The organism is Vibrio splendidus (genome assembly GCF_003345295.1).
Taxonomy (GTDB): Bacteria; Pseudomonadota; Gammaproteobacteria; order Enterobacterales; family Vibrionaceae; genus Vibrio; species Vibrio splendidus_K.
In genome coordinates this window covers 1,670,582-1,728,252 of record NZ_CP031056.1, presented here as the reverse complement: position 1 = coordinate 1,728,252, position 57,671 = coordinate 1,670,582, and the positions used below count along the sequence as shown (strand labels likewise).

49 protein-coding genes (2 of these 49 running past the window's edge) are annotated in these 57,671 nt (G+C 43.2%); 24 read left to right on the top strand and 25 right to left on the bottom strand.

The genetic code is table 11. From position 1 onward, the window contains the following. From DUN60_RS23215 to DUN60_RS23190, 6 genes are all read right to left on the bottom strand, one after another. Nucleotides 1-583, bottom strand: the 5' portion of a protein-coding gene (locus DUN60_RS23215) for a hypothetical protein (RefSeq protein ID WP_114635601.1). It extends 275 nt beyond the left edge of the window; only the first 583 of its 858 coding nucleotides appear in the window; its start codon is at nucleotides 581-583; the stop codon falls past the left edge of the window. Further along, entirely contained in the window at nucleotides 583-1,437 is an 855-nt protein-coding gene (locus tag DUN60_RS23210) for an ABC transporter ATP-binding protein (protein WP_114635600.1), read from the bottom strand. Before DUN60_RS23210 ends, DUN60_RS23215 begins: the two co-directional genes overlap by 1 nt. Further along, nucleotides 1,434-1,805 carry a GntR family transcriptional regulator gene (locus tag DUN60_RS23205; protein WP_004729948.1) on the bottom strand — a complete coding sequence of 124 codons (372 nt, stop codon included), beginning with the start codon at nucleotides 1,803-1,805 and terminating at the stop codon, nucleotides 1,434-1,436. Before DUN60_RS23205 ends, DUN60_RS23210 begins: the two co-directional genes overlap by 4 nt. 224 nt (nucleotides 1,806-2,029) lie before the next feature. Next, nucleotides 2,030-3,775 carry an EAL domain-containing protein gene (locus tag DUN60_RS23200; RefSeq protein ID WP_114635599.1) on the bottom strand — a complete coding sequence of 582 codons (1,746 nt, stop codon included), beginning with the start codon at nucleotides 3,773-3,775 and terminating at the stop codon, nucleotides 2,030-2,032. 849 nt (nucleotides 3,776-4,624) lie between these two features. Further along, nucleotides 4,625-5,104, bottom strand: a complete 480-nt coding sequence (locus tag DUN60_RS23195) for a type II secretion system protein (protein ID WP_017079599.1) — start codon at nucleotides 5,102-5,104, stop codon at nucleotides 4,625-4,627. A gap of 250 nt (nucleotides 5,105-5,354) precedes the next feature. Then, a complete protein-coding gene (locus tag DUN60_RS23190) occupies nucleotides 5,355-7,361 on the bottom strand; it encodes a putative bifunctional diguanylate cyclase/phosphodiesterase (protein ID WP_065205832.1) in 2,007 nt (668 codons plus the stop codon). Nucleotides 7,362-8,173: 812 nt separating this feature from the next. On the opposite strand from DUN60_RS23190, the gene DUN60_RS23185 reads away from it, so the two are divergent. After that, nucleotides 8,174-8,863, top strand: a complete 690-nt coding sequence (locus DUN60_RS23185; RefSeq protein WP_054547152.1) for a response regulator transcription factor — start codon at nucleotides 8,174-8,176, stop codon at nucleotides 8,861-8,863. Beyond that, nucleotides 8,856-10,205, top strand: coding sequence for a sensor histidine kinase (locus DUN60_RS23180; RefSeq protein ID WP_054547151.1), 1,350 nt, complete (start codon nucleotides 8,856-8,858; stop codon nucleotides 10,203-10,205). The genes DUN60_RS23185 and DUN60_RS23180 overlap by 8 nt, the downstream gene beginning before the upstream one ends. 110 nt (nucleotides 10,206-10,315) lie before the next feature. On the opposite strand, the gene DUN60_RS23175 is transcribed toward DUN60_RS23180, so the two are convergent. Next, nucleotides 10,316-10,852, bottom strand: coding sequence for a GNAT family N-acetyltransferase (locus DUN60_RS23175; protein ID WP_114635598.1), 537 nt, complete (start codon nucleotides 10,850-10,852; stop codon nucleotides 10,316-10,318). 225 nt (nucleotides 10,853-11,077) lie between these two features. Here DUN60_RS23175 and DUN60_RS23170 point away from each other — a divergent pair, with 225 nt between their 5' ends. Continuing rightward, nucleotides 11,078-12,343, top strand: a complete 1,266-nt coding sequence (locus tag DUN60_RS23170; RefSeq protein WP_114635597.1) for an HD-GYP domain-containing protein — start codon at nucleotides 11,078-11,080, stop codon at nucleotides 12,341-12,343. 227 nt (nucleotides 12,344-12,570) lie between these two features. Here the strand turns inward: DUN60_RS23170 and DUN60_RS23165 are convergent, their stop codons facing one another. The 4 genes from DUN60_RS23165 to DUN60_RS23150 all read right to left on the bottom strand — a co-directional run bounded on the left by DUN60_RS23165 (nucleotide 12,571) and on the right by DUN60_RS23150 (nucleotide 15,314). Continuing rightward, entirely contained in the window at nucleotides 12,571-13,020 is a 450-nt protein-coding gene (locus tag DUN60_RS23165) for a PTS sugar transporter subunit IIA (RefSeq protein WP_162808246.1), read from the bottom strand. Further along, nucleotides 13,017-14,273 (bottom strand): PTS ascorbate transporter subunit IIC, encoded by a 1,257-nt coding sequence (locus tag DUN60_RS23160; RefSeq protein WP_004729966.1) that lies wholly within the window; start codon nucleotides 14,271-14,273, stop codon nucleotides 13,017-13,019. Before DUN60_RS23160 ends, DUN60_RS23165 begins: the two co-directional genes overlap by 4 nt. A 10-nt stretch (nucleotides 14,274-14,283) precedes the next feature. After that, a complete protein-coding gene (locus DUN60_RS23155) occupies nucleotides 14,284-14,553 on the bottom strand; it encodes a PTS sugar transporter subunit IIB (RefSeq protein WP_114635595.1) in 270 nt (89 codons plus the stop codon). Nucleotides 14,554-14,837: 284 nt separating this feature from the next. After that, nucleotides 14,838-15,314: a hypothetical protein gene (locus tag DUN60_RS23150; RefSeq protein WP_086051494.1), complete on the bottom strand. Its 477-nt coding sequence runs from the start codon at nucleotides 15,312-15,314 to the stop codon at nucleotides 14,838-14,840. Between the two features lie 612 nt (nucleotides 15,315-15,926). Between DUN60_RS23150 and DUN60_RS23145 the strand changes: the two genes are divergently transcribed. From DUN60_RS23145 to DUN60_RS23110, 8 genes are all read left to right on the top strand, one after another. Beyond that, a complete protein-coding gene (locus DUN60_RS23145) occupies nucleotides 15,927-17,135 on the top strand; it encodes a NupC/NupG family nucleoside CNT transporter (protein ID WP_004729974.1) in 1,209 nt (402 codons plus the stop codon). Between the two features lie 358 nt (nucleotides 17,136-17,493). Next, a complete protein-coding gene (locus DUN60_RS23140; protein ID WP_114635594.1) occupies nucleotides 17,494-17,763 on the top strand; it encodes a hypothetical protein in 270 nt (89 codons plus the stop codon). A 114-nt stretch (nucleotides 17,764-17,877) separates the two neighbouring features. Further along, a complete protein-coding gene (locus DUN60_RS23135) occupies nucleotides 17,878-19,326 on the top strand; it encodes a TolC family protein (RefSeq protein ID WP_114635593.1) in 1,449 nt (482 codons plus the stop codon). After that, nucleotides 19,323-20,543 carry an efflux RND transporter periplasmic adaptor subunit gene (locus DUN60_RS23130; protein WP_114635592.1) on the top strand — a complete coding sequence of 407 codons (1,221 nt, stop codon included), beginning with the start codon at nucleotides 19,323-19,325 and terminating at the stop codon, nucleotides 20,541-20,543. Before DUN60_RS23135 ends, DUN60_RS23130 begins: the two co-directional genes overlap by 4 nt. Nucleotides 20,544-20,545: 2 nt before the next feature. Next, nucleotides 20,546-23,689 carry an efflux RND transporter permease subunit gene (locus tag DUN60_RS23125; protein ID WP_114635591.1) on the top strand — a complete coding sequence of 1,048 codons (3,144 nt, stop codon included), beginning with the start codon at nucleotides 20,546-20,548 and terminating at the stop codon, nucleotides 23,687-23,689. A 155-nt stretch (nucleotides 23,690-23,844) separates the two neighbouring features. Beyond that, entirely contained in the window at nucleotides 23,845-24,555 is a 711-nt protein-coding gene (locus DUN60_RS23120) for a response regulator transcription factor (protein WP_114635777.1), read from the top strand. Next, complete coding sequence (locus DUN60_RS23115) at nucleotides 24,552-25,805, top strand: sensor histidine kinase (protein ID WP_114635590.1); 1,254 nt, start codon at nucleotides 24,552-24,554, stop codon at nucleotides 25,803-25,805. Before DUN60_RS23120 ends, DUN60_RS23115 begins: the two co-directional genes overlap by 4 nt. After that, on the top strand, nucleotides 25,805-26,416 hold the full coding sequence (locus DUN60_RS23110) for a class I SAM-dependent methyltransferase (RefSeq protein WP_114635589.1): 612 nt from the start codon (nucleotides 25,805-25,807) through the stop codon (nucleotides 26,414-26,416). The genes DUN60_RS23115 and DUN60_RS23110 overlap by 1 nt, the downstream gene beginning before the upstream one ends. A 125-nt stretch (nucleotides 26,417-26,541) precedes the next feature. Here the strand turns inward: DUN60_RS23110 and DUN60_RS23105 are convergent, their stop codons facing one another. After that, nucleotides 26,542-27,690: a DUF3541 domain-containing protein gene (locus DUN60_RS23105; RefSeq protein ID WP_114635588.1), complete on the bottom strand. Its 1,149-nt coding sequence runs from the start codon at nucleotides 27,688-27,690 to the stop codon at nucleotides 26,542-26,544. Between the two features lie 283 nt (nucleotides 27,691-27,973). On the opposite strand from DUN60_RS23105, the gene DUN60_RS23100 reads away from it, so the two are divergent. Together DUN60_RS23100 and DUN60_RS23095 are read left to right on the top strand one after the other, a co-directional pair. Next, entirely contained in the window at nucleotides 27,974-29,329 is a 1,356-nt protein-coding gene (locus DUN60_RS23100) for a diguanylate cyclase (protein ID WP_114635587.1), read from the top strand. A gap of 164 nt (nucleotides 29,330-29,493) precedes the next feature. Continuing rightward, nucleotides 29,494-31,089, top strand: coding sequence for a DEAD/DEAH box helicase (locus DUN60_RS23095; RefSeq protein ID WP_017079614.1), 1,596 nt, complete (start codon nucleotides 29,494-29,496; stop codon nucleotides 31,087-31,089). A 561-nt stretch (nucleotides 31,090-31,650) separates the two neighbouring features. Here DUN60_RS23095 and DUN60_RS23090 read toward each other — a convergent pair. After that, nucleotides 31,651-33,180: a DUF3612 domain-containing protein gene (locus DUN60_RS23090; RefSeq protein ID WP_114635586.1), complete on the bottom strand. Its 1,530-nt coding sequence runs from the start codon at nucleotides 33,178-33,180 to the stop codon at nucleotides 31,651-31,653. Nucleotides 33,181-33,349: 169 nt separating this feature from the next. Between DUN60_RS23090 and DUN60_RS23085 the strand changes: the two genes are divergently transcribed. Continuing rightward, complete coding sequence (locus tag DUN60_RS23085; protein ID WP_114635585.1) at nucleotides 33,350-33,946, top strand: aldolase/citrate lyase/malate synthase family protein; 597 nt, start codon at nucleotides 33,350-33,352, stop codon at nucleotides 33,944-33,946. Between the two features lie 186 nt (nucleotides 33,947-34,132). Here the strand turns inward: DUN60_RS23085 and DUN60_RS23080 are convergent, their stop codons facing one another. Continuing rightward, nucleotides 34,133-35,149, bottom strand: coding sequence for a GGDEF domain-containing protein (locus DUN60_RS23080; RefSeq protein ID WP_114635584.1), 1,017 nt, complete (start codon nucleotides 35,147-35,149; stop codon nucleotides 34,133-34,135). Between the two features lie 248 nt (nucleotides 35,150-35,397). On the opposite strand from DUN60_RS23080, the gene DUN60_RS24925 reads away from it, so the two are divergent. Further along, nucleotides 35,398-35,526 (top strand): hypothetical protein, encoded by a 129-nt coding sequence (locus tag DUN60_RS24925; protein ID WP_267136161.1) that lies wholly within the window; start codon nucleotides 35,398-35,400, stop codon nucleotides 35,524-35,526. A gap of 7 nt (nucleotides 35,527-35,533) precedes the next feature. Here the strand turns inward: DUN60_RS24925 and cspE are convergent, their stop codons facing one another. From cspE to DUN60_RS23055, 5 genes are all read right to left on the bottom strand, one after another. Beyond that, complete coding sequence (gene cspE, locus DUN60_RS23075) at nucleotides 35,534-35,746, bottom strand: transcription antiterminator/RNA stability regulator CspE (RefSeq protein WP_004730009.1); 213 nt, start codon at nucleotides 35,744-35,746, stop codon at nucleotides 35,534-35,536. Between the two features lie 360 nt (nucleotides 35,747-36,106). After that, the gene (locus tag DUN60_RS23070) at nucleotides 36,107-37,384 is read right to left on the bottom strand and encodes a cytosine deaminase (protein WP_017079618.1); all 1,278 of its coding nucleotides are present in this window, start codon (nucleotides 37,382-37,384) and stop codon (nucleotides 36,107-36,109) included. A 9-nt stretch (nucleotides 37,385-37,393) separates the two neighbouring features. After that, a complete protein-coding gene (gene codB / locus DUN60_RS23065) occupies nucleotides 37,394-38,632 on the bottom strand; it encodes a cytosine permease (protein ID WP_114635583.1) in 1,239 nt (412 codons plus the stop codon). A 703-nt stretch (nucleotides 38,633-39,335) separates the two neighbouring features. Beyond that, nucleotides 39,336-40,559 (bottom strand): HlyD family secretion protein, encoded by a 1,224-nt coding sequence (locus DUN60_RS23060; RefSeq protein ID WP_114635582.1) that lies wholly within the window; start codon nucleotides 40,557-40,559, stop codon nucleotides 39,336-39,338. Further along, the gene (locus DUN60_RS23055) at nucleotides 40,553-40,903 is read right to left on the bottom strand and encodes an MFS transporter (protein WP_114635581.1); all 351 of its coding nucleotides are present in this window, start codon (nucleotides 40,901-40,903) and stop codon (nucleotides 40,553-40,555) included. Before DUN60_RS23055 ends, DUN60_RS23060 begins: the two co-directional genes overlap by 7 nt. A 133-nt stretch (nucleotides 40,904-41,036) precedes the next feature. On the opposite strand from DUN60_RS23055, the gene DUN60_RS23050 reads away from it, so the two are divergent. After that, nucleotides 41,037-42,044, top strand: a complete 1,008-nt coding sequence (locus DUN60_RS23050; RefSeq protein WP_114635580.1) for an AraC family transcriptional regulator — start codon at nucleotides 41,037-41,039, stop codon at nucleotides 42,042-42,044. Nucleotides 42,045-42,365: 321 nt separating this feature from the next. Here the strand turns inward: DUN60_RS23050 and DUN60_RS23045 are convergent, their stop codons facing one another. Continuing rightward, nucleotides 42,366-43,322 (bottom strand): LysR family transcriptional regulator, encoded by a 957-nt coding sequence (locus DUN60_RS23045; RefSeq protein ID WP_114635579.1) that lies wholly within the window; start codon nucleotides 43,320-43,322, stop codon nucleotides 42,366-42,368. Nucleotides 43,323-43,454: 132 nt separating this feature from the next. Here DUN60_RS23045 and DUN60_RS23040 point away from each other — a divergent pair, with 132 nt between their 5' ends. Then, complete coding sequence (locus DUN60_RS23040; RefSeq protein WP_065205848.1) at nucleotides 43,455-44,216, top strand: hypothetical protein; 762 nt, start codon at nucleotides 43,455-43,457, stop codon at nucleotides 44,214-44,216. Between the two features lie 58 nt (nucleotides 44,217-44,274). On the opposite strand, the gene DUN60_RS23035 is transcribed toward DUN60_RS23040, so the two are convergent. The 5 genes from DUN60_RS23035 to DUN60_RS23015 form a co-directional block, all read right to left on the bottom strand. Further along, the gene (locus DUN60_RS23035; protein WP_114635578.1) at nucleotides 44,275-45,447 is read right to left on the bottom strand and encodes an OmpP1/FadL family transporter; all 1,173 of its coding nucleotides are present in this window, start codon (nucleotides 45,445-45,447) and stop codon (nucleotides 44,275-44,277) included. Nucleotides 45,448-45,826: 379 nt separating this feature from the next. After that, on the bottom strand, nucleotides 45,827-47,050 hold the full coding sequence (locus DUN60_RS23030; protein WP_114635577.1) for an HlyD family secretion protein: 1,224 nt from the start codon (nucleotides 47,048-47,050) through the stop codon (nucleotides 45,827-45,829). 2 nt (nucleotides 47,051-47,052) lie between these two features. Beyond that, nucleotides 47,053-47,376, bottom strand: a complete 324-nt coding sequence (locus DUN60_RS23025; protein ID WP_065205853.1) for an MFS transporter — start codon at nucleotides 47,374-47,376, stop codon at nucleotides 47,053-47,055. A gap of 252 nt (nucleotides 47,377-47,628) precedes the next feature. Beyond that, complete coding sequence (locus tag DUN60_RS23020; RefSeq protein WP_114635576.1) at nucleotides 47,629-49,056, bottom strand: sodium-dependent transporter; 1,428 nt, start codon at nucleotides 49,054-49,056, stop codon at nucleotides 47,629-47,631. Between the two features lie 475 nt (nucleotides 49,057-49,531). Continuing rightward, nucleotides 49,532-50,311: a response regulator transcription factor gene (locus tag DUN60_RS23015; RefSeq protein WP_065205855.1), complete on the bottom strand. Its 780-nt coding sequence runs from the start codon at nucleotides 50,309-50,311 to the stop codon at nucleotides 49,532-49,534. 218 nt (nucleotides 50,312-50,529) lie between these two features. Between DUN60_RS23015 and DUN60_RS23010 the strand changes: the two genes are divergently transcribed. The 7 genes from DUN60_RS23010 to DUN60_RS22980 form a co-directional block, all read left to right on the top strand. Continuing rightward, complete coding sequence (locus DUN60_RS23010; RefSeq protein ID WP_065205856.1) at nucleotides 50,530-52,110, top strand: arylsulfatase; 1,581 nt, start codon at nucleotides 50,530-50,532, stop codon at nucleotides 52,108-52,110. Nucleotides 52,111-52,416: 306 nt separating this feature from the next. After that, nucleotides 52,417-53,727, top strand: a complete 1,311-nt coding sequence (locus tag DUN60_RS23005; protein ID WP_422641395.1) for an anaerobic sulfatase maturase — start codon at nucleotides 52,417-52,419, stop codon at nucleotides 53,725-53,727. Between the two features lie 12 nt (nucleotides 53,728-53,739). Further along, nucleotides 53,740-54,273, top strand: coding sequence for a hypothetical protein (locus DUN60_RS23000; protein WP_114635574.1), 534 nt, complete (start codon nucleotides 53,740-53,742; stop codon nucleotides 54,271-54,273). Further along, nucleotides 54,270-55,301 carry a tetratricopeptide repeat protein gene (locus DUN60_RS22995; protein WP_114635573.1) on the top strand — a complete coding sequence of 344 codons (1,032 nt, stop codon included), beginning with the start codon at nucleotides 54,270-54,272 and terminating at the stop codon, nucleotides 55,299-55,301. Before DUN60_RS23000 ends, DUN60_RS22995 begins: the two co-directional genes overlap by 4 nt. A gap of 63 nt (nucleotides 55,302-55,364) precedes the next feature. Further along, the gene (locus DUN60_RS22990; protein ID WP_114635572.1) at nucleotides 55,365-56,393 is read left to right on the top strand and encodes an AAA family ATPase; all 1,029 of its coding nucleotides are present in this window, start codon (nucleotides 55,365-55,367) and stop codon (nucleotides 56,391-56,393) included. A gap of 11 nt (nucleotides 56,394-56,404) precedes the next feature. After that, nucleotides 56,405-57,349, top strand: a complete 945-nt coding sequence (locus DUN60_RS22985) for a DUF58 domain-containing protein (protein ID WP_114635571.1) — start codon at nucleotides 56,405-56,407, stop codon at nucleotides 57,347-57,349. Next, nucleotides 57,339-57,671: the 5' portion of a DUF4381 domain-containing protein gene (locus tag DUN60_RS22980; RefSeq protein ID WP_114635570.1), read on the top strand. 180 nt of this gene lie beyond the right edge of the window; only the first 333 of its 513 coding nucleotides appear in the window; it begins with the start codon at nucleotides 57,339-57,341; the stop codon falls past the right edge of the window. Before DUN60_RS22985 ends, DUN60_RS22980 begins: the two co-directional genes overlap by 11 nt.

The window sequence follows — 57,671 nt, the reverse complement described above, 5'->3', positions numbered from 1 at the left end:
CCAGTTGCGAAATAGCTAGAGTGACAGTTGCCAGTGGCAATAAAACGAGTGCAACTAACATCATTCGCCCAAAAAACACCAACCAGTTGCTCAGCACATACAATAGAGATTGCTGCTCAACCAATAGCGCCAGTTGTTGTTCACTTGATACGTTCAATATCCAGAATAGAAAATCTGCGAACAGCACTAGCAATGCACAGATAGCCGGAATAACCACTAAACCGAAGCCTAGCTTCACGCCGTGAGTCATTGCATTGGATACCGGCATACTTCTCCAAAACATTGAACTGCCTTCTTGGCGTTCTTTACGCAGCGTTTTAGGGATGTAAAGCGTCGACAGGATCAGTGAAATAAGGCCCGCGCCAAAGTAGATCACTGAGTTGAGATCTTGTGCGAACTCTCTGTGGATGTCGCTCACGTCACCGTTCACTTGCATTTCGAAGAAAAACTCATGTTGCGCTGCGCCATTAAAGAACAAACCAACGAACAGTAAGAAACCACATAATGCGACAAATAGAGGCAATCGAGTGTTAACTTTGTGCTCGATGAGTTCTTTTTCTAGCATGTAAAAACTTGGATGCATTATGCCTTCTCCGTCTGTGTTGCAAGGAATAGGTCTGCTAGACCAACGTTATAGATGTTACCCAGTGATTCAACCTGCGCTTTGTATTGACCTTCTAATAGCCACTTAGTCGTCCCTAGCCCTGATTGTGAGGTCAGTGGGTTGAGTTTTTGAATCTCGCTTGAATGGTTGTTTGCGACTTCGATAATGAAATAGTCGTGCTCGATGTCTTCCATGCTCTTTTGCAGGACACAATGACCTTGCTTCAAAATCAGTACATCCGTTAATAGGTGTTCAATTTCTGAAACCTCATGGCTCGCAATGATCATGGCGCGTTCGCCATCGTGGAACCATTCTAATAGGTGGCGATAAAAAGTATCGCGGTACAGCAAATCTAAGCCCAGCGTTGGCTCATCTAATATCAACACTTGAGTGTCAGTCGCGATGATGATCGCGAGATGAAGTTGAACTTTCATCCCTTTAGAAAGCTGTTTGATCTTAGAAGAGAGCTTAATGTTGGTGCTGCTTAACGTGTGTTCTGCTTTTTGTTTGTTGAAGCTAGGGTGAACACCTTGTGTGTATCGAAGCAGTTGTTTAACGGTCATCCACTCTGGTAACACGTTAACATCTGAAATATACGATAAATGCTGCATGAGCTCTGCGTGCTGGTGGATAGGGTGGTAACCATTCACCTCAATCTCACCTTGATAGTTATGTCCGCCAAGCAGTGATTTGATCAGTGTCGATTTACCCGCGCCATTGTGGCCCAGAAGCCCAAGTACTTGTCCTGGCTTTAACTCGAAGCTGATGTTTTCGACACCCACTTGATTTGAATAGGTTTTGGTTACGTTTTTCACGGAAAGTAAAGTACTCATGACTTGTCCTTTATATGTTGTGCTAGCTGTTTCACGAGTTCTTCGACACTCATATCAATGATGCCTAGCGTCTCAGCGATGGCTGGGATCTGTGTGTTGATGAATGATTGGTGTGCAGACTCTTTCAATTTTTGAAGTGCCCCTTCGGCCACATACATGCCTTGGCCGCGTTTTTTCTCTACCAAGTCTTCATCCACCAGTAACTGATAGCTTTTCATGACAGTAAGGTGGTTGATCTTGAGATCGGCAGCAACCGCACGAACAGAGGGTAATGCTTGTTGCTCTAACCAAACACCTTGAAGAATTTGGTCACTGATCTTTGCGGCAAGCTGCCTAAAAATCGGTTGGTCGTCTTTCCATTCGGTCATAATTAAAACTGCATGGTGATATATATGTGTATAACACTATCCTTTTTATTCGAATTGGCAAGGATTTTATGAAAATGGATTGGATATATTTATATTTGGATAAAGCATGTTTGGTGGGGAGGGGACTTGAGGCCTACGTCCTTGTGGGCTCTCAAGCAGCTGTATGAGCGATGATTATTTGAATAGGAAATGGTGTTGCTCGTCAAGATTTCTGTTAGGGGGGCCTATTGCTCCTCTGAGTCATTGGGCCGGCTATACAGATAGCCTTGATGTAAGTTGTAGCCTAGCTGACACAAGATATATTGCTGCCTGCGCGTCTCGACACCTTCATAAATCATCGTGATATTCGATAAGCGTCCAATCTCAGAGATATTAAGCAATACACCCTGATGGTGCTCTCCTGACTCGATATCCTTAACAAAGCAACGATCCAGTTTTAGATAGGTCGGAGAGATAACATTGATGATTTCGATGTTGTTATTGCCTGTACCAAAGTCATCCAGAGCGATGGTGATACCAAGCTTTTTGATATCCTTAATGTTATCGATAACCTCACATCCATAGCCAATGTTCGAATATTCAGTAATCTCGACGACAAATTCATTCGCTTCCATCGCGGCCAAATGCTCTCTGAGCCTTGCGAAGTTCGACCCCACCAAAGCGCTCGGACACACATTGACACCATAGATCTCATGGCTGTTGTGTAATTTGGCTTTTCTGACCGTCTCGATGAGCAAGATAGTGTGAAAGGTGAGTAAATTGGTGCGTCTCATGGTGTTGATGAAGCTTAAAACGCCGACGTTACGAACTCGAGATAGCAACTCGTAATACAGAACGCTATTGTCTTCGGTGTTGATGATGGGCTCTTCTTCAAAGGAGATGTGTTTCCAACGAAACAGGTAGCTCATAAAGCCCAGAATATAGGAGCGATAAAGCAGTGTGGCGAGAATCAGAGAAAGCGCAGTCCACAGTACGACAATATCGTCACTGTAAAAGGCAATGGTTGCACCGGTTGGCAGTGGTGTTTGATAGATAGCTTTACTTTCTTCACCTAGGTTCAGAATGTAATAACCATTCTTCTGGATCGAGACCGAGTCGACTAACAGCGGCAATAGTGAGTTCTTGTATCGAGCTTCAATAGAGCGTGTAGAAATACGCACCGTAAGGTCAATGTCACGCTTGGTATCTACGAAGCGTGAATAAGCGAAATCGGTACTATCGTAAAAGTCATCAACTTGATAAAGGTCTACCATTTTCGAGCGTGTTTTGGAGATATAACATGAACCATAAGACGTAGTCATGATGACAGAATCTAAGTTGAGTGAATGCCTTAATGAGTGCACAGCCCCTTGGTTATCGCAACCATAGAGCATGATTTCTTCAGCAATATGTTTGGTGTTTTCGCTGTATTCATCTGCAATCTTCGTCGTATAAAGGATTTGGAAAAAGTAGACAACGAAGAGGAAAAATGAAGAGACGGTGAACACGGTTATCAGAGCCTTAATCAGTTCTCTATGATAGGTATTGAACATCATTTTCAACATTTCTATCTGACTGGGCTTGAATTGATTGATGTCGTACTTTGGTGCGATGCAGTTTGTAGAGCTCTTATCGAGATCGATGAAGTAACCCACCTTATAAAGGTTAGAGATAAGTTCGCTATTATTATCTATCTTTGCTTTTTTACATAAGTTTCGATACTTCTTTCTTATTGAGGCGATGATGTTTTTTAGTGCATACAAACTAAACTCTTCATCAAAATGTAATTTAAAAGACTCTTCAACATCTCGTGCAGATTGAGGGTTAGATATTGATGAGTGTTCAATAAGATATTTGAATACAAAACTCTCTTTACTATTAAGACTTTCCTCTGATATCTTATTACTGTTGTTCTTGATATATATTTTTTCTTCATTGTAGATCAGTTGCAAGCTCTCATTATTGTTGTTTATATTGAAAGAACAGTGCATGGCTCAACTCCTAAGCGACAGTTATTATATTTATGTGATTGATGTGTATTGGCTGGGATTTTCATTCAACCTAAGAGTCCTTTCCAAATAATATAACCAAAATGTCACCATTTTCTCTTAAGATGTTGATACTAATCGCAGAATTTGGGCTTGAATGAAAGGTTATCGAGATGTTCACCCAAAAGTTGAATTTATAAATGAAAGCCAATGATTTACAAGGGGTAAAGGGGATTTATCCATTTGTTTTGGTATTTATCCATTTTGCAGCTTCTGTGCGGAAGGATTAGCCACTGAATTTAGAGGTTTCTAATGTAGCTTTTGATGGTATTCATTTGATTTATTGATGTGTGAGATTTATCAGAATTTTTCCGGATAAACTTAGATTATGTCAATTTATGTAATGTTAATATAATTTAGTTGAGACATGATTTTAGTAATTGAATTATATGGATAGATGATGGCATTGATAATATTGTATTTTGAGTTTTCCTTATTTGTATTCTTACGTCTTATTAAATAATGAAGTTTTTAGTGGGGAAGTTTTAGATAGCACGAGCATGTTAATTTATTTATATATTTATACCTATCCATTTATGAAAGATGTTTAATCAAAACACTGTTGATATCTATATCAGACATACACCTATGTAGATCTTTATAGACTAATTATAAAAAATAAGATATGAATTAGGTTCGTGTTATAACGTAAACAGCACTTGAAGATGTAAGCAGCAACAACTTAGTCCTATTCGTATTATTTTTGAACAGATTTATCGTAATCACATGATATTCAAAGATCTGTCTCGATGGCTTAGCTCTAACTTCTGTATGAGTAAAATCGTTGAGTATTTAACATGCGCCATCAAGTACGACGATTTGAGGTTCTTTTTCTGGTTGATAGAGTACCTGACAAAAGTCACCTTCAGGTGAATAGGTGTAGTTATCTGCGTCAAAAGAGATAGCTGCTACTCTTTCGGCATTGCTACCAGGATCGACTTCTTTGTTGATCACGTGAAGCTCTGTTCTGTCGATATTGAGCAGTCTTCTTAGTGAATCCACATAAGCTATTGGGTAGCCATGACAGACGTAGTAGGTTTCAATTTCCGTTTTTTCTACATAGTTGCACTCTCCCTCAACGCCAGCAATCGCAGACTTGGCGTAGATCATATCGATACCGGTACGTAGGTTACCCGCTACGTCGTGTATTTTACTCGCACGGGCGCTTCCTTGAACGTTTAAGAACTTGACCATAGCCGTGGCAGACAGGATAGCTAAAATTAAGACTGCGATGATAAGTTCTAAGAGAGTGAAGCCGTTTTGTCTTCTCATATTTACCGATTATTTGATCTGATTGAGGGGCTGCTTGAGGGTAATCTAAATACCAAAGCCATTACAGAAGGTAGGTATATCTGTTATATGGCTTACAGGTTGATTGTTCTCAATAATTTCATAATAAACAATACTTTAACTTCGGCTTGTCGTTATTGGCCGCAATGTAAGCATACGTAAGCGTTGATGTGGGTATCACTCTCTGGACTACGAAGTGCTAAAAAACTCTAACTTATTGATAAATAGGTTTTTAAATGTCTATTAATCGACCTGTTAAAAATTGTCTTTCGACTTCATTTGACGGGATGGGCTTACTAAACAAGAACCCTTGAAGATACTGGTATCCACAATCGATCAAGAACGCTTTTTGCGTTTCTGTCTCGACGCCTTCAGCAACTACTTTTAGCCCCAGTTTATCGCAGATAGCATGAGTGGCTTGGACTATTGCTTTGCTCCCTTTGTGCGAACCATGGACAAAACTTTTATCGAGTTTAACGGTGCTAATTGGCAAGTCATGCAACATTGAGAGTGAGGAGTACCCTGTGCCAAAGTCATCAAGGTGAAGTTCTACGCCTAATTTTGATATATCACTTAATGCTTGTCTGACTTCACCATGCTTGAAGATCATGGAAGACTCCGTGATTTCAAGGGCAACGCTTTGAGGCTGGATGTTGTAGAAGTTCAGCATTGCCAATAACTGTTCGGCAAAGGTAGCGTGCATCTGAATACTCGAGATATTGATGCTCATCATCAACTCATTATCAAACTCTCGTTGCCACATCGATAACTGTTTGAGTGCGGAATTGAGAACCCATTTTCCGAGAGGAACTATTTGCCCACTCTCCTCCGCTAAGGTAATAAATTCGTCAGGAGCTATGTCACCTAGTTCTTCGTCCGACCATCGAAGTAAGGCTTCAAATCCTTTCACCTTGTCGCTGTTAGTGTTCATTATCGGTTGGTAATGAAGGTTGAGGTCGTCATTCTCTAAGGCATGCGTGAGTCGATGACGGATCTCTACCTTGCGGTGAAGGGTTTGTGCTAGACAAGGTGTAAAAGTTTGAAATCGATTTCGTCCATTTGTTTTGGCCATATGCATCGCCATACCCGCTTGCTTGAGCAGTGACTCTTGATCGACGGCATTATCAGGGAAATGAGCGGTACCGATGCTGCAACCAACAGACAAGGTGCCAATCCCTCTGATGTGGAAACTCTTGTTCAAGGCTTCAATAATACGAGAGCAGAGCAGCGGGATATTGTGATTTCGGCAGGCGTGAGCAATAACAATGAATTCGTCGCCACCAAATCGACCGATCATGCACGTTTCGTCGACGAGGTGTTTAAGACGTTCGCCAACCTGCTTAAGTAGTTGGTCACCGACACTGTGTCCATAAGTATCATTGACCAATTTGAAGCCATCAAGGTCGACAAACATCAACTCAAAGGGCGAGCGATAGGCAATACTGGTTTCTAAAAGGTTGGTGATACCGCGGCGATTGTAAAGCTCAGTTAAACAGTCGTGCTCAGCGTTGTATCTGGCTTTGATCAACTTCTCTTTCTGTTTAGTTGTACAGGTGAGGTTTAACAGAAGCTCGCTTTTATCAAATAGCCATTTTCCTTGAACGTCAAAGTGATGAATTTTGTTATCTATTTCGCAGCTGACTTCTTCTAAAATCTCGCGGCCTTTACGCGCAGCAAACAACCATTGTGCTGCTGCCTCTTCACTTGAAACGAAGTCGGATAGGGTACTAAACGGTGAACCATAGCTTTGAAAGAATGCGGAGTTAGCGCTTACTACGTCTCCCGAGTTATCAAATAGAAGGGATAGATTTGCGCCATCAGAGCAAGCTAAGTCGTGCTTTAGGCTGCCCTCTTCGGCAATGACTTGTACCAACATCCCAGTTCGACCATCGGGCAATGGGATCCCAGAAAATAGGCATAATGCACGTTTGGAAATGTGGTTTGGCGTGAAGTTCCACCATGTTTTGATGCTTTCGTTACGTAGAAATTGTCTTTGGTATTCTTCCAGTGTTGCTTCTATCGCTTTTGACATCTCGACACTAAAGTCACGTGATGTCAGCTCAAACATCGACTCAGACTCCCAGAGGGGGAGCGCGTTACTATTTGCCCAAGTTATTCTTTTATTATCAATATCATATATCCAAATAGGACACTTGAGATGCTCGAAAGGTTGATAATTGGTCATCATATTGAACTCGGTGAACTGATGTGTTGGTCGAACAGTGCCTACCGAACTCATGCATTCAGTAGGCGCTTATCAAATTGAATTCTGGTCTTCAACAGCCGTTAAAAGCCGTGTTGAAGAAGAAAAAAGTGCTACAGAAAGGAGCGCGCTATAGAACTCACAGTTGAAGCCCATCTTTTGACGAATGTTATTTTAGGCGCGACCTGAATGTTTATCCAAGAATTTGCCTGCGCTTGAATCGGATTCACTATTTCTTGTTTATTGCTATCAGCTAATAACTGCGTTGAAAATAAAGGGGGGCTGGTCAGTAACAGTGAAAGCGGTTTATTCATCTTAAAGTGGACCCTGTGTGGTAGTGGTGATTAGCAAATGCTGGATCGAATTATCAATTTCATGAATATTACTTGAAGAAGATATTGCTTAATAGCGCCTGCCGAGGCCCTGAAAATGCAAAACACTGGCTGGTGGGTAACGTAATCGTTTTCTTTCGACTGTTGAACGATATGTTCGGATTTTAAACCTATAAATATGTCATTTGTCAGTGATATTAACCGACAAGTCATTACTATTTGGAGGGTTTATTTGATTGGGTTTTGTAAATGCCTTAAATGTAAGTGTGAGTAAGAAAATAAAGCAAACGTAAGCGTTGTATAGGCTATTAAAACACCGTGAATAGCGAGTTATTGATGGCCAACCTTCTTAAACTAAGGCGTACTGGTGGTTAAGCACTGCGTTTTGTAAACGTGTATGTACAAAAGTGATTACAATGTTTTGCGTACGGTAAAAGTGAGGCTCGAATCACAACATTGATGATATATGAGCAGTATATATACTGCCCTCGTTTTTAATAAATACTGGTGATAGGAATGTCGAAAACCAAAGTGCTCATTGTCGAAGATGACCAAGAGATAGCTCGTTTAACTACGCTTTACCTAGAAGCTGAAGGCTACGATGTTAGCGTTGTTCATGAAGGGAATTTAGCACTTGAAGCGATCCGCAGTATTGAACCTGATTTAGTGCTGTTGGACTTGATGCTTCCAGGCATGAGTGGCGCTCAAATTTGCCGTCAGGCTCGAGAGTTTTACAATGGAATAATTTTAGTGTTGACCGCCTCTGCCGATGAAATGAGTGAGGTAAGCTTATTTAAGTTTGGCGCGGATGATTACGTTGCAAAGCCTATTCGTGGCCATGCTTTGTTGGCGCGAATTGAAGCGTTATTACGTCGAGCTGCTCCTATTGCTATCGCGCCAGAAAAAATGGCTGAAAAGCAATGCGATATTGTGATCAACAATATTGCTCAAAGTGCCACTCTGTATGGGCAAAATCTTAAGCTTACTTCTGCCGAGTTTGAAATCTTAAACCTTCTTGTGAATAACATCTGTCAGGTCGTGACTCGAGACCAGTGCTGCCAGTTATTTAGAGGGATTGATTATGCTTTTAATGATCGTTCTATTGATATGCGAGTTTCCGGTTTAAGACGAAAACTACGCATTCACGCAAAAGACAAACAGTTGATCCGTACGGTTCGCAATAAGGGGTACATGCTGGTTGCGTAAGTTCATGACTGCGAAACTTCGTTCTGTTTCGATGTTTGCTCGATTGTATCTTGGGATTGTGGTTGGTATGTCGGCAACGATCTTTTTGTTTGTGAACCTAGGTGAAGGGCACATGCGAAGAACCGAGATCGAAACTTTCCTAAATGATGGTATTTACTTCGTTGAGCAGTATACCCGTCAGCACAATCAATATAATTCACTTTATAAAGAACTCGATAGAACAGGCTACCAACAATTTTATATCTTCAATTTACGCCTGTTAGATAATTGGTCGGGAGAGGCTCCATGCCAACGATGCGAGTTATTTACCACTTTAAATGGTGTACCTATATACCTCAGTGATAACGATCTGTACTCGGCGGTGTTTCAACTTCCAAATTCTAAATTTAGTTTCGCGTTCAGTGAGGTAGGGGATTTTTTCTCTCCTGAAATTGAATGGTATGAAGATTCAGAAAGAAACTTTTTACTCGGGCTTTTGTTCGCCATTATTGTCGCGATCGGCGCAAGTGTTTACTTACCTGTGAGGCGTTTTCAAGAAAGAATCGAGTTGCTAGTTGAGAAGCAAAAACAGTTTGGTCGAGGGAAACTCAGTACTCGTTCTGATCTAGACGACATTCATCCAGTGTCTGATTTGGCCAGCAGCTTTAACTTCATGGCGGAAGAGATCGAGAGCAAAGTGAAACAAAGCCACATCTTTGCTCAAGCTATCCCACATGAGGTGCGCACCCCGCTCAGTCGTATTCAGCTGGCGACCGATATTCTAAGAAGGGGAGCCCCCGACCATCATCAGGCGCTTTTCGATGATATTGATACCTACATTGAGGATATCAACGATCTCACTTCAGAAATTATCATGCTGTCGAAGTTGAATGTCATGGATAACTCATTCTTTGAGCTCGTTAAAGTGACCTCTGATCTTCATGAGTACTGTCTCGATCGTATTCGTTACTCTCAGTTAGACAATGTGCTCTTTGAATCCAAAGTAGGGCAAGATTGCAAGATTAAGTGTGACTGCTCAATGGCACGTTTGGTCTTCGATAATATTCTCAAAAACGCGGGTAATTACACGCGCGATGAGGTGTGGATGACACTGGATGAGAATTCAGAAAATTGGCTAGTGGTTATTGAAGATAATGGTTCTGGAATCCCAGAAGACAGTCGTGATGAAGTATTTCTTCCGTTTTCCCGTCTAGATTCAAGCAGAACCTCAACAACGGGTGGTTTGGGGTTAGGCCTCGCGATTGCGATTTCAGCGGCTAAAAAGCTTTCTTGGGATATCAAAATCGATGACAGCAACCATGGTGGAGCTAAGTTCAGTATCGTGATTCCTAAGACCGTATAACTGGGCGATCTGAGGGCTACTTAGGTTCTAGGTTCGTAAAATAACAAAGCCACGGTCGAATACCGTGGCTTTTTAGTATGCTCATTTACATAATAGTGACTGCTTAGAGCTTAGAGCTTAGAGCGATGAAGACCATAAATGGCGTGGTCTACGATGCGGCCATTCAAGTTCTCATTACGAGTTATAATACCTTCTAACGTGAAATGTAAGCGCTCACAAACTTTACGGCTGCTCATGTTCTCAGTGGCAGCTGATATTTCAATCTTTTCCATATCTAACTTATTGAAAGCAATATCAATCAGTTTTTCGACCACACGGGTGACTATCCCTTTACCTTGGTACGATTCAGACAGCCAGTAACCTATTGTGACTTTCTGTTTGTTGTGGTCAATGGTGTTGAAGCTACAGTTACCGACGATATTGTCTTTATACACAATCGCACATGTCATGCTTTTCCCTTCCGCATAATCGTGTAGCGAGCGCTGGATGAAGATCCTAAAGTCTTGCTCGGTTTTACAATGTGGTGGCCACACAAGCCATTGGCTTAGATACTCATTCTGACTTCGTGAAATTTCCGCATAGTGAGAAGCGAAACTCTCTTCAACCAATGCGATGGATAGTTCGTTATCGATAATCGTTTTAAACATGTCTTTCCTTTTCTTTTGGCTGATGATTTAGTGATTTTTGGTCGGCAGACTATAATGTCGCATGATTTTCAATATGCAACCACTTGTAGCACGGATTTTTCGTGATACGTTAGTTCTATCACGAAACTCATTAAACCTTACAATAGTTGTGTATATAATCATTAGCTATGCATTAGTATTAGCAGCCTAAATATATAAAAACTATAAAAATGCTAGGCTTAAATAATGATTCAACATTGCCAAGAGGTAACCGTAGACCTAAGAAAGGCTCTATTTGGTATTGCTAAGGCGCTTGATAACGTCGGTTTTGAAAGCAAAAACCATGGGCAGAGGGTAGGTTATATCGCGTATCGATGTGCTCTGAGCGTCGGGTGGGAAGAAGAGCAGGCCCAACTTGCGTTCTCATTAGGGTTAATTCACGACTGTGGCGTATCGCAAATTGATGAGCAGCTCAGCTTAACTTCTGGGTTTGTGCCCGACTCGAGCTATCACCATTGTCAGAAGGGCTATCAAATCTTAAAAGAGTGCCCAGTTCTTTCTATATTCGCTAAGCCGGTTCTTTATCATCATACCCCGTGGGCTGAGTTAAAGGCGATTCATATCAGCGAGTTAGAAAAAGAATTGGCCGCGATCGTGATGCTTGCCGACAGAGTCGATTATCTATACGGCATAACCTCTTCTGATCGTTATGGAAATTTAACACCAGATGGAAAAGCGAGCATTATTGAACGTTTGACTGAACAAGCGGATGAGATGTTCGAAACCAACCTTGTACAACACATGTGTGAGCTGGTCGATCTGGATGATTTTTGGTTCTCGATGGAAATCCCTTACATCGAGAACATGAGGGATAACTTTGAGCCTGTGCCATTCTTCTCTCAGCAAATGTCGCTGGACGAGACGGTGGCCTTTGCCGAGTTTATCGCCAATGTTGTAGATACCAAAAGTTCGTTTACTTTTAAGCATTCGTTGAAAGTCGGGCAGCTTTCTGAATATCTCGCCAAGCAGTTGGGTTATTCATACACAACTCAGCGTAAACTCTATTTAGCCGGGCTAGTTCATGACATCGGCAAACTGCAAACACCTAATGACATTCTTCATAAGCCGGATTTGCTGACCGAAGAGGAGTATTGCTGTATTAAACGCCACGCAACGGACACTCGATTCGCACTGCAAGAGCTGTTTAGTTCTCCTCAGGTATGTCAATGGGCATCCAATCATCATGAAAGGTTAGATGGATCAGGTTACCCAATTGGTAAAACGGCGGAAGAGCTGGATCAACCGAGTCGGATCGTCGCTGTGGTAGATGTATTCCAAGCATTATCTCAATCACGTCCTTATCGTGCTGGTATGACGTTAGAACAGACGATGGCTATTTTGAGAGACTATGTTGAAAACTATAAGTTAGATCGAGAAGTGTTTGAATGTCTTGAAAAACACGCACAGTACTGTTTCGAGTTATCAACTGATAAAAGAATGTACGCGTTTTAACGCTAGTGAATGCTGATTGGTTGTGAGGCGTTGGCGTGATGCACTTGTTAGTCATGCATTTGTAAGCCATACATTTTTGTAAACCATGCCTTCTGTAAATCATGAATGGGCAAGCCATGCGTTTCAATTCATGCTAAAAGATAATTGACTAAGCACCAGAAACAGAAAAGCGATAGCCGAGGCTATCGCTTTTTTAATGGGGGCATATCAGGATCTTTAGATCGAGATTAGTAGCGTTTTAAGATCTCGATGATCTCTAGCTCTGTTTCCGCTGCGATAATGGCATCAATGTCATCATCATTTTGGAACAACTCTGATAGCGCCATAATAGTATGGATATGGCTATCTGAGTCCATCGCTGCCAGAGTAATTGAAAGGTAAACGTCACCGTTGTCTTCCGACTCTAAATCAACACCCTTTTTGAATACCGTCACTTGCAGAGATGCTTCGTTCACACCATCTTCAGGACGAGCATGAGGCATCGCAATCTTTGGTGCTAGAACATAGTACGCGCCAATGTCCTTGTGCTTTTGTTTGATAGCTTCAACATAGCTAGCTTCAATTTTGTTGCTTGCTAACAGTGTTGAACAGGTTAAATTAATCGCTGCATCAACCGTTAGGTTCTCTTCAGAGTTGATGATAACGCCTTGGTTACCGATTAAATCGAATAGGCTCATGAAACAATCCATCCTAGAATCAGACCAACAACACCGAAGTCGAAGTCAGCAAAGGTTGTCGCTTCAAGACCAAGGCCACCCAGTACTGGAAGCAGTAGCATTGGTAGGAAAGAGATACACAGGCCTTGCGTGAATGAACCTAGAATTGCACCACGTAGACCGCCAGTAGCGTTACCGTAAACACCTGCCGCACCACCTACGAAGAAGTGTGGAACCACGCCAGCTACAATGATTGTCCAACCAAGCGCGCCTTGAACAGCCATTGCTAGTAGACCAGCCGCGAAAGAACAAAGGAAACCGATAAGTACCGCGTTTGGCGCTACAGGGAATACCATAGGGCAGTCTAGAGCAGGTTTTGCACCTGGTACGAGTTTGTCAGAAATACCTTTAAATGCAGGAACGATTTCAGCAATTAGCATCTTCACACCTTGCAATACGATGTAAACACCCCCTGCAAAGATTAGAGATTGCATGAAGGTAAACACAACCCAGTTTTGACCGCTTGATACTGTTTCTACAAACTCGCCGCCCGCAATAATAGACGCAAGCATGAAGAAGATAGCCATTGTTGTTGCTACGGCTACTGGCGTATCACGTAGGAACATTAAGCTTTTAGGAACTTGGATGTCTTCTGTTGATTTTGATGTGTCACCGAATTTGCTACCAATGAAGCCAGACACGATGTAAGACAGTGTCGAGAAGTGACCGATAGCCAGTTGATCAGTACCCATCACTTTTTCAGTGTACTTTTGGCCTAGCGCTGGCATCACAACCATTAATGTACCCACAATGATAGAGCCGATTGCGACAAGAGCTGTGCCTTCAATGTTTGCTGTAGACAGAATTACCGCTACTAGCATAGACATGAACATTGTGTGGTGGCCCGTTAAGAAAATATATTTTAAAGGAGTAATTCGAGCCAATAAAATATTCACAACGAATGCGAAGAACATAATTAGAGCCATTTCATAACCGAATGCTTCTTGTGCTAATGCAACAATTGCTTCGTTATTTGGAATAACACCACTTACGCCGAATGCTTCAGTAAATACAACTGAGAAGTTATTTAATGCGCCAACAAGAGCGCCAGCACCAAAACCTAAAATTAGGAAACCCATTACGGTTTTAATTGTGCCTTTTAGAATAGTAGAAATATCTGCTTTTTGTGCAACAAGGCCAATGAAAGCAATTAAACCTACCATGATTGCTGGCTCTTTTAATAAGCCGAGCATGAATTCGAAAAAGTTTTGCATAATTTTGACCTTACATGAAAGTTTTTAGTTGTTCTTCGATTGATGCTTTGTCAAAAATATTTTTAAGGCTGATGATGTTCACTTTTCCGCCTTCCTTCAGTTGGTTTGCAACGTCTGTTGCTGCTACCCAAATATCTGCATTGCTTGATGCAGCAGAAGATAGATCTTCGTGATCAACTTCCGCTTCGAAACCGATTTTTTTAGCCACTTCTTTCACTGCCATTTCCATCATTAGTGAAGTACCAAGGCCGTTACCGCAAACTACAAGAATCTTTTTCATAATATTTGTCTCAATTGGATTTTAGGGGTTGAGAAACTGCGTTCTCTTATTGTGTGGGAGAATAGTAATGGAAATATTGAGATTTCAATAAGATCTCCATCACAAAGGTAAAATGAGATTGTGATGAGGATCTCGTTATTTTGTAGTTAAGATCCAGAGTGAGACTTTGATCAAATTTAACTTTTCACACGAATATGCAACGTATCTATTGAGAAAGGTGGGGGTAAATGTATTTGTCTATTGAAATGTAAATATATAGAGGGTCTGTTGAAGAAAATAGAGAATTAATCGTATCGACCGTAGTCGGTAAGCATTTTCTTAAGCATGCTATTAACGTCTTTGGTCTTTTTATTTCTTTTAGTTAGTTGGCTAAGAGAAGTCGGTTTTGGCGAGGGAGCATTTTCACCATCTATTTCTTCGGTTTTATCTTTCATTTTCTGTACAGCAGGCAATAACATTCTAATTTCTTCGTTATTGGCATTAGTCAGAACCACAATATTTTCAGATTCAACTTGGGTAATGGTTAATATTCCATGCTTAACGGATTCAACCTTTTCACCAATCATAATTGATTCAGGTGCGACAGAGCGATCGGTTAACTGACCTGTACGTAATTTCGCCGCACTGATAGCGCGGATATTTCCGGTGTTTTCAAACGCGACAATAACAGTATAGGTATTATAATACTCAACTACTGTCACATAGCCGTGTCTGTTTGTTTTGAATCTAGCTCCATTGTTCATGTCGTGCGGAGCTTCCATTTTCTTCACGTGTTTCCTCTCTTAGTCTCGATGGTTGTTATATCTAATCAGCTCTATTAGTATTTTATAGATAATTATTTGGTGAGATCATACAAAGTATATACGCATCTAAACTTAAGATGAATCTTGAAGTATCGGGAAATGAGGCAGAGCACAGAAAAGTAGTAAGAATCACACAGAATTAACCGAGTGATTACGCTCGTACGTTTAAAGGCTTAACATTACAAATTCAACTTCATACAGGTTGTTTACAGTTTTTATGCACACAAAAGACGATAAACACAGCGTTTTGTTTAATCCTTGACCGCGCGATCGTTTGCGTCAAAAAATGTGATGAAAGTCTCACTTAACTGTTTATACTTCTTTTCCGGTTTTAAGCCGGTGCTTAGCCAATACAAGCCGTCACATGGATATGTGAATGACCCCACGGACCGGACCAGCTACGTTCCACTGCTTGTATAAGGTGATTTTTACATGAACAACTCGTTGTTACAGTCGCTAACGTTGTTAGCTCCTTCATCGCGTAGCGTTTTGCTTGCGGTTCTTTGTCCTATTCCTTTGATGTCATTCGTTTGGCTCATGTTCACTCTTTAAGGATTACTAGGACACATTATGAATATTCTATTTGGTCTTGTCGGTGTTATTGCACTGATTGCTTGCGCATGTCTGCTATCTGAGAGTCGCTCTTCTATTAACTGGAAAACGGTCTCCCGTGCACTATTACTTCAAATCGGCTTCGCTGCTTTGGTGTTGTATTTCCCTTGGGGACAACTGGCGTTAACAAGTCTAAGCAATGGCGTTTCGAGCTTGCTTGGTTTTGCAGACGTTGGTATCGCTTTCCTATTTGGTGATCTGGCTACTGAAGGTTTCATTTTCGCGATTCGCGTACTTCCAATCATTATCTTCTTCAGTGCTTTGATCTCTGCGCTCTATTACTTAGGCGTTATGCAGAAAGTGATTCAAGTTCTTGGTGGAGCGGTGCAAAAATTGCTGGGGACAAGTAAAGCTGAATCTCTAGTTGCAACAGGTAATATCTTCCTTTCTCAGGGTGAGTCTCCTCTTCTTATTCGTCCCTTTTTAAAGTCTATGACTCGTTCTGAACTGTTTGCTGTAATGGCGGGCGGCATGGCGTCAGTAGCTGGCAGTGTGCTTGGTGGCTATGCAGGATTAGGTGTTGAACTTAAATACCTTATTGCAGCAAGCTTCATGGCGGCTCCGGGCAGCCTATTGATGGCGAAGATCATTGTTCCTGAGCGTAGTACTCCGAGTGACTACGACCACATTGAGCTAGATAAAGCTGACCAAAGCAACGTGATCGATGCATTGGCAAGTGGCGCAATGAACGGTATGAAGGTGGCGGTCGCTGTCGGCACTATGTTGGTTGCATTCGTGAGTGTGATTGCAATGGTCAACACGGGTTTAGAAAGTCTAGGCGAAATGTTCGGTTTTGCGGGCATTACCCTGCAAGCTATCTTTGGTTACCTATTCTCGCCTCTTGCATGGTTAATTGGTATCCCGAGTGATGAAGTATTAATGGCAGGTTCTTACATCGGTCAGAAGATCGTAATGAACGAGTTTGTTGCTTTCATCGACTTCGTTGAGAACAAAGCTCTGCTGTCTGAACATAGCCAAGTGATTGTGACTTTTGCATTGTGTGGTTTTGCCAACATTGGTTCTATCGCGATTCAATTAGGTTCGATTGGTGTTATGGCACCAGAGCGTCGTGCAGAAGTGGCAAACTTAGGTTTGAAAGCGGTAGCGGCTGGTACGTTAGCAAACCTAATGAGTGCATGTTTAGCGGGTATCTTCATCCTGCTTTAAGCTAGATTAAGTTAAAGTAGCTAGATTCAATAAAAGCGCTTAAATTTAGTAAAAGCGGGTATCTTACTTACGGATTTAACGTGAGAAGGGTGTCCGCTTTTTTGTGCCTGCTCGTTAGGTTGATTAAGGTTCTAGCCACCACTTCTCATTGTTCTGTAGTGTGTTAGGCTCACTCGGAAGAGTAATAGAGCAAGCTCCTTTTATCCGATATACTTGAATATCATTAGGTTGCGATTAATAGCATTCGACTTCGATTAAGAACATTCGATTTCGATTGAGAATATTCGGTTTCGACTAAGCACATCCGCTTTCGATTAAGAATAATGGCAACCAAGTCCAATAAATCAAAGGTCTCCCCATGAACATGCGCGTTCTCATCGGTCTTATCATTGCCTTTATCGGCTTGTTTGCGATGGTTTATCTTATTGCTGGTGGTACTCAGTTCCCTATCTCTCAGTGGCCGCAAGAGGCTTATCTCGGTTTGGTGTTTAGCGTCGTGTGGGGCACTGGTGTAGCGGCATCGGTGGCGTACTTCTTCTCGGCATTGGTGTTTGTGACTATTGCAGTGGTTTGCTATGCGATTGGTTATAAGATCGGTGGGCTCTTTTCTAGCAAGTCAGAAGCATAAAACAGAAGTTTAAACGTACACTTTTTGCATTTTCTTTTAGGGTTAACGTTCGCCTTAACCCTCCCTTAACCTCCAGCTCGTTATCTTGCCTCCATTCTTACAGGAGACAAGAAGATGAAATTGAATCTTCCTTTAAAACATTCCCTTATTTCACTTGCTCTAATCGGGTTGATCGGTTGCACGACAACCAGTCAGGCTGACTATGTTTCGTTAGCAGAGCAAAGCACTAGCAAGACACAGCAAAGCTTGCTTTCAGAGCTGATCCAACAAACCTCTGAAGAACAGGCTTTGAACCAGCATGCTTCTAATGAACAAGAGTTAGATACAGAGAATCTACAACTCACCGATTTAGTGAATGCGCCGGAGCTTGATCTCTATATCGAGCGCGCTCTGCAGAACAGTCCAAGCCTTCAACAAAGTATCACAGCACTAAAAATTGCCTATGCACAGCAAGGTGTGACGTCTGGCGACCGCTTACCAACCGTCGATGCGAGTTTTTCTGGTCAAGCTGACGAAGGCACTAACGGCTCAAGCACCACTGAAACCTACACCATGGATGTCACGGTCGGTTGGGAGTTGGACTTATGGCAGAAATTAGCAGACACAAACAACGCCGCGTTAAAAGATATTGCGACGTCTCAGGCTAACCTTCAGAGCGCTCAAGATCTTTTGGTCGCGAGTGTTATGAGAGGTTGGCTTGATATCAGTTTGAAGCAGCAGCTTGTTGATATTGAAACGCAGCGCTTAGTGATCCTCGAAAACAACGAAGAGCTGGTTTTAGAACGTTATCGCACAGGGCTAGGTAGCCTTGAAGAGCTAGATAACGCCAAAACGAGCAGCGCATCGACTCAAGCAACTTTGGCCGATTACCAAGAGCAACTGGCACAAAGTCGACGCGCGTTAGTTTTGTTAACGGGGCAGTGGAGTGGAGAGTCTGAGGAGTTATCACTTGCGGATCTCGGTTCATTCCCAACCATCATTAACCCGCTAGACAACATGCCGACGCAAGATCTGGCAGGGCGTCCGGATCTGCAAGCGGCTTTCTTCAATATTGAAGCAGAAACACTACGTGCCGATGCCGCATACAAAGCGATGCTGCCTTCGATCAGCTTATCTGCAAGCCTAACCGATATGGCTGAATCTCCGAGCGAAGCGCTGCTTACCGGGCCTTTGTGGAGTGCGCTTGGCCAAGTATCAGCACCACTGTTTCAAGGTGGCAAGCTTAAAGCACAGGCAGAGATTGCAGACTTAACCACAGAATCCAGCTACTGGGCTTACCAAGAAACCCTACTTACTGCGGTGAATGAAGTGGAGAACGCGATGGGTCAAGAGTCCTCACTAACGCTTCAACAGCAACACCTAACGAACGCCTTGGTGAGCGCACAACGCAGCTTCACCAGCTATGAAGAGAAATACCGTCAGGGTTTGGTCGACATTTTTGATCTACTTACTGTTCAGCAACAAACCTATGACCTTGAAGCGCAGCTAACACAAACCATCTATAACCGTCTTGTAAACCGAATTGATTTAGGCCTAGCTCTGGGCTTGGGAGTATCTTCATGAAACTGAACACCATCACAATTGTCATCACTCTAGTGGCTGGTTCAAGCATCTTTGCAGCCCTTGCTTACAACGGCTCTCAAGTGGCTCCTACTCCTCAAAAGGCCAATGAACTAGTGGTTTCAGAGCCTCAAGCTGTATCTGTTGATACTGACACGACGACTTTAGCTGTATCACAACAGCAGCAAGTGTCTGTGGTGCTCGCAACATTGGGTAACTACCAAGCAGAAGTTGTGGGTTACGGAGAAGCGAAGTCGCGTTATGAGTTGATGTTTTCAACAGAAGTTAGTGGCCGAATAGAAGCAATCAGCTCGCAGTTCGAAACCGGGCAAGTTATTGGCCAAGGTGAGGTGATCGCCAATATCGATTCGACCAGTTACCAGCAAGCGGTAACCCAAGCCAAGGCGAATGTTGCTCAAGCTCAATTGGATTTATTGGAAGAACAGAGACAAGGTGAACAAGCTAAGTCTGAATGGCAACGATCTGGTTTGTCTGGCGAGCCGGATTCACCTTTAGTATTACGCGAACCACAACTGACACAAGTAACAGCTGCCTTAGAGAACGCCAAGCTTGAATTGGTAAAGGCTCAGCAAGACCTCGAAAAAACAACCTTGGTTGCCCCTTTTGATTCGTTGGTCGTGAGCCGTGATGTTCAGCCGGGGAGCTACGCACAAACGGGCGCTCAGATAGCCACGTTATACAGCATTGACGAGGTCGAGGTTTCTGTTCCTCTTTCGGAAAACCAATGGTTGAGCCTACCTAACAGCGATAACACGCAATTGAAAGAGCAGCCGTGGCCAGTAACTCTGTCGAGTTCTGATGGTCAGTACCAGTGGCAAGGTTATGTCGAGCGAGTAGAGCAGCACTTACAACAAGACACACGTCAACGTTCACTGATCGTGAAAGTCGATAACCCTTTGGAGCAAGAGAAAGATCTTTATCCAGGCACATTCGTGCAGGCAACGATCTCGGGTAAGCAACTAACTCAATTATGGGAGCTGCCAGCTTCAGCACTTTCGCAGCAGGGCGACCTGTGGTTTGTGGATGGCAACGGTCAGCTTTCTAAATCAAACGCGGATGTTGAGTTTGAAAAGGGCGGTTTGATTTACATCGATCCTACCAAACTGGGCGTGGAAATTGACGAGTGTGTTCAAGTGGTTAAGCGTCCGTTAAGCAGCTTTAAAGCAGGCATGGTCGTTCTGGCTAAGGCGGAGGGTTAATCATGTCAAACAAGCAGCATACAGGCGCTATTGCATGGTTTGCTAACAACTCTGTGGCAGCGAACTTATTGTTAGTGGGCGTGATCATTATTGGCGTGTTATCGCTTAACACGTTACGTAAAGAGGCCTTCCCAAGTCTTGAACCCGATGTTGTCACAGTTTCAGTGACTTATGACAGTGGTGACCCTGTTCAAGCGGAAGAAGGGTTAGCGATCAAGATCGAAGATGCGTTAGAAACTGTGCCGGGTATTAAGCGTATTACGTCGACTTCTGATGCGAACGGCAGCCACGTCTCGATTGAGAAAACGAGCACCTATGATCTTGATACTCTGTTAACCGACGTTAAAACTAAGGTTGATGCGATCAATAACCTGCCTGCGGGCGCTGACAATCCTGTGATTGATAAGGCTCGCATGCAAGACCACGCCTTATGGGTACAGCTTTATGGGGATGCAGACCGAGCAACGCTGCAGAGCTTAGCTGAGCAACTAAAGTCGGATTTACTGAGCCAATCGGCCATTCGTGACTTAGAGATTAAGGCTAAAGCAGATCCTATGATCTCGGTCGAGGTTGATGAGAATAAACTTCAAGCTTATGGATTAACCCTGACTGACGTCTCTGAAGCGATCAATGCGGAATCTTCTGCGGCTATTTCGACGAGCCTTCGCAATGGCGAGAAAACGGTTCGTTTGAAGGTGTCTGAACAGGCGTACGAGATCCAAGATTTCAACGCGATTCCGGTAATGACTACCACCGATGGTACGCAAATTACACTGGGTGACATTGCCAACGTTGAAGACATGTTTGCCGACGATACCTTCATGCTTTCTCGTTATAACCAACAGAATGCGATGGCGATTCAAATCGTGATGGATGAATACGGAGACGTCGTCAGCATCGTTGAACAGGCTCAACAAGTGGTAGATCGCTGGGAAAACAGCAACATGCTGCCGAGCGATGTCGAAATCGAAACTTGGTACGACAAAAGTACCATGATCAAAGATCGCTTGAGCCTATTGGTGAAGAACGCGTTAACGGGTATTGCTCTGGTATTCATCGTGTTAGCGGTATTCCTAAACGTGCGTGTCGCTTTCTGGGTAGCTGCGGGCTTACCGTTCGTATTCTTTGGCACCATGTTCTTCATGACAGACACCTTTATGGGGTTAACCATCAATGAAATGACCACCTTTGGTTTCATTATGGCGCTCGGGATAGTGGTCGATGATGCCGTGGTGGTCGGGGAAAGCATTTACTCCACCCGCAAGGAAGAAGGCGACTCAATCGGAAGTACCATTCGAGGCACTATGAAGGTGGCATCACCGACTATATTTGGTGTGTTGACTACGGTTGTTGCCTTCTTAGCGCTAGCTAACGTTGAAGGTAAAATGGGGCAGATTTACGCTCAGTTCGGCACGGTCGTGACTATCTGTTTGTTACTGTCTTTGGTTGAGTCTAAGTTCATCCTGCCATCGCACCTCGCGCACATTAATACTAAGCGCAGCGACAAAAAGGGGCTGTGGGCTCGTGTTCAACATGCTGCCGATTATGGGCTAGGTTGGTTTAATAAGCGCATCTATTGCCCTGTGATTGAATGGGCGCTGAAACTGCGTTACGCCGTGGTAATGGTTTTCTTGTCACTGCTTATCTTGGTGGCGGGGCTGCCAATGACTGGGGCGGTACGTGTGGCATTCTTCCCTGATATGCCGGGCGACACCGTGACTGCTGACATGTCGATGCAAAACGACGCGAGCTTTGGTCAAACACAACAGAACTTGCTAGTGCTTGAAGCGGCGGCAACACAAACGGATGAAACTCTGAGAGCGCAATACGGTGCTCAAGATGAATCATCGGAACTGCTTAGCCTTCAGGTTATCGCCGATGCCGATGATTCTGGCCAAGTGAAAATTGAATTAGATAGCGACAGTGTTTACACATCGAACGAGTTTGCAGATGCGTGGCAAGAGACTGTTGGCCAAATGGAAGGGGTTAAGAAGCTTAAAATCTTGTCTAAAATGGAGATGGTCGATAACTTCAAAGTCGAGCTAAAAGCGTGGAATAAAGAATCAGTTTCGGCGGCCGGCAATGAGTTCTTAACCAAGCTTCAAGCTATTGACGGTGTGAGTGGCATTGATCATAACTTGGATCTGGGTGAGTCTCAGTATCGTTTCGAATTAACACAACAAGGTCGTGCGTTAGGTTTTGATACGGCAAGTCTTTCACAGCAAGTATTACAGGCGTTTGGTGGTGACATAGTTCAGCAATTCCAACGTGGTAAAGATGAGGTGAAAGTTCGAGTTCGTTACCCAGAGTCGGATCGTCAAACCATTGCGGATATCAAGCAATCGAGCATGAGAACTAACGACGGTACTGTGGTGCCTTTGAGTACGGTTGCTGAGGTGCATTCAGACTACCAAGTATCAGAGATCACACGTATTGATAGCCAACGTGCTGTGTACATCAGTGCAGTATTGGACAAAGAGGTGGTTGCGCCTGCTGAGCTTGTTCATCAGTTGCAAGACACATTAGTACCCGATTTAGAAGCGCAATATCCGGGGCTAACGGTCGATTTTGCTGGTGAAACGGAAGAGCAAGAAGAAACCGCGAGTTCAATGATGAGCATGTTTGTACTCGCCATGATTGCTATCTACACGCTGCTTGCTATCCCGCTGAAGTCTTACATTCAGCCTGTGATTATTATGACAGCGATTCCATTTGGTATTGTTGGGGCAATCTTAGGGCACTGGTGGAATGACTTAACAATCAGTATCCTATCGTTAAACGGTATCCTTGCGTTGAGTGGCGTGGTGGTGAATGACAGCTTGTTGTTGGTTTCTCGTTTCAATGAGCTAATCAAAGAGCAGGGCAAGTCGGTTCACGATGCGATTGTTGAAGCGTGTTCAGGTCGACTAAGAGCCGTGTTACTCACATCGGTCACCACGTTCGCAGGTTTGACGCCACTATTAAGTGAAACGTCTCTGCAGGCTCAATTCCTGATCCCTGCAGCGGCAGCACTAGGTTACGGCATTTTGTTTGCGACGTTTATTACGCTGATTCTGACGCCAGCATTACTAATGATTCAGTGTGAGATTAAGTCGCTGATTCTTAAAGTCACAAATCGAGTCAAAGGCGTTGAACAAACGGCTTAACAATGGCTAAGCTAATGATGATATCTAATAGGTGGATGCTGAATTAGTCTCAGCAGCATCTGTTTAGGTTCATTAGCAGTCAAAGCTCAATAGGCTAAGGCATTACAGAACTGCGCATTACTAGCCACAATATAACTAAAATAGAGGTCGTCATGATGGCAGAATCCGTCACTAATAAACTCACAGATAAGCTTCAATTGCTTTTGGTTGAAGACGACCTCGATTTGGCCACTGCTGTTATTGATTACCTCGATTTAGAAGACATCCAGTGTGATCATGCAGCAAATGGTCTAGCTGGACTCAATCTAATTGAAACTAATCGCTATGACGCAGTAATTCTCGATCTCAACTTACCTAAAATGAATGGCTTGCATGTTTGTGAGAACTTGCGGGCACAGGGGATCGACACACCAGTATTGATGCTGACGGCGCGTGATACGCTTGATGATAAGCTGACAGGCTTTTCAAAAGGTGCCGATGACTACTTGATCAAACCATTTGCGATGGAAGAGTTGATTGTTCGAGCTCAAGTATTGGCAAAGCGGCGCAGTGGTCAGGTTAGCCGCTTATCGGTGAGTGATCTGGAGATCGACCTTAAACAACATCAAGCATATCGTGCGAACTCACCTCTCAAGCTTTCCCCAACTGCGCTCAAAATCTTAGAAGTTTTGATGCGATCTAGTCCTAATCCTGTTTCACGAGAGACGATCATGCAGGGCGTGTGGGGCGATGATCAACCAGACAGTAATAGCTTAAAAGTGCATATTTTCAATCTGCGTAAACAAGTCGATGCTGAACAAGAGAACAAATTACTTCATACCATTGCGGGCAAAGGGTTTGCGATTAAGGAGCAACCAGAAGGATGAAGATTAGACCAAGCTTAAGAATCTATGTATTGCTGGCGATTCTGGTTACGGGCGTAACGACGATTCTGGTTCTATCAGCATTGAGTATAAATTACTTTATCTCAGGTATGGATGTCGCTATGCGTGGCTCTATGATTGCTCAAGCTCAGCAAGAGGTTGTGAAACCGGGCAAGCCTATGACCAATCAAGAGTTTACGGTTGCAACGCAATGGAGCGATTTACCACAAGGTATTCAAACTCATATTGAGCAGAGTAACGTTGAGTTAAATGTCATATCAAAAAAGGTTCTTGGTAAGTCAATCTTTGCACCGCCAAAAGAAGGTTACTTTGTTATGAAAGTGATGAAGGGAGCCGAAGTGCGTTACGTTTCTGCTGTGTTTAACCAAAAACAAGACCATTTCTTAGAAGACAAGGCACTGCCTCACTTTGTGACAATTTTCCTGACTGCGTTAGCCGCGATTGTCCTGTTTTTCGCGATTTTAGTTTTGATATTACGTAAAGTAGCATCGCCTGTTGAACAGCTAAAAAACTGGGCTAAGTCGTTAGACAAAGATAACCTCAATGAACCCACACCAGATTTTCACTTTAGTGAACTGAACACTTTGGCTAACATCATTCGTGATAGCTTGAGCTCTGTTCAAAACAGCTTAGAGCGGGAACAGAAGTTCTTGGGCTATGCGAGCCACGAATTACGTACCCCTATTGCTGTCACAAGAACCAACAGTGAACTGCTAGAGAAGCTGATTCAAAAGGGTAAGAGCCCAGAAAAGCAGCTTGAAGTGATAGACCGAATTAAGCGCGCGGGTTTCACCATGACAGACCTGACAGAAACTTTGTTGTGGCTCACCCGACAACAAGACAAAGACCTGCCTCTGGAAAACGTACATCTTGGCGAACTGTCGCAACAGATTACCCACGATTTAACCTATCTATTGAATGGTAAAGCGGTGGTTGTGAATATTGAAAGCGACGACACACAATGCCAGTTACCAGCTGGACTAACCCGAATCGTGCTGACCAATTTGATTCGCAATGCTTTCCAGCACACAGGAAGCGGTACCGTGGATATCGTTCAATTGGGTTCAAAAGTCACCATTGTTAACAACAACACTGATGGCACGGTAGAAGACAATCATTTGGGCTTTGGTCTAGGGTTAGAGCTCACCGAAAAGCTGCTTGCGCAATATCAATGGCAGTACCATAACCAAGAGCTGGCTGGTGGCCGTGAAGTGTGGGTGGATTTCTCGTAATGCACTGGCGTGATCGTTTTAAGGTGTATTGGTATCACCGAAAGCAGACTAACCGCTCAAATGGCGACCAAGCCAAAGCATTAGGTTGGACTAGTGAAGAGAGTCAATTGTGTCGCTTTGAAGTGATCGCTCGTTCGGCTGACTTCGAAAAGAAGAGTGTTTTAGATTTGGGTTGTGGCTATGGCGAGTTGTTTGAACTGCTCGACAGCATCTATCGTATTCAATCTTACACCGGCGTTGACCAACACGCAGGCTTTCTAAAAAAGGCTAGGCAGAACTACACAGAAGATCGTTGTCAGTTTTTGTCGGGTGACATGAGCAAAATGAAACTTGAGGTGCATGACATTGTTATCGCTAGTGGTTCACTGAACTACATCTCTCGTGATCCTGACTATCTGACAAACATGATTACTCGTATGTTTGAGTTGGCGAATCAGACGGTGATTTTTAATCTTCTCAACTCAAGCCAATATCCTTCACGTAATACCTTGATGAGTTATCACCCTCAAGGTGTCTATCGTTTCTGTAAAACGCTCTGTGAGGATGTCTCTTTAATAGAGGGCTACGCAGAAGGGGATTTCACGATAGTGATGAACAAGGTCTGCTCCTAAACCTAAACCTAAACCTAAACTTGAGCCAGATCGAAGTGATGGTGTGGAAAGAATTAAAAAAGCCGCAGGCCTTGAAAGGTATGCGGCTTTTTGGGTTCTATGACCAACCTAGGCTAGGTATGCTGCTAGTTCTTCGGTGGTTGGTTTTTAATAAGTCCGTAAGGGATGTTAGTAAACACTTTAGGATTGCCTTCATAGGTCGGCGCTTCATTCACTTGCTGCCAATCGAGCAGCATGATTGCTAACACGTTGCGGTGTTCACCGTACTCAAGATCAAAATCACCAGTGATAGAAGGAATCATGCCTTGTTTCTCATCGATAGAAGCTTGAATCGCGAGCCGAGTTTTCTCGACAACTGGGTCATCTTCTAAACCTGCCAGTAAGAAGGTTAATCCAACCTCAGCAATCACATCTTCTTTCGCACGCAGCAGAATCGTATCGATGTTTTCTCTGAAGTAGTCGTAGATCCATTGATGATCTTGCTCGCTCACTTGATGCTGATAGTACTCGGAATCGCCAAAGATGACGTGTGTCATGCCATAGAGTTTGTTGCCAAATTGCTGGCTTGAAAGCTTCTTATCTTCATCGTCTGGATACGCTTTCTTGAAGGTGTCGACGAACTCATCAACGACATCTTGTTCACCCAGTTGGCGCAGCCAGTAGACTTGATTGGCGAGTTGAGCCGCCCACGCTTTCACCATGTCTTCGTTGGTCACGTATCGCGAGAAGTCATAGCGACGGATGATCTCACGCAGTTTGGTATCATTCTGATGTTCTAGGCCGTATTCGTTGGCACGTGCCATTGAGCCAAGAAGATCAACACCAAGATAAAGGTATTCAGGCATGTGCTTGGTGATGTTGTAGCGTCGAACACTGCGCTCATCGTTATCGCCAACATAAGAAGCAACGCGCTTCTCTGAGTAGAGAACGATTTGTTCCATGGTATGAACGTCATTAGACAGGGTGCTGAGCTTACTTGCCACTCGTGCCATGTCACTCCATACCGCAGCAGAATATTTATCGTCTAATGTTTGGCGATACATACGCAAACCATAGTGACCCTCTTTGAAGGCTGGCAGGGTATAAAGTTGGCTTTCGTAGGTCGTACGAATGAGGTTTGCAGATTGTTTGAAAGATTGTTCATGAGAGTTAAGAGAATCTGCTTGGGTTTGAATACTCGGTACATTTGTCGCCAGAGCGTTCTCTTGTGCGTGAACAGAGACCGTAACTGAGGCTGATAGTAATGTGCACAGTGTAATCGTTTTTAGCTTCATGTCGTGAGGTACCAAGCTGATTAATAGTCTATGTAAAATAACATCGATGAATCCTTTAATGTAAGGTTTGAGTCAATACAATGTAAGCTTTATAAGGTTCACTAACCCTTTTTGATTAAGCAATTAGTATAACCAACAGACCTGAAGTGATGAATGGCACAATATTTGATAGATAGTAGACGTTAGTATAGATTTTTAGTGACTTAGCGGCATACTGGAGGAATAAGCCAGAAATGAGCCGTTATAAGGCAGTATATAGAACAAAAGTGTTAGAGGTTCGTAAATGCCAAGTGGTTCTAGCAAGCAGTGGTCTGCCAAAGTAGTATCTTTTCTTTTTTTCCTAGCGATAGTAGGCGCGATTGAGTTCTTTCACGCCAAGCAATTAACTTTTCTTAAGAATGAGTCTTATTCTGAGGGGAAAAAACAATTATCCATTATTCGTTCTCGGATCGAAGCCGCGATCGTGTCTGATATGTATATCCTCAACAATTTCTCTACCTTAGTGACCATCAACCCTGATGGTGAGGTGAAGAATTGGGACAAGATTGCTGAGAATATCATTCAAGATGGCTTCCATATTCGACTTATTGGACTCGCCAAAGACGACATTCTAAACTTTGTTTTCCCTATGGAAGGCAATGAGCAGATTCTTGGTATTAATTATCGCGATTATCCCAACCAATGGGAGTCTGTTGAGATAGCCCGTAATCTCGGTAACACTTTTATTGCTGGGCCTTTTGAATTATTTCAAGGTGGTCAAGCACTCATTACGAGAACCCCGATCTTTCGAGACCCACCTTTTAATCAAGACTATTGGGGTGTATCCAGTGCTGTTATTGGCTTAGATGAGCTGTTTGAAGATGTCGGAATTGGGAAAATCGAGAACAAGTACGAACTCGCGATTCGCGGTGCCAACAGTTCGGGTAAAGATGGCCCAGTCTTTTATGGCACCCAGGATGTGTTCGATAATGCGTTTGCCACCGAGCAGGTGAGCTTTCCTTACGGTGGTTGGTACCTTGCTCTCTCCGGTAATGAGCATGTATTGATGGACGTGCCTTGGTATCGAGTTCAAGCGGTAAGGCTGGTGGGTTACACCATAATGCTAGTACTAGCGATTGCCTTTATTACTATTTATCGCCTGTATCTAATTGCTGATAGCCGTTCTATGCATGATGAGCTTACGATGTTACCGAATCGTCGATACTTCATGTACAGCCTCAAGCAGGCATTTAAAACCACTCAAAAGCAGAGAGCGAGAACCTTTGCGGTTGTCAATATCGATCTGGATGGGTTTAAAGCGATCAACGACACGTTTGGTCATGCGGCCGGCGATCAGGTATTAGTTGAATGTGCTAAGCGTATAAAGAGTGAGTTGCGCGGCTCAGACATCGTGGCAAGGATAGGGGGGGATGAGTTCTTAGTCTTATTGCCACGCATCATCGATGACCAACATGTATCGTCGATTGTGGCTAAACTTCGTAAGGTGATATGTACGACACCAGTGGTCTACGAGACGTACTCAATTTATCTTCGAATCAGTGTTGGTTGGGTTATTCATAACAATAACTACGATGATGTCGATGCACTCTTGAAAGCGGCTGATGAAAAAATGTACGAACAGAAGCGGCAAGTTATGTAGGTTGAATTGGAGCTGTGATTAGAATTTAGTTGCTGAATGTGGGGAAAAGCCTCAGAATACCGCGCTTTGCTCCTTATCAATCTAATTGATGAGCGAAAGCTGTAGCAACGACTTCTTTCTGCGCGTTGCTCATACTAAATGTTATTCAACTGAGAAAATAATCTATGAGTTTTACCTCCCTGGGCCTTTCTGAACCGATCCTTAAAGCTATTGAAGCACAAGGTTACGATAAGCCATCACCAATACAAGAGAAAGCCGTACCTGCTGTCCTAACGGGCAAAGATGTTATGGCCGCTGCTCAAACAGGTACAGGTAAAACTGCAGGCTTCACGCTACCTATTCTTGAAATGTTGTCAAAAGGCCCTCGCGTACGTCAGAACCAAGTACGTGCGCTAGTGCTAACACCAACCCGTGAGCTTGCTGCGCAAGTGAATGGCAGCGTAGTGAAGTACGGTATTAACTTACCTCTTACTTCTACGGTGGTGTTTGGTGGTGTGAAAATTAACCCTCAGATGCAAAAACTGCGTAAAGGTAGTGATGTACTGGTAGCAACACCGGGTCGTCTACTTGACCTATACAACCAAAATGCTGTGCGTTTTGATCAACTAGAAATTCTAGTGCTAGATGAAGCTGACCGCATGCTAGACATGGGCTTCATTCGCGATATCCGTAAGATCTTGGCTTTTCTACCTAAGAAGCGCCAGAACCTACTGTTCTCTGCGACGTTCTCTGATGATATTCGTGGCTTGGCGAAAGGCTTAGTAAACAACCCAGTTGAAATCTCGGTAAGCCCTGCGAACTCAACAGCACCAACCGTTGAGCAAAGCATCTACCCAGTAGATAAAAAGAAAAAAAGCGCAATGCTAGCGAAGCTCATCAAAGATAATGATTGGCGACAAGTACTTGTGTTTAGCAAAACGAAACATGGCGCAAACAAGCTTTCACACTTCCTTGACGAGCAAGGCATCTCAGCGGCTCCTATTCATGGTAACAAGAGCCAAGGCGCGCGTACTAAAGCCCTAGAGAACTTCAAAACGGGTAAAGTCCGAGTATTAGTGGCGACAGATATTGCAGCGCGTGGTATCGATATTCCGCAACTGCCTCAAGTAGTGAATTTCGACCTTCCAAACGTATCAGAAGACTACGTTCACCGTATTGGTCGTACTGGCCGTGCTGGTGAAGTGGGTAAGGCAATTTCATTGGTTTGTGCTGATGAAGTGGGTGAACTGTTTGGTATCGAGCGTCTTATTCAGCAAGTGCTTGAGCGCCGTGAACTTGAAGGTTTTGCACCTGTAAACAAACTGCCTGAATCTCGTTTGGATTCGCGTCCGATTAAGCCTAAGAAGCCGAAAAAGACACGTGAACACTCTGATGGTCAACGTTCTGGTGAGAATGCTCGCGGGCACAAACCAGCAGGTAAGAACAAGCGTCATGTCTCTGGTTCAGGTTCTGCTCCTAAGCGTAAGCCTAATGCGAACAAGCCTAATTCAGGCAACAAAGCTTCTGACAGTAACTCAACAGTTGCGGGTGATGATAAATCTTTAAGAAATAATGGCAGTAACTATAAGCGTGGTAATGCGGCAAACAAGCCTTCTACGAATAGTTCTGGTAAGCCAGCTGGTGCAGGTAAACCTAAGAAGTCTGGTTTCGGTGGCGGTAATGGCTCGAGCAAACCATCGAACAAATCAGCAGGTAATAAGCCTACAGGTAACAAGCCTTCACCATCTAGAAGCCGTTCTAAGCCTGCACCTCAGAAATAGTAGCTCTTTGGTAGACCGAAAGGTTGATAAGGTAGCTTTGTAGCGTTTCAGTAACGAGAATTACTTTTTTTAAAAGGTTCTCGTTTATTAGCGTAGCGAATTTCTGCAATTTAACTCGAATAAGCGCGAATATTGAATTTCAATGTTCGCGTTTTTTTATGGGTATTATTTTGCGAATTAGAAGTGATTTCTTGGCTGTAAAAACTACTGAATCAAGAAGAAACACGCTATTGAGAGGAAAGGTAATGATTCGTTAATGATTTATTAATAACAACATAATCACTAGCGTTTTTGTGGTTCTTTGCAATTTGCAATTCCAGTTTGCAAAACAAGCAGGGATTTACGGCCAATACGTGTTCAGATGCTTAGTAAATACGTGTTTTAAAAGTTGGCACGTATGCTGCATAAGTAATGGTGACCCTTCTTAAGCCGAGGGTCACCTAGCCAACTGACGTTGTTAGTGAACCCATATTGTTCACACAAAATATATGACCAATCACCTTTATTGTGGTTGGTTTTTTTTTGCCTGAATTTTGAGTTCTACTTGTTGGTTTTACTTTTTTACTCACCACACTTCGAGTAACAGCTTGGTTGGCGAGGGCACTCTCCACCTCTGGAGCAGATAAGCCTAGCCTCTGTCTCAATCCCACGTTCAATCCAATTTATATTTAGAATCTTGGCTATTGTCGTGAGATCTTTCTTGATGTTACGCGGGATTACCACAGAGCCGCCATTGTTGACGCATGACGCCTTAAGCTGCTCTGCTATATCTCTTGAATTACCGCCTTGAGCATCAATCGCTGGGTTTAAGTCTATACCAGCACACAACACACGATTGTTACCCGCAGGATCCGTCATATTGATGGATTCACAGCAATAGATTCTTGGCTCATCTCCCACATTTAAAATGGAGATCTGAGCTGAGCTACCTGCCTGAGGCTCTGACAATCGACGGAATACAGCCCAATGTTGACATGGGTCAGCGACCGTTCTCATATTCCCCCAAGGCAGTGGAATCCCGTTCCCGCGGTATACCGCCTTGAGTTTCCCCGGCCCATAAGCATCAAAGTAGTGCCAGTGAGGGTAGGGCGATACTACCGTCATTCTCCGCATCGCAACAGAGGGGGAAACCCCCGCTCTCTTATGAACGTCTATTTCGTAACCAGTGCGGTCTAGCAGCTGTCTAAACGGGACTTTCGGGCACAGAAGTGCTCCTGCAAAGAAACTGGATTCAAAGTCTCGCCACGCTTGCAGAATGTCTTGAGAGTTCAGCTGTGAAGAGCCTGAAACCTGGTTGTCATCCCATGTGTTGTTGTTACCGACCGACAACACACTCTTTAGGCCTTCTTTACTATGCAGAATGCAATGGCCGATATAAACCGAGAGATCGTATTTCAGACGAGTGGGGTACTCTTTGAGAATTTCGTTTAAAAAGATCGTACCGGGAGGCTCAAAGAATGAAGTAACCAGTTGCTTGGCATTAATTCCTAGCTCGTCAACCACGTCTTGCGGCGTGCGCGTAACCCAGCGGATATTAATACCAAGCGTTCTAGCGATGTCTATAAGGTCTTCTACGCTGAGGTTAAGACGTTTTAGGCCAACCTCCTCTGCGGCGCGCTCAAGGTCAGGGAAGTGGTTCTGGTTGCTTTCTTGGTGTGCCCTAATCAAGAGGTGCGCAAACTGACGGCCAGAGATCCCCGTTTGTGACAGCATCTCAGGAATCGCAATCTGCAGGATGTCGTTGGAGAAAAGAAAGCTAGGCTCGAGTGCCATGCCACTTATCCCACCACGATTCCCTTTGTCAGGTGCAATGGCTTGTTGTTCTGATTCGTCGTCGAGGAACCACGTTGGGGTCTTCTGAAAAACCTGCGCAATCACTTCCAGCATGTCGATGCTTGGCACACGCTTTCCACGTTCAATCATTGAAAGGTAAGAAACGGAAGGTGCGTATTCTGGGTTGATTCGAATACAACGCGCAGACAGATCTTCCATCGTTAAATGGTTACGTTTTCTTAGGTTACGTATTTTCGTACCTAGGAAATGAGACTGACGAACTAAACTTTTTGACAAGGCCATATTTGTAAAATTCACATTGTAAAATTTTTGTTGTGAAATTGTATGTAAAAAAGCGCTAATCTACAAACTAAGCAATTCACAAAATGACAAATAAATTAAACGTTAGTTTGGAATAATTGCTCTAGGACACATTTTTGCTGTAGAAATCGGTGGTTGTCACCGGGCTAGTCAAGAGGGAAAGACTATGAATATGCTTACATTCGATAAAACAGAAATCCAAAAACAATCAAAACCATTTATCGCTGAAGCTGTCTTTGCCGTGGAGACAATCAGTGCCAACCAGCAAATAGAGAAGCAAGTGAAAGCAAAACAGCTGCTTGATCGACTGTTCCCACTAGAGAATGGTTCACATCAAGACGTAACCAGCTACGTAGTTGATTACCGCCATATCATGGCTTACTTTAAAGATGGCCAGCACAGCGGCCTAAAGCACCCTAAACAGTTTGTAGCGTACATGGGTGAGAAGAATGACCCAGACTCTATCTTGTTCCGAGATGGCAGTGGCAGTCACTTAGAAGTGATGTTTGGATGTCATAAAGGGACAGGGTGTATTGAATTGGTAGAGATCGATGATATTCAGTTAGAATCATGCACCACGTTCGGTCAATCGCCAGTGGAAGCAACCACCACAATGCGCGAAGAGACCATTGCAGCAATGCGCCACTGGATCAGCTTGATTCAAGGTGATGCAAAGGGCAAACCAAAGGCATGCAGCGAAGATAAAGAGTTCAGAGCAAAGAGTGGTGAAGATTACTGCCTGAATTATTGCTACCAGCTTTAGTCGTATGAAATAAGGTTTGGAACGCTGGAGGGTTTGACCCCAGTAAGTACTAAGCCGATACACATAGCCAACGAAAAAGCCCCAAAGATTAATGTACTAGTTAGTCTTTGGGGCTTTTTGTTGTTTTTTAAATGTGTATCAATTCGCGTTCACGGTTTCTCATTGAGCAGAACCAGCTGTGAAACCTTAAAGAGGCATGACTCGGTTGCGGCCAAGTGATTTCGCTTCGTAAAGTAACTTATCAGCTCGTTCGATCAGTGATTGCGCCGACTCACCGGGCTCAAGTTCAGCGACACCAAACGATGCGGTGATACTGCCGACTTGTTGACCACTGCGACGATCTTTAATAGACAGCTTTTCTAGAGAGCGTCGACTAGTATCTGCGAGCTGACGAGCAATACGCAAAGACTTGTTTGGCACGATGAGTGCGAACTCTTCACCACCAAATCGATACGCAGAAATACCCTCACGACAACTTAGCTTCAGCTTGCGAGCTATCCCTTTAAGAACCATATCGCCAAACAAGTGGCCATAGGTGTCATTGAAATTTTTAAAATGGTCTATATCGAGAAGGATGAGACATAGTGACTGTTTGGCTTCGCATAATGTTTCCAAATCACGATCTAGAGAGCGTCGGTTATAGAGTGTCGTTGTACTGTCAAAGAGCGCATCTTTCTGCACTTCTACTAATTGGGTTTTTAGCTTGGTGATTTCTGACGTTGCAGAGTTCAACTGAGAGTTTAAAAACTGAGTAGAGTGACGAATATGACGAGACTCAGAAACCAACTGACGAACCAACGACATGACTTCGTCGATCGATAGACTTTCATTATCAACACGAGCCAAATCCTCGAAGCTTTTATCGATCATGTCGGAAAAAGCGGAGGTATCGGTGAGAGTATCATTCATTGAATTCGAAACTTCAGAAACTAACAGTTCTAGGTTAGCGCGAAGATCGTTGATATTGGTTTCAGATTTGCTCGCAACGTAATTGTTGTAAAGCTGCTCACCAACGGCTGGAGGACAAATGCCGTAGTGTTCTAAAACACCATCCATGTCTTTAGTTAGCTGTGGGATAGCATTATCGACATAGGTGTACCAAAGTGCGTAATTTGCAGGTGTGGTAGACACTCTGTTCTTCATCATAAGAGGTACCGCTTTTTTTAGATTAGCGGTGGATTTCTGGAATTCGTCTTTTTTCATTATTTTTACTGCAGATACCAAACTAACTCAAGCCACTTGTGGACAAGGTTAGCGGATTTCGCAGGTCTTTGCTTTAAAAATTATATGATTAATCGATGAGGATTGGATAAATAACTCATTTTTATTATGAATATCGATTGCGTATTCATAAATGGTGTCTAATGGATTGTTCTTTAACCATATTTTTGGTTATTCACTATGGAACATAGGTTAAGTTTTTTATTAAAACCTTAGTCTGGGAGAGAACTGTGATTTCAGAATCGATTGGAGAAGTAACGCAGAAATTTGAATCGAGAGAGGGAAAGGGTGAAAACATTGATGAGCAGATACAAAAAAGCGCCGATAAAAATCAGCGCTTTAAAATTCTTTTTAGCTAAAAGCTAATTATTGAGCAACAACGTTTGCTGCTTGTAGGCCTTTTTGACCGTTTTCAACTTCGAAAGAAACCTTTTGGCCTTCTTTCAGAGTTTTGAAACCTTCTGAAGCGATTGCACGGAAGTGTACGAATACGTCAGCACCGCCGTTGTCTTGAGAAATGAAACCGAAACCTTTCTCTTCGTTAAACCATTTTACAGTGCCAGTATTTGTGTTAGACATAATTTGTCCCTTATTCATAAATTTTCTAAATTGTTGATTGCATTACTGCAATGCGCTGATAATTGAATTATTTAATGTTGCTAAGAAATAAGGAAAAACTACTTACAAAAACGGGTAACGATTTTACATGTCATTTTTTACTATTCATCTAACTTAAATAACTCCGGCTAACAGAGCGAGTGCATGTTAACACAGTCTTTCCGGTTGTACACTCATTGATTGAGAAATCAGCGAGTTTTCTTGTCATGTTGTGCTCGTTAACAAAACCACCTGAAATAGCTGATGGTTTTATAAAATCACACGCCGTGACAAAGTAAAAAGGACGCCTAAGCCTCCTTTTCATCATTAGTATAGACGATATTATCGTTTGAAGTTGATATCTTCAGTTTTATCTAAATTAATTTTTGTTTTCGCTGGTTGAGTCTCTGCGATTACCTTGCCGTGGCGAATTGAGTACTGCACTGGTACTTGGCGGCGCACGGCATCAAAGCCATCGTCAGCAGGAAGAATTAGCAGGCTTCCTGGCTTACCTTCCTCAATACCGTAGTTGTCTTGGATGTTCAATGTACGAGCTGAGTTCTTGCTGATTAAATCAAGAGAGGTGTTAATTTGGTCGTAGCCCATAACTTGTGTTACGTGCAGTCCCATGTGCAGAACTTGAAGCATATTCGCTGTACCCAGCGGGTACCATGGGTCAAACACATCATCATGGCCGAAACATACATTGATATTAGCCGCTAGCATCTCTTTAACACGAGTCACACCACGACGTTTCGGGTAGTCGTCGAAACGGCCTTGTAAGTGGATGTTCACTAACGGGTTTGCCACGAAGTTAATGCCAGACATTTTTAATAGACGGAATAGGCGAGATGCATAAGCACCATTGTAAGAACCCATTGCTGTCGTATGGCTTGCCGTTACCTTATCACCCATGTCGAATTTATGAGCAAGGGCCGCCAGTGTTTCAACAAAGCGAGATTGCTCGTCATCGATTTCATCACAGTGAACGTCGATCAGACAGTCGTACTTGCGAGCAAGCTCAAACGCATAGTGCAGAGATTCAATACCGTACTCACGAGTGAATTCGAAGTGAGGGATAGCACCAATAACGTCAGCACCAATTTTCACTGCTTCTTCAAGCAACTCTTTGCCGTTAGGGTATGAAAGAATACCTTCCTGAGGGAATGCAACGATCTGGATGTCGACCCACTCTTTCATCTCTTCACGAACTTCAACCATCGCGCGTAACGCAACTAACGTTGGATCAGATACGTCAACGTGAGTACGCACGTGTTGAACACCGTTAGCAATCTGCCATTTCAGTGTTTGTTTCGCACGAGACTTTACGTCTTCGATTGATAACAATTCTTTACGCTCAGCCCAACGCTCAATACCTTCAAACAAAGTACCAGAGATGTTCCAGTTAGGTTCTCCAGCCGTTTGCGTCGTATCTAGGTGAATATGCGGTTCACAGAAAGGAGAAACTGCAATGCCACCTTCAGCATCAAGGATGTCACCTTGATGATTGATTGGTGCGTCATTATCGAGAATGCGAGAAAATTGACCATTTTCAATCAGGATTTGTTTCAAGCCGTCTTGGTCTTGAAGCTTCGCGTTCTTGATTAATAAGGTTGTCATAGTGTGTCCTTAAGCGGCCTGAGATTTCAGAGCGTTTTTATTCAATAGAGGGTTAAGCACGAGGTAACTGATTGCACCACCAAACACGGCATTCAAAGGAACGATGCCAGGAAGGAAGTGACCAGCGGCTACGCCTGTTGCTACCGCGATAATGCCAGCCCAGTTAACGGTTTGGAACTCTGCTTTTGCAAAATCTTTGTAACGTTTACGGTTCGCAAAGAAGTCGGCGATGATTACGCCACCAATGGGTGGAATTGCCAGCGAAAGGAAGGTTAACCAGCCGACGAAGTTGTTGTACAACCAAAGCGCGAAAATCGTACCTACGATACCGTTAATGATAGACATTGTAGTACTTGAGCGACCAGTGATGTTGGATAAACCAAGACCTGACGCATAAAGTGCGTTTTCATTGGTTGTCCAGATATTCAAGCCAAGAACGATGATCGCTGGAAGAAGTAGTCCTTGCGCAATCATCACATCTGAAATGTCAGAGAGACCCGTCGCTGCTGCACCTGCCGCGCCAAAAATAAACATCAGTGAGTTACCGATGAAGAATGCGACCATGGTAATTAACACTGCGCTCGCTGGCTTTTTACCAAAGCGAACGAAATCGGCAGTTAACGTACCTGCACTCACGAATGAACCGACAACCATTGCTAACGCCATTGAGAAGTTCATTGGTGTTTCCGGCTCAATCAGTTGTAGCTGTTCTAGCCCGCCAACACTGTCTACCGCAGTCAGTACTGAGTAACCACCCAGAATTGCAATTGCAGGAACCGCAATCGCTGAAAGCACCATGAGTGCTTTAATACCGAAGTACACCGTACCCGTCATCAACAAGCCTGATACAACAATCAAGGTGTTGGTATCAATGCCCGTGGCTTTCTGAACTGGAATGGCAAACATGGCAACGCCCACACCAAACCAACCGACTTGTGTACCACCAAGTAAAGCAGAAGGAAGCCATGAGCCTTTAGTACCGAAAGAGAAACGAGCAAGGAGGTGAGTAGAGAGGCCAGTAGATGAGCCGATGTAGCCAAGAAAAGAAGTGTAAATACCGAGAATTAGGTTACCGATGAGTACGGCGAGGAAGAAATCGTTGAATGAAAGACCTGTCCCGAGTGAACCACCTGTCCACATACTTGCAGAGAAGAAAGTGAGTCCAAGCATTACCATGGTGAGTGAAGCGACTCCTTTCCTAGCCGATGTAGGAACCGGCCCAAGACTGTAGTTATTATCAGCAGCCATTTTTTACCTCCGCAAATGATCAAAATTAAATTTAACGGTCGCCGTATCGCAGGCAAACGTGCGCATTATGGTGATATAAATCACGTAGTCAATGCTAATTTTGTCAATAAAGGCGGAATGGCATCAGTTGTTTAACTAAAAGCAATATAAAACATAAGGTTATGTTTTATGTTTTTTTAATTAAAATAAATAGAAAACGTTTTCTATAACGCATCGGGTATCTGTTGTTCATGGTTGGCTATGAATGTTAGTTATTATATTTATGAATGGGTGTCTGTATATTGAGCGAGTGATGTTTCTTAAATGACAGGCAAAAAAATGGCCAATCGCAATATTCGCAATTGGCCTATATATATCGTGAACAACAAAGGTTCACTAACAACGTCAGTTGGCTAGGTGACCCTCGGCTTAAGAAGGGTCACTGTAACCATTGCAGTTAGTGTGCCAACTTTTAAAACCACGTAAAAGGGGTGTTTTATAGCAATTTGGTGCGTATTTAAGCTGATTTTTCGCGTTTTAAAATTATAAATTTGCAAAATGGAAATGCATTATGCAAATGCGGGTGGGTTGTCTAAGCTATGTAATAAGAACTATTTTGTATTTTATGCCGACAGTTAGTACTAGCTCGTCTTTGTTCTTCCCTAAAAAAGCCAGCATGCTTTAAGTGCATACTGGCTTTGTATTGATTTACTTGTTACTTAAGTTAGATTGAGTAAAAGAAGTACAACTGAGATTTCATTCGAATGATAATCCCGCGTATTACGTCTAGGAAGCCCATAAAGCCAATTGGCTTCTCACCGCTTACCCAAGCTAGTCCAACGGAGCCGACAGGAATATCGTAACCTTCCGCTTCGTCAATTTTTAAGCGAACAAAGTGGTGTTTGTTCTGGAGGTTTCTGCCTGTGGTAACGCGAACCTGTTCATCAATACCTAATAAGCTAGCTTGTGCCTCACCCGTCGCTTCAACAATGCCTTCTACGGTTGCAGAGAATATTTTCCCCGGGTATACCGCGGTCGAAAATTCTGCTGGCTGACCCACCTTAACATTGCGAATCGCTTGGTGATTGACTCGCATCAATACGTACTTCTCTTCGGTATACATCTGGATACGAGGCATCATCGAAACGCGCTGACCCTCACGAAGGATAAAGTTCGTTACAAAGCCGTCAGTCGGTGCAGTGACTTTGGTGCTGTTTAGATCCCATTGTGCTTGCGCCAGTGTTGCCTTAGAAGAATCAACCTCAGTTTGCTTCTTGCTCACATTGGTTTCAGCTTTGTGGATATTTAATTTCGCATTCTCGGCATCGACTTCTTTTTTACTGAGTTGTGACTCCAGCGTGGTGACATTGTGAGTTGCTAGGTCAACCTTTGCTGTTTGTTGGTCGATGTCAGTTTCTGTAATCGTATGTTCTACGACGCTGTTTTGTTTCTGGTACCGGTCAAGGGTCTTAGATTGCAGCACTAGATCTGTCTTTGCTGACTCTATCTGTGCAATAGATGTTTTGATGTCTTCTAGCGCCGACTGGTAGCTAATTTTAGCAATGCTGACTTCTTGGCGAGCTGTGTCTAAAGCGACTTTTGTTGACTCCAGTTGAACGCTTGCTTTGTCTCTCGCAATCACATATTTGGTGTCATCAATTTCGTAAAGAAGTTGCCCTTCAACCACATCTTGGTTTGGGCTGATGTGAACCTTGGTGGTTTTTCCTGTGACCGCTGTTGAGTCCGGACGTAATTGAATATGCGGAGATTGAACAACTGAACCGCCCGAGAGATCCATCGGCGTGAAGTTGATTAACCCAACCCATACGAACATTAACCAAGATGTACCACCTAAGTAAGCAAACGCTTTGGTGCCTTTGTTCCAAGGCATACCTACCAATCTCAGTAAGTAAATGAACAGTGCCCAAATAGCTAAGCCTTCTAACATGCTGGGTTCTCCTCATTTTTATCACTGTGTTCTGGTTGAACGTCAGACTTTGTCGGCGCTTTCCAGGTGTCTCTCAGATTGATGATCGCTTTTTCCATATCAACAAAGGCCAAGATGACGGCGAGTACCCATACCCAGTGCCAGATAAAACCAATCCAAGTTAATGCGGTGATTAAGCCGAGTTGTTGGTGCTCTTTGCTGTGAGCTTTATTGATTGGTAATTCATGCACACGCCAGAATCCGTAACATGCAGCAGCGATAGTTGCGATCAATACAACGCCTGCTATTACGTGTAGAGCGGTATCGGCGCCGGTTCCGACAAATGGGACACTTACTAAACTCATTGATAAACCCTAAGTTAAATGATGCACCGAGTGTGATGGGTGTAGGATTTACAAGTTGTAAATTTACTAATTACTTCGATAATGCTATTTATATGATTTGATCTGTCATTGGATTTATAAAGGACTGCCATTAGTGAGTAATTGTAACTTCTTAAGAGCGTTAGGGATTTTGGGAATCTATCGGCACGCCGTGACGAATCCTATGGTTAATGCGGACAGTTTGGGTATTCCGAAGTCTGTATTTAATAATTCAATGAACCTTATTCCAGTTAGTGAAGTCGACAAATGGTTTGGCTTGTTGGAATTACAAACCAATGATCCGGATATCATTTTGAAATTGGCTGATCGAGTTGATATTGAAAGGTTAGGCCCTTTAACTAATTGGTTTTTTTCTGGGCATGATCTTGCTTCGACGATCCGTAGAGTCAACATCGGACTTCATTGTTTGCAGTCGGGTGCTTTCTTATATGGTGCACAGGTAGGGACAATGATTAAATGGTGCTACGACAACCCTGCGTACTCGGAAACGGGTAAAGTGCATGACTCGATAAGAGTCGCAATTTTCATTATGAAGATTTTACGTCGATATTTGGGTGATGATTTTAAACCCGTTGCGGTATCAATTGCGGGCCACCGAGATAACGTCGATCTTTACCAAGAGTATTTCGGTTGCACGATTCAGTGGGGGCAGCCGCGCACTGAAGTTTGGATCCCTAGTGAGTCGAGGTTATCCATCAATCAATCACCATCGAATAGTAAAACAAATCTGGCGATGAATTTTCATGACTTGGATAACTATCTCAACATGCCCGACGCAGAGGACGAGCACAAGGTGACCTACGAGATGATCAATTACAGCCGTCATTTTGGCCTGCCAACGCTGCATAAAGTTTCCAGTCTACTCGGTTTATCTGAACAGCAGTTCCAGCGAAAATTGCATAAAGCTGGCGTTAATTTCTCAACAATTATGGGTTATGCGTTAAGCAACGTGGCTGTAGAGCTCTTGGTGTATTCAGTGCCAGTGGAAGAAGTCGCGACGAGGTTAGGTTATACCAACGTTGCGAGCTTTAATCGGATGTTTAAGAAACATCGAGGTTTGACGCCCAAGCAATATATTGAGCGCTTAAAAAACGGTCTTTGAATGACTCGACTTGATTATCCTAGGCACTTACTGTCTTCTGATCTTGTAATTTTTATACCAGTAGCCCGGATATAGGTACAGGTGGTGACGAGTACACGTTTCATAGAGTATTTACTCACCAATGGTGGGTGTCCAATTTTATTTATATCGAGAATTACGACCTTAATGGAACTAAAATAAACACTGTGCAGAAAAAATACTGCAAATAAAGTGGCGTTTAAGAAAGTGAGTCATAATTTTCTATGATTTATTTAAATATTAAAAATCACCACTTCATTATCATTTTTTTAGTCACATGTAAGCAGTAAATATACGTAATGGCTATATGTTAATTTCGGTTTTTGTTTTTAATATATGTAATTTCTCTTGAAGAGAGTTACGGACAATATTGATACAGAATCGATATAAAGGGTGGTTGTGATTTCGTTCTAGGTAATAAATTGCATGATACGTTTTTTCAGGAGCTAAATCAGTTAGCCATGCAGGTTGTACGCAATCAATAGAGCTCGGACACATCGATGCTGAGAGCGTCTCTGTTATCGCTAGAATGTCTGAGTGCTCAGCGAGGCATGTTAAAACAGACATACTGGCAGACCGGTATTTGAAATCAAAAATCTCAGGATGTCGACGTTCAAGTATCGCGTTAAAGTTAGTCAGTCCAGGAACAAGAATCCCTCCTGTAGGATAATGGTTAAAGTGTTCCAATTTGAAATTACCATGAGACCATGGGTGGCCTTTTCTCATGATAACAATGGGTTCACTGGAAGTTAGCTCAACGGAACGGATCGATTTCGGAGTGTCAATTGGGCCGAAATTCAACCCAATATGGACATCGCCATTTTGTATGTCGGTGAGTGTTCGATCTGTCCAGGTGGTAACATTCAGTTTTGCTTTTGGAAATGAGTTAAACACAACCGAGCTAGTTAATTCTGTAGCCATAGCTTCAAGGAATACACTTGATACTGCGATAGTGAGCTCACCATCGAATTCACTTGGATCTTCAAAAAGCTCTGAAAAGATCCGATTGTCTAACGCATCGAGTTGCTCATTTAAGCCCGAACCAATAGCATCTGCTCTATGGGTTGACTGTAATTGACCATTGGCTGAATAAAATAACTTGTCACCAGTATAGTCACGTAATTTCGCTAATGTTTGGCTAACCGCCGATTGGCTAATACCCAATACCGATGCAGCTAACTTGGTGCTTCTATGAATATAAATAGCATCAAACACGCGTAGATAATTTAGGTTCACCTGTTCATTATATTTTTTGTACATAATATTCCTAGCCTCTGCTTAAAATTATTAATCGATAGAATAAGTGATGCTTATTTTTCGTATAAGTAGCGTGGAAATAGTCATCTACATATAGTGGCACCATCTTCTTAAGTGTCAGTTTTGGTGTATACAATGAAAAATATTAAAATAGCTTCTCTTTCTTTAATAAGCACAGCATTAGTTTTAGCTTCAACTTCGGTATTTGCAGAGCAAAATTCTGAAAAAAACAGTCATGAGTATCATGATGCGGACCCTCGAAACAGCAGCATGAGAGCGGCGGTATTTTCAGACGATGAAGGAGAGCTCAAGCTCCTTGCTGGTGGTGGTGCTTCAGGGCTAACGAGTGATATATCCCAGACCGTTGGTTTTGCTGAATATTACACTCAGTCAGAGAATGCTCGATTGAGAGCCGCTCATTTTGATTCTTTTGGTGGTGTCTATGTTGACGTTTACCAACTAAAAGACGCCGCTAACATGTACACCACAGGCTATATGCTGCCTCTAGGTAGTGAAGATGGCACCTTGTTCTTCCCTTCGTTGAACTATACATATGTCGACGGCGGTGATGCATACTCAACATTGAATGGACTAGGCGTGCCTCTACAGGGTAATGAAGAAGCTCACTTAGGCTCAGTTAACATGTACGCGCTACACCCTTGGAACGATACCCACTTCTCTGTGTTTAATATAAATCTTGGCTCATCATACGGTGGTGCTGAAATGCAGGTGGCTAATCTAATGTGGTTGCAAGGCATTAAAACTAAGGTTCAAGACAAAGACTTCAACATCATGTTTGAATTTAAATACGATGTAATTTCTATCCAAAATGAGCGCGGCATTGATGAAACTTCCGAAGAAGTGACGGCCTCAATTGGTATTGATTACCGCTTCTAACACCGAGAGTAAAACGCTGAACTCGAGAGTTCAGCGTTTGAAGTTACTGTCATAAACATTAGAAAGTGACGTTAGCACCAATGAAGTGAATGTGGCCGTCGAATGAACCCGTTACATCAACGTTGGTTCTTTCAATGTCAACAGTACCTAGGTCAGCAAATTCATAGAACATGTCGATACGAACATCATTCCAGTGCGTGCTAGCGCCCACAGAATAGCGGTATTGTTCGCCAACAGGTAAGTCAACCCATTGCTTGGTTGGGTCATCTTGTGGCGATGTCTCGTAAGAGAAGCCTGCTTTTAGAGCCCATTTGGCGTTCAGTTGATAATCGGTACCGATGGCGAACTTCCAAACGTCGTCCCAGTCGCGGTCTACTGCTACTGGCGCACTATCACTGCCGTTGGCATAAAGTGGTGTTTCTGGGTAGTCACTCCATTTGTGCCACTGTACTGAGCCCAAAAGAGCTAATTGTGGATTGAGGTTGTAGCTACCACTTAGGTCGACGATAGTCGGGAATATTAGATCAGTACTTAAAGTGTTTAATCTATCAACATTTGAAGTAACATCCACATCAAATTCGTGTTCTAGTTTCGATCGGTAACTTAAACCTACTGCCCAATCGTCTTCTTGGTACATTGCACCGGCGTTAAAGCCCCATGCAAAGTCGCCGTCTAGATCCGTTTCTAACGTAGAGGTTTTTGCTTCTAGGATACCGTAGTTAAGCTGAGCACCGATGCCGATAGACACTTTATCTGTCACTTTAAAGCTCAACGCAGGGTTGAATTGAACTGCAGTCACCAAGGCCTCGTCTAAACCAATAGCTCCTTCCCAGTCTGTCCCATACTCAACAGCTGTGCCACCAATAGAGCCAAACATCAGGCCTAAGTGGACATCTTCGTTTAATTGAGTGACATGGAAAATACCGATAGATGGCATAACGGTATGTGCACTTGCATCTCCTTGGGCTTTGCCAAAGTTACCATTGTTTTGGTCTGGCGTATCGGTGTAATCCATATGCAGATCTAGAACCATGGCATTAACTGTCGTTTTGCTTTGACCCATGTGGGACATGGTTGCAGGGTTCGTATACGCAGCAGTAGCGGTCTCGGTATAAACGCCGTCGCCAGCGCCAGCGGCACCTGCATTTGCATAAGTCGCTTCTTGCATGAGTGTGCCACTAGCATTGGCTAGATTTGAAAAGATAAGTAAAGCGAGAGCCGTTTTTCTCATGGTGGTTTCCTGCAGGTTAGCTTTGAGGGCATGGATTAGTAAACTGCAGATAGTGTAAGGAAGGACTGGTTGGAGATATTCAGTATTTTTTCTGTATTGAATCAATTCCAAGTATTGAAAGTTCCGAAAACAATGTGATTTCGAGAAGAGTACTAGCCAAAAGCCTTGTTCGCTGAAGGTGGAGTTTTCATTAAGTTAAGAAACCCAGCAGCCTATAGGGGGAAGGTTGCTGGGTTTCTGTTGTGTTTTGTTATCGTGAATTAACTAATAAGTGCAGCGTAAAACAAGATAAATGAATGCTGAGAATAGAATCAATTGACTCTTTTTCCTATGCGTAACATCTATGAAATCACAAATCTTATGGAATTTATTCATAGTCTTACATGCTATATATGAAGTAAATCTGAGCTTTCATTCGGATAATGATGCCGCGAATGACGTTCAAGAAATTCAAGAATGGAATAGGCTTTTCTGCATTAACCCAAGCGAGTCCAACGGCACCCACTGGTATGTCATAGCCTTCAGGTTCGTTGATACGCAGACGTACAAAGTGGTGCTTGTTCATGACGTTCTTGCCTGTTGTGGCACGGACGTTTGTTTCACGAGCAAGCAAAGAACCTTGAGACTCACCTGTCGCTTCAACAATACCCTCTACGTGAGCGTTAAATACTTTCCCAGGATAAATCGCGGTAGCAAACTCAGCTTCTTGGCCTACTTTGATGTTTCTAAACGCTTGATGGTTAATTCGCATCAAGACGAATTTTTCGTCGCTGTACATTTTTAAGCGAGGTATTGCGCCAACAAACTGACCTTCACGTGCCATAAAGTTGGTTACATAACCATCCGTTGGTGCGTAGATTTTTGTTTGTGCCAAATCCCATTCTGACTGGGCTAGTGCTGCTCTCTTATTTTGAAGGTCAGCCTCTTTGCTCGTCATAGAAATTTGTGACTTTTCAATTAAATTTAGGTTCTTATTTGCCGTAATTTCAGACTTTTGATACTGAGATTCGATGATTGTTAACTGGTTCTTCGCAACTTCAACGGCTGTTCGTTGTTGGTCAAGAACGCTTTCGGTAATCGTACTTTTTACTTTTGCATTCTGGTCAACATAGCGCTTTAGCGTACGTTGCTTTAGCGTCAGATCTTGTTTTGCTGCTGATATCTGGTTCTTGATTATCTCAATGTCTTCAAGCGAAGCTTGGTAGTTTGTCTTTGCGATATTGATATCTTGTACAGCAGCTTTGTGGCCCATCTTAGCAATCGCTAGTTGTGCTTTTGCTTTGTCAACGGCATTAACGTATGAGTCATCGTCAAGCTCGTAAATTAATTGACCCTTTTTGATCTCACTATTCGGCGAGATGTGAAGTGATTCAATATTCCCCGTGATTCGTGTTGATCCTGGTCTTAATTGAATATGCGGAGATTGCACGACAGAACCGCCAGATAGATCCATTGGTGCCCAAGTAATTAGGCCAACCCAAACAAATACAAGCCAGAACGAACCACCACCATAAGCAAAAATCTTAAATGGTTTGGTCCAAGGCATGCCTACAAGGCGAAGCAAATAAATAAACAAAGCCCAAACAGCTAAACCTTCTAACATTGTTATTCTCCTGCCTTTGTCATTTGAGTCGGTGTAGTGTCATGCCAAATATGACGAATACGACGTATGCTTTGTTCTGTATCGATAAACGCAATGATTACAGCAAGCACCCAAACCCAGTGCCAGATAAATCCTATCCAAGTGAGTATGGTAACTAACCCCATCTGACCGTGCTTTTTCTTGTCTGCGTGGTGGATTGGCAATTCGTGAAATTTCCAAAATGCATAGAGCGCTCCAACAATAGTACCGATGAGTACTACTGCTGCTACAACATGTAGGCCAATGTCGAAACCAGTGTCGACAAAAGGCATAGTTATTAAACTCATAAAGCTTCCTAAAGTGTGTAGTTAAAATTTGAGCCAGAGTTGTTTCACCGACCGTAGTGGTGAACGATTATTGTGATAGTACGTAGCTGGTTAAGAGATCGAATCAGTAAAAATACGGGTCATAACTTTTAGTAGAGGAAAACATGATCTGGAACGAATCTAAAAGGGGAGATAGATTGAATGGAAGGCCAAAAATAAAGCCTGTCTCTGATGACAGGCTTAAGTAAGTTATCGTTCGAACAGGAACGGGAATTAGAATCGTTTAGAGATCACCGCGGTGAACGCGATAAATGCGATACCCATTAACATGACTTCGCCTTTGCCACTATCAAAACCAGCCTTCACGCCCATAAAAGCAACGATTGCGATTGCAAAAGGAATGACATATTTAACCAAGCCGTACCAAAGGTTAAACAGAGGAAACGAAATTTCACCGTTGTTAGTGATTTCATTTTCTAGATCTTTCTTGTTCAACCTCCAACCCGCAAAGATACAGATGAACATGCCACAAACGGCTAAGAAGATCTTGTCAGTCAACAGATCGAAGATATCGAATACACCAGTATCGAACAACTTAGGGCCAATACCACCAAGTGATAGCGACGAAAGGGTACACATACTGATCATAGTAATGCTTGATATCAACACCGCTTTAAAGCGTGTCATTTGTTTTTCATCGATTAAGTATGAAACAGCAACTTCTAATAGAGATACTGAAGAAGTAAGCGCAGCCACGCTGAGACCAACGAAGAAAAGCAGTGCGAATAGCAAGCCGATCACGCCACCCATTTCGGCGAAGAGCTGTGGTACAACAACAAACACCAAGCCTGGGCCTGCCGCTGGCTCCATACCAAATGCAAACATTGCAGGGAACATCGCGATGCCAGCCAGTAGTGCAACACCGCTGTCCATGGCAACGACCATTGCTGTGGTTTGTACTAGGTTCTCTTTTTTCTTTAGGTAGCTACCGTATGTGATCATACAACCTGTTGCTAGGCTCAAAGAGAAGAAGGCTTGTCCGAGTGCAGCAAGTACTACGTTGCTGTCTACTTTAGAAAAGTCTGGACTAAACAAGAATGTTAGACCTGCACTTGAACCGGGTAGAGATAACCCTTTAACAGACACGATAACCAAGATCATGAACAGCATTGGCATCAGGATTTTACCTGCTTTTTCAATACCGCCTGAAATACCTTTCATCACAATAAGTACGTTTAGAATTAGGTATACACTCATCCACATTAATGGCTCTACAGGGGTTGCGATAAAACCACTAAAGCTATCTCCAATTAACTCAGGAGTGCTGAGTAGGCCTGTCGCCACTTTGTAGATGTAAGCGATAGACCAGCCACCGACAACGGGGTAAAAGCCCATAATTAACAAGCCACTTACCACGCTGATAACGCCGGTAAATGTCCAGCGTCGGTCGGTTGCTTTAAATGCACCGACTGCTGATTTTTGTGTATGTCGACCGATAGCAAATTCCGTTAGCATGACACTAAAGCCAATGAAAATAACAAAGGCTAAGTAGATAAGAACGAAGGCTCCACCACCACTCTCCCCCGCGGTATAGGGGAATTTCCAAATATTCCCAAGGCCAACAGCAGACCCTGCTGCTGCCATTACAAAGCCAAGCTTTGATCCCCATGTATCTCTTGATTGTGAGAGGTTACTTGCCACAACATCTCCGAAAGTGTTCTAAATAAAATGATTGAATTTGATTACGTTTTTTAATGATCATGAGAACAATGTGCCGTTGTAAATCTGACATCGCTTCAAACCACCGCGCAGTGTAGGGGGCGAGAACGTGAAGCTAAACCGTAGAATTACGGTATAAGCGCGTGTTGGTTATACTAAGAACCAACTTTTTATTAATGCCAAAGGGAGTACCAGAGGGCCGTATATTTTTGACAAACATAGACAAGCCCTAGGTAAATAATCAAGAAGCGAAGGCGAATGAAAATATATATGGATTTGTGGTGGCTTTTATAAATTATAGGGCCAATAACGGTAGGCATATATTTAAGGGGTAGGTTTGCGGATGTTCTAAATTAAATCTTGTCGTTGGCTTTGTAAGCAGTAGTATTACGAAAATCATGCAAAAATGGTATGCATGATTTTCAGCAAGTAGGAATGATATTTATGGGGGAGATGACTATTGAGCGATTCCAAGACCGTTGCGCAGTGCAAACTGGACAAGCTCGGTATTGTTTTCAAGCTCCAGTATGTCGATCATTCGGTACTTATGTGACTCGATGGTTCGAGGGCTTAAAAACAATTTTTCTGCACATTGTTTTGCCGTAAAACCTTGAGCAAGTAGAGTGAGAACTGAGCATTGTTTGGGCGACAATAAGAGAAGTTTTTCACTTTCATTCGCATTCGTGGGTTGGTCTTGTTTTAAATTACGTACCATCGTTGAATGCTGCCAGTAGCAAAGCCAAATGTCACAAATTAGTTTTAGGCGTTTCATGTCTTGTTCTGTTAAAGGTTCTAAATCACTGGTGAACCTAGAGAAGGACAGTGCCCCCCAGTCTTGACCAAATAGCTTTAGAGGAATGATACCGTGCCAACGACCGCCTTCTGCATGTAAAGTCTGTATCACGGATATTTTATGGTTGCTCATTTCTTGATCATCAAAAGTAAGCCAACTTTTCTTTGTTCGAAGCTGCTTAAAATAATCTAAATAATTACCATTAATGAAGATTGTTTTCTTAAGTTCCGGGATGCCATCTCTCGATACTGTCGATACCTTACCATCATTGAGTATGATCATTGAGTTTGGGAAAAGTGTGACTCTGTCTATTTCAAACCAATCTAAGACTGACTGCGCTATTTTTCGCCAAGTCACATCAAAGTCTTTAGGTGGCGAACCAATTAGCGCATCGGATTGCTCTGTCACCAAATCCTCAAAAGACATATCAGCAGTATTTTTCATCGTAAATAATCAACCTCAACAGTAATATTACTATGTATAAGCTAGCTTTTTATCGGACTGCAAGTCAAATGTTAAACCATATAATCGAATAATATTACCTATGTTCGATATATCAGTATTCTTTGAATCAGTAATACTACTGATTACCAATTCCTCAGTTTCTTAAATAATAGCTCACGGAAAGAAATTACTTTTAAAATTACAAAAGGTCTTGAGCTATGTTCAAAAAGAAAACCTTCCTACAACTTGCGATGGGCGCGGCACTTGCATCGACTGCAATGGCAAGTTATGCGACAACGGATACAAGCCACCCCAACATCCTAGCTATCTGGGGTGATGATATCGGTATCGATAATATTTCGGCGTATACACGAGGACAAGCAGGTCACTGGACTCCGAACATCGATCGTATCGCGAATGAAGGCGTGCTGTTTACTGACTTCTATGGTGAAAACTCTTGTACAGCTGGTCGTAGTGCATTTATTACGGGTCAACACCCAATGCGTACTGGTTTGACAAAAGTAGGCATGCCTGGCGCTGCTGAAGGTATGCGCCAAGAAGATCCTACAATCGCAACCATGCTCAAAGCTAAAGGTTACATGACAGGTCAGTTCGGTAAGAACCACCTTGGTGACCGCGATGAACATCTACCAACTGCTAACGGTTTTGATGAGTTTATGGGTAGCCTTTACCACCTAAATGCAGAAGAAGAACCAGAACATCCGGATTACCCGCAAGCGCCAGGCTTTAAGAAAAAATTTGGCCCGCGTGGCGTTATCCATTCATACGCTGATGGCCGTATCGAAGATACAGGTGCTCTAACGATTAAACGTATGGAAACCGTAGATGAAGAGTTCCTAGAAGCTGCTTTAGACTTTATCGACCGTGCTCATAAAGAGAAAAAACCATTCTTCGTTTGGTTTAACTCAACGCGTATGCACGTTTGGACTCACCTGAAAGAAGAATCAAAAGGTCTATCAAAACGTGGTGGTCTATACGGTGATGGTCTAGTTGAGCACGACAACATGGTCGGTCAACTACTTGATAAGCTGGACGATCTGAAGATCGCTGATAACACTATCGTTTCGTACACCACCGACAATGGTGCAGAGAAATGGTCTTGGCCAGATGGTGCGACATCTCGTTACTACGGTGAGAAGAACTCGACGTGGGAAGGAGGCTTCCGTGTACCAGCAATGATGCGCTGGCCGAACAAGATCCCAGCAGGCTCTGTTGCAAACGAAATTGCGGCGCACAATGACTGGGCTCCTACATTCTTGGGTGCGGCTGGCGAGAAAAATATTGTTGCTGACCTGAAGAAAGGTAAAAAGCTTAATGGTAAAGAGTACAAAGTTCATTTAGATGGATTTGACCTAATGCCAGCGCTTAAGAAAGGCAACAACACAACGGCAGACAACTCTGTTGATTGGCCTCGTAAGGGCTTCGTTTATGCAGCTGATGATGGTCATATTTCAGCTGTTCGTATGGGCGACTTTAAAGTGATGTTTACTGCAAACGAATGTCACGGTATTGAAACTTGGCAATGTCAGTTCGAAGAACTGCGTTTCCCGTATATCTTTAACCTGCGTCAAGACCCGTATGAAAATGCGCATAAAGATGGCATTGGTTACTCTCAATGGCGTGTTGAACATGTTCCATACATGTACTTAGGTGCAGCTTACACATTCCAATTCTTGAAAACATTCCAAGAATTCCCACCTCGCCAAGTCCCGGGTTCTTTCTCTATCGACAAGATCGTTGAGAAGATGAATATCTGGCAGCGTGCTCAATACCAATAGTATTGAGTAACAAGCGAATAATATTGAGTAATAAACTCATATTATTGAGCTTATAGGTGAGTCAAGTTAGCCCTCGCTGAAAAACTGATGAGCCACTTAAAAGAGCGATCCTTGTGATCGCTCTTTTTGTTTTCTAACGCTCTTTTGTTTTTAGGCGCTCTTTGGTTCTCATGAACAATGAACAGAATCCGTAATACTACTGATTACGGCTGCTAAGTGCTGTTGAATAATAGTCACAGATAACCGTTACAGGTTTCCATCTTAGGGAAGTAATCGCACAGTGAATGTGAGTGAACGAGAAGAGGAATAACAATGACCCAATCAGCTCAACACAATACCATTATGTTGCCAAAAGCAGCCCCAGCGAAACGTATGAATATCATGACTAAGCCCATTGGCTCCGCATGTAATATTGATTGCACGTACTGTTACTACCTAAGTAAAGAGGAGTTGTTAGGCCATGAGCGTGGTTGTGCGACTCAAATGAGCGAAGAAATGCTCGACACCTACATTAAAACCTATATCGAACAACAAAATTTTCCTGAGATTGTTTTCCATTGGCAAGGCGGAGAACCAACGTTACTCGGCGTGAACTTCTTTCGCGACGTAGTTCGCCTGCAAAAGAAATACTGCCCAAAAGGCGTGAAAATTGAGAACAACCTGCAGACTAACGGGACGTTACTTAATGATGATTGGGGCAAGTTCTTAAGTAAAAACAATTTCATGGTCGGCTTGAGCATTGATGGGCCGGAGATGATTCACAATGCATACCGTACCAACCGATCGGGGCGAGGCTCGTTTAAACAAACCATGAAAGGTGTCGGCATTCTGCATAAACACAAGGTTAACTTTGCGACGCTGACCTGTGTAAATAACCTCACTGGTTCAAACCCACTCGAAGTATACCGCTTTCTGCGCGATGAAATTTGCTCACCACAGATGCAGTTCATCCCTATCGTAGAACCAAAATCATTCCGAGAGACAGCACCACAGAAGTGGTCAGAAGAAGAGATTCTTTTTCAAGGTATGCCTGAAACCGAGCCTAGTCATCCGAATTCAATTGTCGAATCTTGGTGCGTTTCTGCTCACCAGTGGGGTGATTTCCTGTGTACCATTTTTGATGAGTGGTTGGAAAACGACATCGGCAAAGTGAATGTTCCGTATTTTGAATCTTGCGTAGAGACTTGGATGGGACGAGTAAACCCTCTTTGTACACTGGCTCCTATGTGTGGAAAAGGCTTGGCTATTGAACATAATGGTGACGTTTTTGCGTGTGACCATTACGTTTATCCCGACTACAAACTTGGCAATATCAAGGATGCCAAGCTTGAGGACCTTCAATTTTCAAAAGGCCAAGAAGAATTTGGCCGAGCAAAAGAGTCAACGTTACCTAAACAGTGCCGCGAGTGTAATTATCAGTTTGCCTGTTTTGGTGAGTGTCCGAAAAATCGCTTCATCAAAACCCTCGATGGTGAAACAGGGTTGAACTATTTGTGTGCAGGCTGGAAGCAGTTTTTCTCACATATTGATCCTTATATTTCAATGGTTGTTGCGACTATGGGCTACCCAGTGAATAAAGGCATCAATGGCGATGCAATGAAGATCAATTTTAAATAGAGGCGTTATCTGATGAAACTAAAAACTATTGTGCTGCTTGTTGCACTGATTAGCCAAACGGTTACCGCTCAGACTAACGCGGTATCATCCACAGACACTCTATTTAATCAAGGATCGGTAAAAGCTGTGATTGATATGGCTTTTAATACCAAGAGTGAACGATATACAGAGTTTGCTTCGCTTTTTAACCTTTGCCAAAAGCGCCCTAATAACCCTCAATGTGGTGAAAAATACAAGACCAAACGTACTAATTTCGAGGTGGCGAATGCGAATTACAATGTACTATTAATGACTAATGAGCCGCAATTTATCACGTTGATGATGCCTCCGGTTAACTATGAAGAGTTAGTTTCGGCTCTCAAAACATTGGGTTACATGAGTGATAAGCAAGTAAAAGTAGATCCAGCGCAAACACTTGAAGCGTTAAACCAATGGCTTGAATTCCATAATTTTGCGGAAACAGATGAGATTTATTTCATGCACGCTCTAATGGTGAGAGCTGAAGAGTTATCCCAGAAACTGTATATAGAGCGTCATCCAGTATGAAACATAAGCTAATCAATTGGTCAGCAGTGTTGCTTATTATTGTTGGAACGCTACTTAGCTTTTATTCTTGTGCCACTCTGGCGAATAGTGTTCAACCTTTAGATAATGAAAGTGTCAACCAAGTGGTAACTGTTGCTGAGCAACGTGAGCAGTTACTCGCGGAGTACTCTCAAAATGAAGCTCTTCCCATAGATCAACGTGCAGCTGCGACTGTTAACTTAGGGATATATTATGGCCCGAATTCGGTTATTGCCGTTGCTAGAGCTTCACGTTCTGAACATCCACAAATGCGCTTGGCGGCAATACAAGCCGCAGAACAGTGGCAGGGTAAAGCAAAGTGGGATGTTGTCTCCCCATTACTGGATGATGTTGACCGCGATGTTGAAGCTCAGGCTGTTCGAACTTTGATTATTCTTTGGCCGCAGTTATCCGGTGAGTATCTCGACCGCTTGGCTCCAGCAATCTATAGGCACCTAACCTTACTGTCCAACGATCTTGATGGTGATTTAGAGCGAGCTTGGATCTACACCTTACAAAGCAAATTTCAACAGGCTGAACTGATCTACTTAGATCGATTTGAGAATCGTAAAGAGCCTAGGGTTGCCGTTGCTTACGCAGAGTATTTAAAAGGTATTGATGACGATGAACAAGCTCAGCATGTTCTAAAGCAAACGTTGATTGAGTTCCCTGAATCAGCGGCATTGCACTATAGCCTTGGCTTGTCTTACTTGCGAACAGGAGAAAGAGTGAAGGCTCTACGTCGCCTGAGAAATGCGTATGATCTGGAACCTAATAGCGGGTCCTACGGATACACCTACGCGACCTTGGTCCGAGAAAATGACGCTGAGACTGCGATTACTGTCTACCGAGCTATCTATCTAAATCATGCTCAACCCGCTTATCTATATGCTTTGTGCGACACATTGTTGAATGCTGGACAAGATGCGAATTCGTGCCTTGCTGAGCTTGAATCTATCGCTCCTCAAAATGTTGTCTCAAAACTAAAACAACTCTATCTGCCAAATTAAATCAATGCTGATATCCCAATTCAGGTACTACAGCTTATTTAGGTAGCCTTACAAGGTAACGTTATGTCCACAGATACTCGTGCAGCAGTTTGTCATTTAATTGAACAGACAAACCTATCTATTATCGGCCAAGCTCATGTTACACAATCTATGATGATTGCGTTGTTGTCGGGCGGTCATATTTTATTGGAAGGGCTTCCTGGAACGGCAAAAACTCGCGCCGCTAAAATATTGGCAGAACAATTAAATATGGCCTTTAGCCGTGTGCAATTCACGCCCGATCTACTTCCTTCTGATGTAACTGGCACGCAGATTTATCATCAAGAGCAGTCGAAGCTGGCGTTCCAACCTGGCCCTATTTTCAGTTCGATGGTGTTGGCCGATGAAATTAATCGAGCCCCAGCCAAAGTTCAAGCCGCACTGTTAGAAGCGATGGCTGAAGGCACAGTAACGGTTGCGGGTGAAACAATGTCATTGCCAGAACCTTTCTTAGTGATAGCAACACAGAACCCTGTTGAGCAAGAGGGCACCTATCCGTTACCAGAAGCGCAGATGGATCGCTTCATGATGAAAGTGAATGTTGACTATCCAGACCGAGACTCTGAAATGTTGATTATTGATCTAGTGCGTAGTGAAGAACTCGCAGTAATGGATGAGGAAGTGAACAAGAGTATGGATACAGGAACCCTACAACAAGAACAAAATGAATTGCTAGCTGCGGCATTTGAAGGCGGTGTTGAGCACATTGCAGCTGGCAAAGAGGCGGTAAAGCGAATCCATACCTCACAACCGATCAAGCAATATATTGTGGATCTTGTGATGGCTACTCGTTTTCCTCATCTGTATCCAGATTCTAATTTAGACAAATGGATCGATGTTGGCGTAAGTCCTCGTGCATCAATTGCCTTGGATAAATGTAGCCGTGCACACGCATGGCTAGCTGGGCGTGATTATGTGACACCAGACGACGTGAGAACGGTCGTGGTCTCGGTATTAGGTCATCGTATTACTCCAAGTTTTGATGCTTTGTCGAGTTCGGTGACAGCAGAGCAGATTGTTGATGAGCTACTGCTCAATGTGCCTCTTTCTTAGGGAACGTTGTTATGAATGTGTCCGATGACGTAAGGGTTGTTAGTTCTTTTGAATCTCTGATGGCGACAAAATTGAAGTCGACAGGTTTCTCGTTGCCACCCATAGCTAAAAGCCGTTCTCGACAAGCGGGTAACCATTTATCTCGTTACCGTGGTCGAGGGCTTAATTTTGAAGAGTTTCGACACTATCAAATGGGTGATGATATTCGCAGTATTGACTGGAATGTCACACAGAGAATGCTTGAACCTCATGTAAGGGTTCAAAGTGAAGAAAAAGATCTGCCGGTGGTGTTGCTCGTCGATCAACGCAGTAGCATGTTCTTTTCATCGGTCGATACCATGAAATCTGTGGCGGCAGCTCAAGTTGCTGCTTGCTGTGCTTGGAAAGTATTAAAAGACAGTGATCGCATTGGAGCGTTAATCTTTTCAAATAAGCAGTTGTACTGGCATAAACCACAACGTCATTCAGCACATGTCGCACGAATTCTTCAGTCTCTGGCACTCGCTAATCAAGATTTGTCTCGTGCAGAACATAAAAGTAAAGAAGTCGCAGGTTCAGGGTTATCCGATGCTTTGACTAAGCTAACGCAACAAAAGCTAAAGGGTTGTTTGATCGTGATGATCAGCGACTTCAATCATGCTACAGAACAAGATGTTCAACGAATCAAATGGTTAAAGCAGCACAATGATTTGATGGGTATCGCTGTCAACGACCCTATGGAACTGGAACTTCAATTTTCTCAACCGATTCATATTAGTGATGGTGAGTGGCAGCTATTGGCTGATACTGCATTGAACGAGAGGCTTCATCGATACAACCAAGCAATTCAACAGGGCTACCAAGATATCCATCAGTTATTGAGTGCTGGTGGAGTTGATGTGGTTAGATTAGACACGTCTGGGAACCACATCGCTGATTTTATTCAAAAAATGAGTGGGGGCTGCCGTGTCCGATAATCGAGTTTTACTCAAAGGTTTTATCGATCCTGCCTCTACTGTGGATGTCATTTGGTTGCCAACAACAATTGGTTGGAAAGTCACCTTTGTTCTGATTTTGGTGTGGGGGGCTTGGAAGTCGTTCCACCTTTTTCACTCCTACAAAGCGAACAAATATCGTCGTCTGGCGGTAAAAGCGATCAGTAGAAGTAAACAAGACACCATTAATGATCAGTTCTTGCAACAAGAGTTACGCAGAATCAACAGCGTGTTGAAACAGGTGGCTTGTTGCTCGTTCCCTGGAAGTAAGGTTGCGATGCTCAGTGGCAATGAATGGAGTGAG

Bases quoted from the DNA above. Each gene is read 5' to 3' on its own strand.
- DUN60_RS23025 (WP_065205853.1), bottom strand. From the start codon at position 47,376: ATGAGTTTAATAACTATGCCTTTTGTCGACACTGGTTTCGACATTGGC.
- DUN60_RS23195 (WP_017079599.1), bottom strand. From the start codon at position 5,104: ATGAGAAGACAAAACGGCTTCACTCTCTTAGAACTTATCATCGCAGTC.
- DUN60_RS23200 (WP_114635599.1), bottom strand. From the start codon at position 3,775: ATGCACTGTTCTTTCAATATAAACAACAATAATGAGAGCTTGCAACTG.
- DUN60_RS22995 (WP_114635573.1), top strand. From the start codon at position 54,270: ATGAAACATAAGCTAATCAATTGGTCAGCAGTGTTGCTTATTATTGTT.
- DUN60_RS23085 (WP_114635585.1), top strand. From the start codon at position 33,350: ATGAATATGCTTACATTCGATAAAACAGAAATCCAAAAACAATCAAAA.
- DUN60_RS23040 (WP_065205848.1), top strand. From the start codon at position 43,455: ATGAAAAATATTAAAATAGCTTCTCTTTCTTTAATAAGCACAGCATTA.
- DUN60_RS23110 (WP_114635589.1), top strand. From the start codon at position 25,805: ATGCACTGGCGTGATCGTTTTAAGGTGTATTGGTATCACCGAAAGCAG.
- DUN60_RS23105 (WP_114635588.1), bottom strand. From the start codon at position 27,690: ATGAAGCTAAAAACGATTACACTGTGCACATTACTATCAGCCTCAGTT.
- DUN60_RS23210 (WP_114635600.1), bottom strand. From the start codon at position 1,437: ATGAGTACTTTACTTTCCGTGAAAAACGTAACCAAAACCTATTCAAAT.
- DUN60_RS23165 (WP_162808246.1), bottom strand. From the start codon at position 13,020: ATGAGCCTATTCGATTTAATCGGTAACCAAGGCGTTATCATCAACTCT.
- DUN60_RS23080 (WP_114635584.1), bottom strand. From the start codon at position 35,149: ATGAAAAAAGACGAATTCCAGAAATCCACCGCTAATCTAAAAAAAGCG.
- DUN60_RS23205 (WP_004729948.1), bottom strand. From the start codon at position 1,805: ATGACCGAATGGAAAGACGACCAACCGATTTTTAGGCAGCTTGCCGCA.
- DUN60_RS23015 (WP_065205855.1), bottom strand. From the start codon at position 50,311: ATGAAAAATACTGCTGATATGTCTTTTGAGGATTTGGTGACAGAGCAA.
- DUN60_RS22990 (WP_114635572.1), top strand. From the start codon at position 55,365: ATGTCCACAGATACTCGTGCAGCAGTTTGTCATTTAATTGAACAGACA.
- DUN60_RS23120 (WP_114635777.1), top strand. From the start codon at position 23,845: ATGGCAGAATCCGTCACTAATAAACTCACAGATAAGCTTCAATTGCTT.
- DUN60_RS23170 (WP_114635597.1), top strand. From the start codon at position 11,078: ATGATTCAACATTGCCAAGAGGTAACCGTAGACCTAAGAAAGGCTCTA.
- DUN60_RS23185 (WP_054547152.1), top strand. From the start codon at position 8,174: ATGTCGAAAACCAAAGTGCTCATTGTCGAAGATGACCAAGAGATAGCT.
- DUN60_RS23190 (WP_065205832.1), bottom strand. From the start codon at position 7,361: ATGAGTTCGGTAGGCACTGTTCGACCAACACATCAGTTCACCGAGTTC.
- DUN60_RS23150 (WP_086051494.1), bottom strand. From the start codon at position 15,314: ATGGAAGCTCCGCACGACATGAACAATGGAGCTAGATTCAAAACAAAC.
- cspE (WP_004730009.1), bottom strand. From the start codon at position 35,746: ATGTCTAACACAAATACTGGCACTGTAAAATGGTTTAACGAAGAGAAA.
- DUN60_RS23095 (WP_017079614.1), top strand. From the start codon at position 29,494: ATGAGTTTTACCTCCCTGGGCCTTTCTGAACCGATCCTTAAAGCTATT.
- DUN60_RS23000 (WP_114635574.1), top strand. From the start codon at position 53,740: ATGAAACTAAAAACTATTGTGCTGCTTGTTGCACTGATTAGCCAAACG.
- DUN60_RS23140 (WP_114635594.1), top strand. From the start codon at position 17,494: ATGAACATGCGCGTTCTCATCGGTCTTATCATTGCCTTTATCGGCTTG.
- DUN60_RS23030 (WP_114635577.1), bottom strand. From the start codon at position 47,050: ATGTTAGAAGGTTTAGCTGTTTGGGCTTTGTTTATTTATTTGCTTCGC.
- DUN60_RS23155 (WP_114635595.1), bottom strand. From the start codon at position 14,553: ATGAAAAAGATTCTTGTAGTTTGCGGTAACGGCCTTGGTACTTCACTA.
- DUN60_RS23130 (WP_114635592.1), top strand. From the start codon at position 19,323: ATGAAACTGAACACCATCACAATTGTCATCACTCTAGTGGCTGGTTCA.
- DUN60_RS23055 (WP_114635581.1), bottom strand. From the start codon at position 40,903: ATGAGTTTAGTAAGTGTCCCATTTGTCGGAACCGGCGCCGATACCGCT.
- DUN60_RS23115 (WP_114635590.1), top strand. From the start codon at position 24,552: ATGAAGATTAGACCAAGCTTAAGAATCTATGTATTGCTGGCGATTCTG.
- DUN60_RS23060 (WP_114635582.1), bottom strand. From the start codon at position 40,559: ATGTTAGAAGGCTTAGCTATTTGGGCACTGTTCATTTACTTACTGAGA.
- DUN60_RS22985 (WP_114635571.1), top strand. From the start codon at position 56,405: ATGAATGTGTCCGATGACGTAAGGGTTGTTAGTTCTTTTGAATCTCTG.
- DUN60_RS23100 (WP_114635587.1), top strand. From the start codon at position 27,974: ATGCCAAGTGGTTCTAGCAAGCAGTGGTCTGCCAAAGTAGTATCTTTT.
- DUN60_RS23010 (WP_065205856.1), top strand. From the start codon at position 50,530: ATGTTCAAAAAGAAAACCTTCCTACAACTTGCGATGGGCGCGGCACTT.
- codB (WP_114635583.1), bottom strand. From the start codon at position 38,632: ATGGCTGCTGATAATAACTACAGTCTTGGGCCGGTTCCTACATCGGCT.
- DUN60_RS23070 (WP_017079618.1), bottom strand. From the start codon at position 37,384: ATGACAACCTTATTAATCAAGAACGCGAAGCTTCAAGACCAAGACGGC.
- DUN60_RS23160 (WP_004729966.1), bottom strand. From the start codon at position 14,273: ATGCAAAACTTTTTCGAATTCATGCTCGGCTTATTAAAAGAGCCAGCA.
- DUN60_RS23125 (WP_114635591.1), top strand. From the start codon at position 20,546: ATGTCAAACAAGCAGCATACAGGCGCTATTGCATGGTTTGCTAACAAC.
- DUN60_RS23045 (WP_114635579.1), bottom strand. From the start codon at position 43,322: ATGTACAAAAAATATAATGAACAGGTGAACCTAAATTATCTACGCGTG.
- DUN60_RS23135 (WP_114635593.1), top strand. From the start codon at position 17,878: ATGAAATTGAATCTTCCTTTAAAACATTCCCTTATTTCACTTGCTCTA.
- DUN60_RS23175 (WP_114635598.1), bottom strand. From the start codon at position 10,852: ATGTTTAAAACGATTATCGATAACGAACTATCCATCGCATTGGTTGAA.
- DUN60_RS23145 (WP_004729974.1), top strand. From the start codon at position 15,927: ATGAATATTCTATTTGGTCTTGTCGGTGTTATTGCACTGATTGCTTGC.
- DUN60_RS23035 (WP_114635578.1), bottom strand. From the start codon at position 45,447: ATGAGAAAAACGGCTCTCGCTTTACTTATCTTTTCAAATCTAGCCAAT.